General features: G+C 62.8%; 49 protein-coding genes (1 of these 49 running past the window's edge). 17 read left to right on the top strand and 32 right to left on the bottom strand.

What is annotated here, in order from left to right; all coding sequences use genetic code 11:
• The 8 genes from C100_RS26050 to ectA all read right to left on the bottom strand — a co-directional run.
• Positions 1-1,431, bottom strand: a 1,431-nt coding sequence (locus tag C100_RS26050) for a penicillin acylase family protein (protein WP_024017943.1), incomplete at its 3' end; no start/stop codon positions are given.
• Between the two features lie 68 nt (positions 1,432-1,499).
• Positions 1,500-2,831, bottom strand: a complete 1,332-nt coding sequence (locus tag C100_RS26055; RefSeq protein ID WP_024017944.1) for an MFS transporter — start codon at positions 2,829-2,831, stop codon at positions 1,500-1,502.
• Positions 2,828-4,063: an MFS transporter gene (locus C100_RS26060; protein WP_024017945.1), complete on the bottom strand. Its 1,236-nt coding sequence runs from the start codon at positions 4,061-4,063 to the stop codon at positions 2,828-2,830. Before C100_RS26060 ends, C100_RS26055 begins: the two co-directional genes overlap by 4 nt.
• Before the next feature lie 26 nt (positions 4,064-4,089).
• Positions 4,090-5,532, bottom strand: coding sequence for an aspartate kinase (locus tag C100_RS26065; protein ID WP_024017946.1), 1,443 nt, complete (start codon positions 5,530-5,532; stop codon positions 4,090-4,092).
• On the bottom strand, positions 5,529-6,449 hold the full coding sequence (gene thpD / locus C100_RS26070; RefSeq protein ID WP_024017947.1) for an ectoine hydroxylase: 921 nt from the start codon (positions 6,447-6,449) through the stop codon (positions 5,529-5,531). The genes C100_RS26065 and thpD overlap by 4 nt, the downstream gene beginning before the upstream one ends.
• Before the next feature lie 88 nt (positions 6,450-6,537).
• A complete protein-coding gene (locus C100_RS26075; protein WP_024017948.1) occupies positions 6,538-6,951 on the bottom strand; it encodes an ectoine synthase in 414 nt (137 codons plus the stop codon).
• Between the two features lie 15 nt (positions 6,952-6,966).
• Positions 6,967-8,274, bottom strand: a complete 1,308-nt coding sequence (ectB, locus tag C100_RS26080) for a diaminobutyrate--2-oxoglutarate transaminase (RefSeq protein ID WP_024017949.1) — start codon at positions 8,272-8,274, stop codon at positions 6,967-6,969.
• A 3-nt stretch (positions 8,275-8,277) separates the two neighbouring features.
• Entirely contained in the window at positions 8,278-8,784 is a 507-nt protein-coding gene (ectA, locus tag C100_RS26085; RefSeq protein WP_031308459.1) for a diaminobutyrate acetyltransferase, read from the bottom strand.
• A gap of 268 nt (positions 8,785-9,052) precedes the next feature.
• Here ectA and C100_RS26090 point away from each other — a divergent pair, with 268 nt between their 5' ends.
• Together C100_RS26090 and C100_RS26095 are read left to right on the top strand one after the other, a co-directional pair.
• Positions 9,053-9,541: a MarR family winged helix-turn-helix transcriptional regulator gene (locus C100_RS26090; protein WP_162833670.1), complete on the top strand. Its 489-nt coding sequence runs from the start codon at positions 9,053-9,055 to the stop codon at positions 9,539-9,541.
• Between the two features lie 230 nt (positions 9,542-9,771).
• A complete protein-coding gene (locus C100_RS26095) occupies positions 9,772-10,812 on the top strand; it encodes a rod shape-determining protein (RefSeq protein ID WP_031308461.1) in 1,041 nt (346 codons plus the stop codon).
• Between the two features lie 17 nt (positions 10,813-10,829).
• On the opposite strand, the gene C100_RS26100 is transcribed toward C100_RS26095, so the two are convergent.
• Complete coding sequence (locus tag C100_RS26100) at positions 10,830-11,303, bottom strand: DoxX family protein (RefSeq protein WP_024017953.1); 474 nt, start codon at positions 11,301-11,303, stop codon at positions 10,830-10,832.
• Positions 11,304-11,355: 52 nt separating this feature from the next.
• Entirely contained in the window at positions 11,356-11,631 is a 276-nt protein-coding gene (locus tag C100_RS26105) for a BufA1 family periplasmic bufferin-type metallophore (RefSeq protein WP_024017954.1), read from the bottom strand.
• Between the two features lie 208 nt (positions 11,632-11,839).
• On the opposite strand from C100_RS26105, the gene C100_RS26110 reads away from it, so the two are divergent.
• The 5 genes from C100_RS26110 (at position 11,840) to C100_RS26130 (ending at position 15,052) form a co-directional block, all read left to right on the top strand.
• A complete protein-coding gene (locus C100_RS26110; protein WP_024017955.1) occupies positions 11,840-12,379 on the top strand; it encodes a sigma-70 family RNA polymerase sigma factor in 540 nt (179 codons plus the stop codon).
• Positions 12,376-13,017 carry a DUF1109 domain-containing protein gene (locus C100_RS26115; RefSeq protein WP_024017956.1) on the top strand — a complete coding sequence of 214 codons (642 nt, stop codon included), beginning with the start codon at positions 12,376-12,378 and terminating at the stop codon, positions 13,015-13,017. The genes C100_RS26110 and C100_RS26115 overlap by 4 nt, the downstream gene beginning before the upstream one ends.
• Positions 13,018-13,138: 121 nt before the next feature.
• On the top strand, positions 13,139-13,411 hold the full coding sequence (gene bufA2, locus C100_RS26120) for a BufA2 family periplasmic bufferin-type metallophore (protein WP_024017957.1): 273 nt from the start codon (positions 13,139-13,141) through the stop codon (positions 13,409-13,411).
• 67 nt (positions 13,412-13,478) lie between these two features.
• Positions 13,479-14,309, top strand: a complete 831-nt coding sequence (bufB, locus tag C100_RS26125) for an MNIO family bufferin maturase (RefSeq protein ID WP_024017958.1) — start codon at positions 13,479-13,481, stop codon at positions 14,307-14,309.
• Positions 14,306-15,052, top strand: coding sequence for an HvfC/BufC N-terminal domain-containing protein (locus tag C100_RS26130; RefSeq protein ID WP_024017959.1), 747 nt, complete (start codon positions 14,306-14,308; stop codon positions 15,050-15,052). The genes bufB and C100_RS26130 overlap by 4 nt, the downstream gene beginning before the upstream one ends.
• 43 nt (positions 15,053-15,095) lie before the next feature.
• Here C100_RS26130 and C100_RS26135 read toward each other — a convergent pair whose 3' ends face one another.
• Both C100_RS26135 and C100_RS26140 read right to left on the bottom strand, forming a co-directional pair.
• On the bottom strand, positions 15,096-16,130 hold the full coding sequence (locus tag C100_RS26135) for a LacI family DNA-binding transcriptional regulator (protein ID WP_024017960.1): 1,035 nt from the start codon (positions 16,128-16,130) through the stop codon (positions 15,096-15,098).
• Positions 16,127-17,365, bottom strand: coding sequence for an MFS transporter (locus C100_RS26140; RefSeq protein WP_024017961.1), 1,239 nt, complete (start codon positions 17,363-17,365; stop codon positions 16,127-16,129). Before C100_RS26140 ends, C100_RS26135 begins: the two co-directional genes overlap by 4 nt.
• Before the next feature lie 175 nt (positions 17,366-17,540).
• On the opposite strand from C100_RS26140, the gene C100_RS26145 reads away from it, so the two are divergent.
• The 6 genes from C100_RS26145 to C100_RS26165 all read left to right on the top strand — a co-directional run bounded on the left by C100_RS26145 (position 17,541) and on the right by C100_RS26165 (position 28,734).
• Complete coding sequence (locus tag C100_RS26145) at positions 17,541-20,009, top strand: TonB-dependent receptor domain-containing protein (protein WP_031308464.1); 2,469 nt, start codon at positions 17,541-17,543, stop codon at positions 20,007-20,009.
• 152 nt (positions 20,010-20,161) lie between these two features.
• Positions 20,162-22,423 carry a beta-glucosidase family protein gene (locus tag C100_RS26150; protein ID WP_024017963.1) on the top strand — a complete coding sequence of 754 codons (2,262 nt, stop codon included), beginning with the start codon at positions 20,162-20,164 and terminating at the stop codon, positions 22,421-22,423.
• A gap of 201 nt (positions 22,424-22,624) precedes the next feature.
• Positions 22,625-23,161, top strand: coding sequence for an RNA polymerase sigma factor (locus tag C100_RS47675; RefSeq protein ID WP_024017964.1), 537 nt, complete (start codon positions 22,625-22,627; stop codon positions 23,159-23,161).
• A 53-nt stretch (positions 23,162-23,214) separates the two neighbouring features.
• A complete protein-coding gene (locus C100_RS47370; protein ID WP_161633888.1) occupies positions 23,215-24,141 on the top strand; it encodes a FecR domain-containing protein in 927 nt (308 codons plus the stop codon).
• Between the two features lie 112 nt (positions 24,142-24,253).
• Positions 24,254-27,445 carry a TonB-dependent receptor gene (locus C100_RS26160; RefSeq protein ID WP_024017966.1) on the top strand — a complete coding sequence of 1,064 codons (3,192 nt, stop codon included), beginning with the start codon at positions 24,254-24,256 and terminating at the stop codon, positions 27,443-27,445.
• Positions 27,446-27,456: 11 nt separating this feature from the next.
• A complete protein-coding gene (locus C100_RS26165) occupies positions 27,457-28,734 on the top strand; it encodes a purple acid phosphatase family protein (RefSeq protein WP_052028197.1) in 1,278 nt (425 codons plus the stop codon).
• A gap of 213 nt (positions 28,735-28,947) precedes the next feature.
• Here C100_RS26165 and C100_RS26170 read toward each other — a convergent pair whose 3' ends face one another.
• Complete coding sequence (locus tag C100_RS26170; protein ID WP_024017968.1) at positions 28,948-30,636, bottom strand: ArnT family glycosyltransferase; 1,689 nt, start codon at positions 30,634-30,636, stop codon at positions 28,948-28,950.
• A 26-nt stretch (positions 30,637-30,662) separates the two neighbouring features.
• Between C100_RS26170 and rfbF the strand changes: the two genes are divergently transcribed.
• Together rfbF and rfbG are read left to right on the top strand one after the other, a co-directional pair.
• On the top strand, positions 30,663-31,436 hold the full coding sequence (rfbF, locus tag C100_RS26175; RefSeq protein ID WP_024017969.1) for a glucose-1-phosphate cytidylyltransferase: 774 nt from the start codon (positions 30,663-30,665) through the stop codon (positions 31,434-31,436).
• On the top strand, positions 31,421-32,515 hold the full coding sequence (rfbG, locus tag C100_RS26180; RefSeq protein WP_024017970.1) for a CDP-glucose 4,6-dehydratase: 1,095 nt from the start codon (positions 31,421-31,423) through the stop codon (positions 32,513-32,515). The genes rfbF and rfbG overlap by 16 nt, the downstream gene beginning before the upstream one ends.
• On the opposite strand, the gene C100_RS26185 is transcribed toward rfbG, so the two are convergent.
• Genes C100_RS26185 through C100_RS26230 form a run of 10 tightly spaced genes read right to left on the bottom strand, consistent with a single transcriptional unit; the run spans position 32,500 to position 43,536 of the window.
• Positions 32,500-33,420 carry a class I SAM-dependent methyltransferase gene (locus C100_RS26185; RefSeq protein WP_024017971.1) on the bottom strand — a complete coding sequence of 307 codons (921 nt, stop codon included), beginning with the start codon at positions 33,418-33,420 and terminating at the stop codon, positions 32,500-32,502. The two genes, rfbG and C100_RS26185, sit on opposite strands and share 16 nt — an antisense overlap.
• 2 nt (positions 33,421-33,422) lie before the next feature.
• Positions 33,423-33,830 carry a GtrA family protein gene (locus C100_RS26190; protein WP_024017972.1) on the bottom strand — a complete coding sequence of 136 codons (408 nt, stop codon included), beginning with the start codon at positions 33,828-33,830 and terminating at the stop codon, positions 33,423-33,425.
• Positions 33,827-35,647 (bottom strand): thiamine pyrophosphate-binding protein, encoded by a 1,821-nt coding sequence (locus C100_RS26195; protein ID WP_235218987.1) that lies wholly within the window; start codon positions 35,645-35,647, stop codon positions 33,827-33,829. Before C100_RS26195 ends, C100_RS26190 begins: the two co-directional genes overlap by 4 nt.
• On the bottom strand, positions 35,644-36,654 hold the full coding sequence (locus C100_RS26200) for an NAD-dependent epimerase/dehydratase family protein (RefSeq protein ID WP_024017974.1): 1,011 nt from the start codon (positions 36,652-36,654) through the stop codon (positions 35,644-35,646). Before C100_RS26200 ends, C100_RS26195 begins: the two co-directional genes overlap by 4 nt.
• The gene (locus C100_RS26205) at positions 36,651-37,961 is read right to left on the bottom strand and encodes a hypothetical protein (protein ID WP_024017975.1); all 1,311 of its coding nucleotides are present in this window, start codon (positions 37,959-37,961) and stop codon (positions 36,651-36,653) included. Before C100_RS26205 ends, C100_RS26200 begins: the two co-directional genes overlap by 4 nt.
• The gene (locus tag C100_RS26210) at positions 37,958-38,893 is read right to left on the bottom strand and encodes a glycosyltransferase family 2 protein (protein ID WP_024017976.1); all 936 of its coding nucleotides are present in this window, start codon (positions 38,891-38,893) and stop codon (positions 37,958-37,960) included. The genes C100_RS26205 and C100_RS26210 overlap by 4 nt, the downstream gene beginning before the upstream one ends.
• Entirely contained in the window at positions 38,890-40,005 is a 1,116-nt protein-coding gene (locus C100_RS26215; RefSeq protein ID WP_024017977.1) for a hypothetical protein, read from the bottom strand. Before C100_RS26215 ends, C100_RS26210 begins: the two co-directional genes overlap by 4 nt.
• Positions 40,002-41,882: a polysaccharide biosynthesis/export family protein gene (locus tag C100_RS26220; RefSeq protein WP_024017978.1), complete on the bottom strand. Its 1,881-nt coding sequence runs from the start codon at positions 41,880-41,882 to the stop codon at positions 40,002-40,004. The genes C100_RS26215 and C100_RS26220 overlap by 4 nt, the downstream gene beginning before the upstream one ends.
• A complete protein-coding gene (locus C100_RS26225; protein ID WP_024017979.1) occupies positions 41,879-42,715 on the bottom strand; it encodes an inositol monophosphatase family protein in 837 nt (278 codons plus the stop codon). Before C100_RS26225 ends, C100_RS26220 begins: the two co-directional genes overlap by 4 nt.
• A 5-nt stretch (positions 42,716-42,720) precedes the next feature.
• A complete protein-coding gene (locus tag C100_RS26230) occupies positions 42,721-43,536 on the bottom strand; it encodes an aldolase/citrate lyase family protein (protein WP_024017980.1) in 816 nt (271 codons plus the stop codon).
• 252 nt (positions 43,537-43,788) lie between these two features.
• On the opposite strand from C100_RS26230, the gene C100_RS0123795 reads away from it, so the two are divergent.
• The gene (locus C100_RS0123795; RefSeq protein WP_024017981.1) at positions 43,789-44,385 is read left to right on the top strand and encodes a M23 family metallopeptidase; all 597 of its coding nucleotides are present in this window, start codon (positions 43,789-43,791) and stop codon (positions 44,383-44,385) included.
• 94 nt (positions 44,386-44,479) lie between these two features.
• Here the strand turns inward: C100_RS0123795 and fucP are convergent, their stop codons facing one another.
• From fucP to C100_RS48925, 9 genes are all read right to left on the bottom strand, one after another.
• Positions 44,480-45,790, bottom strand: coding sequence for an L-fucose:H+ symporter permease (fucP, locus tag C100_RS26235; RefSeq protein WP_052028200.1), 1,311 nt, complete (start codon positions 45,788-45,790; stop codon positions 44,480-44,482).
• Positions 45,791-45,987: 197 nt separating this feature from the next.
• Positions 45,988-46,818 (bottom strand): amidohydrolase family protein, encoded by an 831-nt coding sequence (locus C100_RS26240; RefSeq protein ID WP_200866533.1) that lies wholly within the window; start codon positions 46,816-46,818, stop codon positions 45,988-45,990.
• A gap of 417 nt (positions 46,819-47,235) precedes the next feature.
• A complete protein-coding gene (locus tag C100_RS26245; protein ID WP_024017985.1) occupies positions 47,236-48,186 on the bottom strand; it encodes an aspartyl/asparaginyl beta-hydroxylase domain-containing protein in 951 nt (316 codons plus the stop codon).
• Between the two features lie 3 nt (positions 48,187-48,189).
• A complete protein-coding gene (locus C100_RS26250; protein WP_024017986.1) occupies positions 48,190-50,109 on the bottom strand; it encodes a tetratricopeptide repeat-containing sulfotransferase family protein in 1,920 nt (639 codons plus the stop codon).
• Positions 50,106-50,747, bottom strand: coding sequence for an aspartyl/asparaginyl beta-hydroxylase domain-containing protein (locus C100_RS26255; RefSeq protein ID WP_024017987.1), 642 nt, complete (start codon positions 50,745-50,747; stop codon positions 50,106-50,108). The genes C100_RS26250 and C100_RS26255 overlap by 4 nt, the downstream gene beginning before the upstream one ends.
• Positions 50,744-51,382, bottom strand: coding sequence for a sulfotransferase family 2 domain-containing protein (locus tag C100_RS26260; protein ID WP_024017988.1), 639 nt, complete (start codon positions 51,380-51,382; stop codon positions 50,744-50,746). Before C100_RS26260 ends, C100_RS26255 begins: the two co-directional genes overlap by 4 nt.
• Before the next feature lie 64 nt (positions 51,383-51,446).
• Complete coding sequence (locus tag C100_RS26265) at positions 51,447-54,260, bottom strand: TonB-dependent receptor (RefSeq protein ID WP_024017989.1); 2,814 nt, start codon at positions 54,258-54,260, stop codon at positions 51,447-51,449.
• Positions 54,261-54,695: 435 nt separating this feature from the next.
• A complete protein-coding gene (locus tag C100_RS48920) occupies positions 54,696-55,484 on the bottom strand; it encodes an acid phosphatase (RefSeq protein ID WP_200866534.1) in 789 nt (262 codons plus the stop codon).
• 24 nt (positions 55,485-55,508) lie between these two features.
• Positions 55,509-56,561, bottom strand: coding sequence for a phosphatidylinositol-specific phospholipase C1-like protein (locus C100_RS48925; RefSeq protein WP_200866535.1), 1,053 nt, complete (start codon positions 56,559-56,561; stop codon positions 55,509-55,511).
• Between the two features lie 141 nt (positions 56,562-56,702).
• Here C100_RS48925 and C100_RS26275 point away from each other — a divergent pair, with 141 nt between their 5' ends.
• Positions 56,703-57,671 carry the beginning of a phosphocholine-specific phospholipase C gene (locus tag C100_RS26275; protein ID WP_024017990.1) on the top strand. Its footprint extends 1,137 nt past the window's final position, so 969 of the gene's 2,106 nt are visible here — the first part of the coding sequence; it begins with the start codon at positions 56,703-56,705; its stop codon lies beyond the right edge, outside the window.

Consider the following 57,671-nt stretch of genomic DNA (forward strand, 5'->3'; position numbering starts at 1 on the left):
CGCCGCCAGCAGCATCACCGCATGTTCCCCGCGCGGATTTTCGCCCAGCATGTCCATGTAGCGGGGAAAGTCCGATGCTTTCTGGCTGTCGTCGCCCGCCGCCGACCAGGGGCCGTTATTGGTGTTCTGAATCCAGCCGCCACCGGGCTTGCGCAAGCGGGGAAGCGCGTCGAGCGGCGTCAGCCCCTTCCAGTCGGTTGCCGGGTCGCTGCCATCGACCGGCCGGCTATAGTCGAAGCGATCGTCGCGCAGCGGCACGAATTGCGGATGGAGATAGGCGATTGTCCCCTTCGCATCCGCAAAGATGGTGTTGTTGGACGAGTTCGCCTGACGCGCCGCGACCTTTACAAAGGCGGCATAGTCGGGCGCCTTGGTGCGCAGGAAGGATTGTTCCAGCGCCGGAATGGGCTTGTCCATCATGGCGAAGGCGACCCATTTTCCGTCCACCTCTCCGATGATCGGCCCATGATGGGTGCGATAGACGGTGAAGCGCCGCTGCGCCAACGTCCCTTCGCCGGTGCGATAGGACAGGGTGACGGTTGCGGACTGGACGGGCCGCTGATCCGCGCCATAGCGATAGGTAAAGCCGCCATCGGGCCGGCGTGTGACGCTTTCCAGAAATTCGTCGACCGCATCGACCGTGCTGGACGTGTGCATCCATCCCGCGGTGGGATTGAACCCCTGATAGATGAAAAACTGGCCCCAGGTCGCCGCGCCATAGGCGTTCAGCCCTTCGTCGCTGGTCATCTGCAATTCGGACCGGAAGAAGAAGCTGGTGTGTGGGTTGATCCACAGCAGCGCATGACCGCTGGCGCTCTTCCCCGGCGCGATCGCGAAGCCGTTGGAGCCGCGCGGTTCCGGGTCGGGATCAGCCATGGCGACGGCGCGGCCGCCCGGCCCGCCGTAAAAGGCCTTGAGCCGGTCGAGCGGAATACGCTCGATGTCGCCGCCGATGCTGCCCTCCGTAAAGCTCATCGCCATCCAGGGTTCGAACTGCGTGATGACACGCGGCTTCACGTCCGGGTGCGTGGCGAGATAATAGTTGAGGCCGTCGGCCCAGGCATCCATCAGCGTGCGCAGCCAGGCGGGGCTGGCCGCATAATCGGCGCGCAGCTTCGCCGGGTCCATATAGAGCCGGGCGCGCAGATCCTGCCAGATCGCATCTTCGCCTTCGGCTTCCGCCGTGCGACCGAGCGCCGTCAGATAGTTGGTTTCGATCCGGTTGAAATCATCTTCCGCCTGGGCATAGATCATCCCGAACACCGCATCCGCGTCGCTGCGCCCATGGACATGGGCAATGCCCCAGTCGTCGCGCTGGATCGTGACCCGCCTGGCCTGCGCCTGCCAGTCGGGCAGTTCGGATCGTGCGCAAACGGGCTGGACGATGAAAAGGGCGGGCAGGAGGCAGGATAGCGGCAGCAGATATTTCATGCCCGTCAGCTAACCCGCATTGCCGGCCGATGTCACCCTTTTTGCCCGGCGGTAAGGCGCCGCCTTGCTCAAGGCCGGGCGAAGGGATCTTCACGCAACGAACGACCCGCCGTTTCCGGCATGAAATGCAGCGCCACCAGCCCCACGAGGCAAGCCGCCATCATCAGAAAGGCAGGCATCAGTTCATTGCCCGTCAGCGAGATGAGACCGCTGCCCATGGCCGGCGCGGTGCCGCCGAAGAGCGACGTGGCGACATTATAGGCGATGGCAAAGCCCGCAAAGCGCACCGAGGTCGGGAAAAGCGCCGGAAAGGTCGCGGAAATCGTCGCGAGTTGGGGCACGTAACAGAGGCCGAGCAGAATGAAACCGATGGTCGCGCCGGCAAGGCCCGTCGCCATCAGCATGTAGAGCGGCACCACGCCCAACAGCAGGCTGACCAGCGACAGCCGCCACATGGCGCGCCGCCCGACCCGGTCGGACATATGCCCGGCAAAGGGCAGAAAGACCATCATGAAGAGCATGCCGATGATCGGCACGATCAGCGCTTCGTCGGTCGTGAGGCCAATGCGACGCTGCAAATAGGTCGGCATGTAGCTGAGCAGCGTATAGTTGACGACATTGAGCGCGACCACCAGCCCGCTCACCACCAGCATCGGCCGCCAATGGCGCGCCAGCAATTGCCGCAGGTTGGGCGTCTCCGCCTTGCCACTGGCCTGGCCGTCTTCGCGGAAGATCGGCGTGTCTTCCATCCGCGATCGCAGATACATGCCGATCAGCCCCATGGGCGCGGCCACCAGGAAGGGGATGCGCCAGCCCCATTCATGCATGGCGCCATCGCCCAGCATCAGGGAAAAGCCCAGCATCAGCATCGCGCCGAAGGAAAAGCCCGCCAGTGTCCCGAATTCCAGGAAGCTGCCGTAAAATCCGCGCCGATCATCGGGCGCATATTCGGCCATGAAAGTGGCGGCCCCGCCATATTCGCCGCCGGTCGAAAAACCCTGCACCATGCGCAGCAGGATGAGCAGCGCCGGCGCCCAGAAACCGATGCTGGCATAGGGGGGGATCAGGCCAACCGCCAACGTCGCCCCGGACATCATCAGGATGGTGAGGGCCAGCACCGATTTGCGCCCCATCCGGTCGCCCAGCGGCCCCCAGAACAGACCGCCGAGCGGGCGCACCAGAAAGGAGATGGCGAAGGTGGCCAGCGCGAACAGCACCGCATCATCGACATCACCCGGAAACAGCGCGGCGGAAATATAGGTTACGCCATAGGCATAGATGCCATAATCGAACCATTCGGTCGCATTGCCGAGCGCCGACGCCGCAATGGCGCGGCGCAGCGTCGCCTTGTCGACCGGATCGACAGCGGACGAAGGGGCGGCGATGGCTGTTGCGGTCATGTCGTCTCTCCGTCGGCGCTGTTGGGATCAAGCAGCGAGGCCATGGGGGTGGTGCGCGGCATCATCTGGAAATCCTGTTGCGCGGGCGCTGGCACGGGCGCGCTCGATATCTGGCGCCAGAGGCCGAAGGCCAATGTCGCCCCCGCGCAAAAGGCGATGAAAAGGAACAGGCCGCCGCTGCCCGTCACGGTCATCAGCGCGGCGGCGCCCATCGGCCCCAGCGCCGCGCCGACCGAATAGAGCAGCACCAGCCGCCCGCTTGCGGCCACACGTTCGGACGCGAGCAGCCGGTCATTGCTGTGCGCTACGCACAAGGGGTAAAGCGCAAAGCTCAACCCGCCGAAACATGCGCCCAGCACCAGCAGCGGCGGGCCGCCGGAAGTCAGCATGGCAATCGCCACGCTGACGACCAGGGTCGCGGCAAAGCTCCATACGATCACCGCGCGCCGGTCATAGCGATCGGACAGTCGCCCGAGCGGCCATTGCATCGCTACGCCGCCCAGGATCACGATCATCATGAAGCTGGCGGTCGCACCGAGATTGAGGCCCAGCCGGCGGACATGGACCGGGGCAAGGCCATAAAAGGCGCCCAGCATCAACCCGGTGGCAACCGCACCGACGACGCCCAGCGGCGACGCGGCGAACAGCGAGCGGATCGAGAAGGCTGTCGCCTCCTCGGGCGCGGGCGCACTGGAGCGGGTGAGGCAAAGCGGAATGATGGCGAGCGAGATCAGGATCGAGGCGATCTGGAATGGAATGGCGGGCAGCGCGCCGCTGGCGCCGAGCAGCAACTGGCCCACGGCCTGTCCCGAATAGAGCGCCACCATATAGGCGGCCAGGATGCTCCCGCGCGTATCGACATCGGCCCGGTCGTTGAGCCAGCTTTCGAGACAGATGAAAACGCCCGCAACACAAACGCCGTCGACCAGCCGCAGGCAGACCCAGAGGAGCGGATGGTCAAGCAGCACATAGGAAAGAGTGCTGGCCGACAGCAGGGCGACGAAAGCGGCGAAGGCCCGGATGTGCCCCACTTGCCGCACGATGCCCCCGGCCCGCAGCGCGCCGATCACCAGCCCGCCAAAATAGGCGGTAGCGACCGCGCCGATCGCCATCGTACCGGCGCCCGCCCGCTCCAGCCGCAGACTGATGAGGGTCGCCAGAAAACCACTGCCCGCCATCAGCATGAAGATGGCGAGCAGCAGGCTTTGGACAGGACGGATGGCAGCGAACATCGCGCGTAAGTCAGGGCGCGTGGCGCTCAGGCCGCGCGCCGGCCCTCCGCCGCCGGTTCGTCATCCTCCACCAGCGCGCGGTGGAGCGCGGCGACGGCGGCGTCATAATGGCGCGTATCCACGATAAACTGCACGTCCACATTGCGGATCTGGTGCTGCATCGCGATCACATCGATGTTCGCCTCGGCCAATGCCTTGAGCGCATCGGGCATGAGGCCTGGACGGGAAATGTCGCTGCCGATCACTGACACGATCGCCACCGGATGCGCGGAGATGGACGCATCGGGATAGCGATCCTGAAGATCGGCGATCACGCGCTTCACCTTGGCCGCATCCGCAGAGAGATAATGGGTGATGGTGTTGGCGTTCGACGCCTTGCTCACGATCCAGGCGCCATGCCGGGTCAGAGCCTCCAATATGGCGGCATCATAGCCTTTCACCCCGACCATATCCTGTTCAAAGAACTGGAGCGCCTGAGCGGTGCGGACGCCGGTGACGATTTCCACGCGGGGCGTGTCCGAAACATATTTGCCGCAGATCAGCGTGCCGCCATCTTCCCGGTCGAAGGTGTTGCGCACGCGCAGCGGAATGTCGGTCTGGCGCAGGCCACGCCCGGCGCCGGGATGAATCGCCTCCATACCCAGATTGGCGAGCTGGTCCGCCACGTCGTAATTGGTGCGGCCGATCTTACGGGCCTTGTCCGTGCCGACCAGCTTCGGGTCCGCGCTCGACAGGTGGAATTCCTTGTGAATGATCGCCTCACGCGCATGGGTCAGCACCGCAATGCGCGAAAAGGTCATTTCGGAATAGCCGCGCGCATAACGGCGGACCATGCCCTCGCTGCACCCGGCATAGCCGGTCACGATCGGCAGCGCGGTGGCAAGATCGATCGTGGCGAAGGCCTGCTCGATCCGCTCGTCAAGGCCGCGCATATCTTCCTGATCCCAAAGCGTCAGGTCGACAAAGCAGGCGTTGACGCCGCGATCACGCAGCAGCAGCGCGGTCGAGTGGGCGCTATGCGCCTCGCCAAGGCCGGCGAGCAGTTCCCGCACCGTCACCAACTGTTCCTTGACGCAGAAACGGCCGTGGCTGCGCAGCCGCGCCAGATCGTCGAGGCAGGCGGCGACGGCGTCGATCCGTGCATCGACAAAGGCGTTGGCTTCGGCCAGGCTTTCGGCGCGCACAAACATGTCCGCATTGCGCTTGTGCATCGCCTTGCGCACGATCTCGATCGCGTCGCGCCAGCCGTCCGCGCCGTCATCGGCGACGAACCGGGCATAAACGCCTGGCTCGCCCGATTTCTTGTGCTCCAGCAACAGGTCCGTCATCCCGGCATAGGCCGACACGACGAAGATGCGGTTATAGAGATTCGCGCCTTTGCGCCCCGCGATCAGGACATTGTCGAACAATGTGGCGGTGGCGGCCATGGACGTGCCGCCGATCTTTTCAACGCTATGCTTCCCGCTCATGCCAGCGCCTCCTCCATAAGAGAGCCGGTAACAGGCTCGATCGGCTGCGGTTCGCCGCGTGCCGCGATGAATTCCGGGCGCGGCTTGTCGACGCCGAAGGGTGCGGCCAGGCGATTGCTGACGGCGTTATAGACCATGAAGGCGTTGGCGCGCGGGAAGGGCGTGATGTTGCCGTTCGACCCATGCATCGTGTTGCAATCGAAAACCACCACCGATCCAGGCTTGCCGGTCGGGGCGACGATACCATGTTTGTGCGCCAGTTCGGCCAGGCTGTCCTCATCGGGCACGCCATATTCCTGTTTCTTGAGCGACTGGCGATAATGATCCGCCGGCGTTTCGCCGATGCAGGTCAGATACGCCTTGTGACTGCCCGGGATCAGCATCAGCGGCCCGTTATTGGGCGTGTTTTCCGCCAGCAGCACCGACATGGAAAGTGCCCGCATACGCGGCATACCATCTTCGACATGCCAGGTCTCGAAATCGCTGTGCCAGTAGAATTCCTTGCCGGTGAAGCCGGGCTTATAGTTAAGGCGCGACTGATGGATATAGACGGGCTGGCCCAGCAGGAACTGCGCGACACCGGCCAGCCGGCTGTCGGCGGCCAGGCGGCCGATCACATCGCTCTGGGCATGGATCTTGAAGATCGAGCGGACTTCCTTGCCGCCCGGCTCGGTGATGACGGTTTCGTCTTCCAGCGCCTGCGGATCAGCCAGCAGCTTGCCGGCCTCGCGCTGAAGGAAGGCGACTTCCGCGTCCGAGAAAATATCCTCCAGGACCAGGAAGCCGTCGCGATCAAACTGTTCGGCCTGCGCGCGGCTGATCGGCGCGGCCTCGGTCCATTCGCTGTGAACGACAGGGTCAAGACGCGGCAGGAATTCCGCCACATCGGCATGGCGGGACGGGTAGATGTCTTGCATGGGACTTCCCCCTCTTATTGTTGATACAGGTAGTTGGAGCAGGCTTCCGTCCACTTTTGCCGCGGACGGAAGCCTTGCCGCTATCGCCTTAACTGGCGAGCGCGGGCTCGCGATTGCTTTCGGGATCGGCCGGATAGGCGCCGCTTTCGTCATGCACTTCCTTGCCGGTCACCGGAGGATTGAAGACGCAGGCGCACAATATGTCGGTTTCCGGGCGGACGATGTGCTTGTCATGGGCGTTGAGCGCATACATGACGCCGGGCGCGAGTTGATGCGTCACGCCATCGCCCAGATCCTCGATGGTGCCGGTGCCCTTGAGCACCAGGACCGCTTCGAGATGGTTCTGATAATGCATGTGCAGCTCTTCGCCGGCATACATGGTGGTGACATGGAAGGAGAAGCCCATGGCGTCATCCTTGAGCAGCAGGCGGGCGCTTTCCCAGCCTTTGGATTTCACATTCTGATCCGACTTGCGGATGTCCTGAAGCTTGCGAAGGAACATGTTTTTGTCTCCTTTTTATTCTGCGGCGACGCCGTAGGTGACGGTCAGGGCGGACCGGACCGCCCCCTCAAGGATATCGAGGCCGGCCGACAGCACGGCGTCGTCAATCACGAGGGGCGCCAGCACCTTGACGATTTCGTCATGAGCGCCGCTGGTTTCGATGATGAGCCCCTGCGCGAAGCAGGCGGCGGTGATGGTTCCGGCAACCTCGCCAGAGCCGACGTCAATGCCGCGCATCATGCCACGGCCGCGAGTCGAGAGGCCATGTTCAGCCGCCATCGCCTCCAGGCGACGTTCCAGCAGAGCGCCGCGACGGGCAATGTCCTGCTGAAACGCGTTGTTGCTCCAGAAATGACGCAGCGCGGCAGTGGCCGTCACGAAGGCATGATTGTTGCCGCGGAAAGTGCCGTTATGTTCGCCCGGCGACCATTGGTCGAGTTCCGGGCGGAACAGGGTCAGCGCGAAGGGCAGGCCCATGCCCGACAGCGACTTCGCCATGGTGACGATGTCGGGGGTGAAACCAAATTCTTCGAAGCTGAAGAAATTGCCGGTGCGGCCGCAGCCCGCCTGAATGTCGTCGACGATCATCAACGCGCCATGGCGCTTGGCGATGTCGGCAATCTTGCGCAGCCATTCGGGCGACGCGGCATTGAGGCCACCTTCGCCCTGCACGGTTTCCACGAGGATCGCTGCCGGCGCGTCAAGGCCGCTCGAAGGGTCGGACAGGCGACGTTCCAGCAATTCGGCGGTATCGACGTCCGGACCGTGATAGCCGTCATAGGGTTCATGGGCGACATGGGACAGCGGCACGCCCGCGCCACCGCGCTTGGCGGCGTTGCCGGTGCAGGCGAGCGCACCCAGCGTCATGCCGTGGAAGCCGTTGGTGAAAGCGATCACCAGTTCGCGCCCGGTGATCTTGCGCGCCAGCTTGATCGCGGCCTCGACGGCATTGGTGCCGGTCGGACCCGTGAACATCGCGCGATAATCCAGACCGCGGGGCTTGAGGATCACCTCCTCCAGCGTGGTGAGGAAATCCTCCTTAGCATCGGTGTGAAGATCCAGCCCGTGGGTGACGCCGTCACTGGCGATATAGTCCATCAGCGCGGTCTTGAGCACCGGGTGGTTGTGACCATAGTTCAGCGTCGAGCAGCCCGACAGGAAGTCGAGATAGCGGCCGCCCTGGTTGTCATGCATCCACACGTCCTGCGCCTTGTTGAACTGGCGCGGCATGGATCGGGCGTAGCTCCGCACACCCGATTCGCGCCGTTCATAGATGGCAGTGTCGGGAATGGACGAAGTCGGTTTTGGAAGGGTCGTATTCATGGCTCAAATGTCCTCCTGTTGGTGCCGCCCCTTTGGGGTCAGCGGGCCGATGCGCGCCTGCCATTCAGTGGCATGGGCGCCGGCGAAATGGGCTTCGCGTTCAAAACGCGCCGTCTTTTCCAGTTCCGCGCCCCAATTGCGGGCGAGACCATCGAACAATGCCCAGGATGCGCGATTATCGTCGGTGATGGTGGTGGTCAGGTGCGTGACGCCGGCCTGCTCGGGCCGCGCCAGCAGCGCATCAATCATGCGGCTGGCGAGCCGCTGACCGCGCGCGGCGGACGATACCGCCACCTGCCAGACGAAGAAATTTTCAGGCGCCGCGGGCGGGCGGTAACCCGACACCCAGCCGACCACGCGACCGTCGCGTTCCGCGATGACGCAGCTGTCGGCAAAATCGCTGCATTGCAGCAAATTGCAATAAGCCGAGTTGGGATCGAGCGGCGGGCAATCCGCGATCAGCCCCGTCACAGCCGGGCCGTCGGTGGCGACGGGCTTGCGAAATTCAATGTCCTGCCCCTTGTCCCGTTCGGAACGCGCAGAAGCCCGTGGCGGCGCAGCCGCTGTAGCTTGGGAATCGAAGATTGTTCATCTCCCGAATTATCTTTTCCACAGAAGGGCGATTTGCCTTCCGTTACGGCGCGGAATATGCCGATTTTTGGGATTTTTTCAACCCCGCGCGTGAAATTTTATTTTGCTCACCGAACCAAATCGCGGATTCCAACGGATGTTATCGCCGATATTGGTGTCGCCCCCAGCTTCCGCTATGAGCCCTGTCATGGACCCTGCAATCGCTACGCTGACTCTGCGCGCGCTTCGGCGCATCTTGCGCGCTACCGACATCGGCAGCCGCCAACTCGCCGCCGCCACCGGGCTCACGCCGTCCCAATTATTGGTATTGCGGGAAATCGATGCGCGCGACGCAGCAACGCCCGGCGCCATTGCGCAAGCGCTGCAATTCAGTCAGGCGACGATCACGACGATTGTCGATCGGCTGGTCGCGTTGGGATATGTACAGCGCCAACGCAGCGAGAAGGACAAGCGCCAGTTCCACCTGCGCATCCTGGCCGATGGCGTAAGTGCGCTGGACGATGCCCCAGACCCGCTCCAGACCATTTTCACCGATCGATTCGGGCAGTTGCAGACCTGGGAACAGGCATTGATCCTGGCGTCGGTTGAGCGGCTCGCGACATTGATGGGCGCACAGAATATCGACGCGGCCCCCCTGCTGGACAGCGGATTGATCGACCGGTCGGAACCGGTCTGAACCGCGCGCGCCGCTGCGGTTCAAATCGCAGGACGGCGTCGTCTCCGCCCTCATGCGCACAGCGAACGGCGCCGGCGGGTCGAGGGGCGGCAGATCATCCTCAGCCCCGTCCAGCCGGCGCAGCGGACTGCTCCACTCCGGTGGCCCGACCTTAAGCCCAGTCTGCCGTGCCGATATTGTGCAGGGGAGACACGCTGCGCAAGGGAGCGGGTCTTCACCCGACCGGACACTTGATGCTCAGACGATTCTTCGCCTCTTCCTCCCATGACATGGCTATTGACCTTGGCACCGTGAATACGGTCATCCATGTCCGTGACCAGGGCATCGCGCTCAACGAACCCTCCGTCATCGCAGTGGAAACGATAGGCGGTGTGCGCCGGGTGAAGGTCGTGGGCAATGAGGCCAAGCCCATGATGGGCAAGACCCCCGCCAACATCCAGGCGATCCGTCCCCTCCGCGACGGCGTCATTGCCGACATTGATGTCGCCGAACAGATGATCAAGCATTTCATGGCGAAGGCGGCGGGCGGCAGCGGCCGGTTCAGGCGACGCAATGATGTGGTCATCTGCGTGCCGTCCGGTTCCACCATGGTGGAGCGCCGCGCCATACGCGTTGCGACGATGAACGCGGGTGCTTTGCGCGTCCAGCTGATCGACGAGCCGATGGCGGCGGCGATCGGCGCGGGCCTGCCGGTGACGGAGCCGCGCGGCGCCATGGTGGTGGATATCGGCGGCGGCACGACGGAGGTCGCCGTGCTCTCGCTTCAAGGCATCGCTTATAGCAGTTCGGTCCGGGTCGGCGGCGACCGGCTGGACGAGGCAATTTCCTCCTACATCCGTCGCAACCATAATCTGATGATCGGGGAGATGACGGCGGAACGGGTCAAGCACGCCATCGGTTCGGCAGTCCGCCCGCTCGATGCGGGGCAGTCGATGAAGGTCAAGGGCCGCGACCTGGTGAACGGCCGCCCTGCCGAGATCACGATCAGCGAAGCCGAGATCGCCGACGCGCTGGCGGAGGGCGTGGGCCATATCAAGCATGCGGTGATGTCCGCGTTGGAACGGACCGCCCCTGAACTGTCCGCGGACATTATCGACGAAGGCATCACCCTGACCGGCGGCGGCGCGCTGTTGCGCAGGCTGGATCAGGCGCTGATGGAACATACCGGGCTGCCGGTGAAGGTGGCGGACGATGCGCTGATCTGCGTCGCGAAAGGCGCTGGCAGGGCGCTGGAGGACGCTGCCTATGCCGGCGTGCTGACCACCGCCTGACGGCGCGCGCCGCACGATCATGCGACCGCCCTGGTCGTGCCCCCTTTGACCAGACCTTGGCGCAGAAGCGCATCGATCGACCAGGCACCACCGCCGCGCGCAATCAGGGGCAACAGGATAGCCGTCCAGCTCAGATGCGTCGGCCAGGCATCGGGATAGACGAAAATCTGGATGACGAGGGTCATGCCCAACAATGCGAGAGCCGAAAGCCGCGTGGCGAAGCCCAGCAGCAAGAGCGCGGGGAAGAGATGCTCCGCCAGGGTCGCGAGCGTCGCTGCAAGTTCGGGCGGGATGATCGGAAGCGCATATTCGGTGCGGAACAGCTCATAGGCGCTGTCGGTGATGGTGAATATGCCCTCCACCTTGGTACGCCCCGACAGAAAGAAGATCGTCGCGATACCGATCCGAGCCACGAAAAGCAGCAAGGCATCGGGAATCCGCATCAAGACGCGACGAACGATGCCGTCGTAAAGCGCTGCGATCAGGTTCATCGATGGTCTCCTGATGAGGGACCGGGGCGACCTGCACCCCGGCCATTGTCGGTCATGCCGCCTTGGGGCTGAGCGAGCCGTTACCCTTGGGCGTCTTGATCGAGGTGCAGGTGCCCGCCTTGACCAATTTCCAGGCATTGCCCTGATAGTCGATCTTTGACGTTCCGGCGCAGCTCGTCCCAGCGCCAGCGGCGCAATCATTCTTGCCGGCCAGCGAAACGCCGTAGCATTTCTCCATGGCGGGCTTGGTCTGGGCGTCGGCGCTCGCCGACAGCGCGACAGATGCAATGGCGATGCTGGCCGCGAGCGCGGCATGGGTGGTGCGCATAATCAATCCTCGTCTAATGATCGCCTCGTCGCGCGGCCCGGCAGGAGAGAAGCCGGGCCGCACGGTGACCGGGGAGGAGGCGGGATGCCCGTGTCACATTCATAGTTCGCGACGGGAGCGAGGACCGTTACACCGACGTGGCGGAAAAAAGGATCGGGGCGCTGTAACCTGCCGCCCGCTTTACGCGAATGGCAGGTGAGGAGATCGAATGCGGACGAACGAGGACGTATTGCGCGGCCTGATGATCGATGGGTTGGACGGTGATGCCGCCGCCCATACGACATTGCTGCGCCTGCTCGTTCCGCTTCTGCGGGGTTTCTATCGGCGCCGGGTTCGCGGCGCCGATGATGATGTCGAGGATCTTGTGCAGGAAACCCTGATTGCCGTTCATACACGTCGCGCGACCTATGATTGGGATCGCGCCTTCACCGCCTGGGTGTTTGCAATCGCCCGATATAAGATGGTCGATCATTTCCGCCGTGCAGGCCGGCTCCGTCCGATCGACGACCTGGAGGAGACGTTGATAGCGGATGATTTCGAAGCTGCTGCGATCGCGCGGCTGGACATCGACGACCTTCTGGCCGGCCTTCCGCCCAAGCAGGCGAGGATGATCCGCGCCACCCGGATCGACGGTTTGAGCGTCGCCGAAGCGGCAAGCGCCGACGGCATCGGAGAATCGGACGTCAAAATTTCGGTTCATCGCGGATTGAAAGCGCTGATCGCGCGCGTGCAAAGGCCGGCGCAATGAAGACTGACGACCTGATCCTCTCCCTTGCCCGCGACACCCGGCCGATCCGCCGTGACGCAATCCGCCGGCGAATCGCTGCCGGCCTCATCGCCGGTGGCATCGTTTCTGCCGTTTTTATCGCATTCTCGATCGGCCTGCGCCCCGACCTGTGGCTCGCCATGCAGGGCGCCGCCTTCTGGATAAAGTGGGGCTATACGCTCTCGCTCTCCGCCGCCGCGATGGCGATGACGGTTCAGCTCGCCCGGCCAGACAGCGACCGGGTGCGCGGGCTCTGGTTGACGGCGGTTCCTGTCATCCTGCTTGCCGGCATCGGCCTGATCGAGCTTGCATTGACCCCGCGCGCCGACTGGCTTGCAATGTGGCTGGGCCACAGCTGGCAGGCCTGTCCGCTGATCGTCTTTACCTTGTCGATCCCGATCTTCGGAGGTCTGCTTTGGTCGTTCCGGAGCCTTGCCCCGACGCGGCTGCGGGCCGCCGGCGCGGCTGCCGGACTGTTGGCCGGCGCGTTCTCCGCGACGATCTATTGCATCCACTGCCCCGAAGTGTCGGCGGTCTTCGTGCTGACCTGGTATTCGCTCGGCATCCTGTTGACGACGCTCCTGGGCACGCTCCTGGGGCCACGCCTGCTGCGGTGGTGACGCGATGATCGGCATGTGCGGGGAGGAACACCGCGAATTTACGTCGTCGCTGTAACCAAATCACGCGCTGCCGCGAAATGTGGACGCCATCCCGGCAGAAGCAAATTTCGGAGACAAGCACATGCTCACCCTCAACACCGGCCTCGGCATGGCCGCGTCCGCCGCCGTCATCGCGATCGCCGCCGCCTCGGCCCCTGCGGCCGCCGCCACACAAGGCGCCGCCGCTGGCGAGACGATCCACTGCTACGGCATCAACACCTGCAAGGGCACGTCGGACTGCAAGACCGCCAAGAACGAGTGCAAGGGCCAGAACGACTGCAAAGGCCAGGGCTTCAAGGCGATGACGAGCAAGGCGTGCAAGGCTGCGGGCGGCAGCCTGACCGAAGCCAAGTGACGCGCTGTCGGCCCGGCCGCCCAGGCGCGTCGGGCCGACCTTCTCCACGCAATCAGGAGCGCATCCGATGATCCCATCCTTTGCCGGCTTCGGCCTCGGCCTGCGCAAACCCCATTATGCCGAGTTCCTGGAACACCGTGTGTCGGTGGATTTTCTGGAGGTGATCTCGGAAAATTTCATGGTCGATGGCGGGCGTCCGCGACAGATACTGCGCGACATCCGGGCGCGATATCCAGTGGCGCTGCATGGCGTTTCGATGTCGATCGGTTCGGCAGACGGACTCGATGCTGCCTATCTGACGCGACTGCGGAACTTGATCGACGAAATCGAACCGCTTTTCGTGTCGGATCATCTAAGCTGGACGCGGATCGAAGGCTTCAACTCGCACGATCTGCTGCCGCTGCCCTATACTGAGGAATCTCTCGCCATGGTCTGCACCAATGTCGACAGGGCGCAGGATGTGCTGGGCCGTGCGATGCTTATCGAAAACCCGTCAACCTATCTGGAATTTGCGCCTGCCGACATGAGCGAGTGGACGTTTTTGGGCAGGCTTTGTGAACGGACCGGCTGCGGACTGCTGCTCGATGTGAACAATGTCTTTGTCAGCGCGACCAATCACGGTTTCGATCCGCGCGCCTATCTTGATGGCGTGCCGCATGAGCATGTGCGCCAGATCCATCTCGCCGGTCACAGTCGGGGCGAACAGCTGCTGGTCGATACGCATGATCAGCCCGTAGCGCTGACGGTGTGGGAGTTATTTGCGCATATATGGCCGCAGCTCGGCCCGGTGGCGACGATGATAGAGCGTGATGACAATATCCCGCCGCTCGCCGAATTGCTCGCCGAGCTTGCCGCGGCGCGCCGGGCTGCGGCGGGTGACATGCCGGTGGCGGCATGACCCTCCTGTCCATGCAGCGCGACATGCGCGCCTGGCTTGTGCATGAAGACGAAGCCGCCGCCGCACGGATGGGCGCGCGTGCACATGCCGGTTTTGGCGTGTATCAGAATAATTATCGCGCGCAGCTCGTCGCCTGCCTCGAGAGCAGCTTTCCCAGGACGCGCGCCTGGACGGGCGACGAGGCGTTCCTCAACGCCGCCGCACTGCACATCGATCGCGTGCCGCCGAGCAGTTGGACACTTGATGCCTATCCGCACGATTTCCCGACCACGCTCTCGGCGCTTTATCCCGACGACCCGGAGATTGAGGAGATTGCACAAATCGAGTTGGCGCTCGAGCAGATGTTCGTAGCGGCCGACGGGACTATTGTGACCGTTGATGACTTGCAGGACATCGACTGGGACAGAGCATCGCTGCGCATCGCGCACACAATCGAACTGGTCGATCTTCGGACCAACGCCTTCGCGCTCTGGTCAGCCATTGCCGCCGGCGATCAGCCGCCGACGGTCGAGCATCGCAAGGTGTCCGACATCATCCTTGTGTGGCGCCAAGACGGGCAGTGCCGCATCCGAACGATCGACCAGACAGAATTTCAAGCACTGCGCGCGCTCCGCGCGGGCACGCGGTTCGGCGATCTGTGCAGCGATGCTGCTATCCTGTTTGGCCAGGAAAGGGGCACCGCGCTCGTCGGCCAATGGCTGGGCAAGTGGTTGGCTGACGGATTGATCGCGGCGATCGACTAGTGGAACAGTGAAATTGCGGCCCGCCATGATCCGCGCGCGGCGGTCACGGCGCAGATCCCCGCGGCCACCGACCGGTGCTGCCCCGCACAATCAGCGCATGGGGCAGCATCAGATGCGTATCGTGATCGACGTCCTTTTTTCGAAAAGACGGGTCCACCAGCATGTCGACCGCGGCAGCGGCCATTTCCGCCTTGGGTTGACGGATCGTCGTGATTTGGGGCCATGCCGCGCGAGACGAGGCCGTGTCGTCGAAGCCGGCGATGGACAGGGCGTCGGGCACCGCTATATCCAGCTTCATCGCGGTGATGAGCGCGCCAAGGGCCATGTCGTCGTTGCTGGCAAAGATCGCGCTGGGCCGATCCGGTCCGCGCAACAGCACCTCGCCCAGTTCAAGGCCTGACCGAAATCTGAAGTCGCCGCGCAGCAACAAGCGCTCCTCGACGGCGACACCCGCCGCCGCCATGGCAGCGCGAAAGCCTTCCTCCCGCCGGATGGACGCGCTGTGCGTCAATGGCCCCTGGATGAAGCCGATATGGCGATGGCCAAGGCCGATCAGATAGTCGGTCATTTCCCGCGCGGCGCCATGATCGTCCATCCGGACCGCGCCCGATCCCTCCGGCTCGACCGAAGGCGCCATCAGCACATAGGGCACGCCCGATTGCCGGAACAGGTCGATCAGTTCGGGCGTATCGCAAATAGGAGGGGCGATGATCGCGCCGTCCAGGCGCAGGGCGGCAATGCTGTCCTGGACATGGCCCTGCCATCCAGCGCGGTTTGGCTCCACCGGCTCCACCACCAGATGATAGCTGCGTTCCCGGCATCGGATCAGGGCGCCATGCTGCACGTCGGCGGCATAGCCCGATACCGGATCGTCGATGAACAGGCCAAGCAGATAGGAACGGGAACTGGAAAGGCTGCGGGCGAAGGCATTGGGGCGATAATCCAGTTCGGCCACGACCCGCTGAACGGCTGCGCGGATCGCGGGCCGGACATGATCCTCTCCATTGATGACGCGCGATACGGTTTTGGGGGAGACGCCGGCGCGGGCCGCGACATCTTTGATCGTGACGGTTTTCATGAATTTTGCTCCTGCGGCTTGGGGCAATGGGCCGCAAACCAGGCGATGAAGGCATAGCATCCGGCCGGCAGGGCCAGCGCCGGCAGCAGGGCCGTCGCATCGGCCAGCGCCCCGGTGACGACAGGGATGATTGCTCCGCCCACCACCGCCATGCACAGCCACATGGACGCGACCGGCGCCTGTCGGGCGTCGGGCGGCAGCGCCATGGCATAGATAGTGGGATACATGATGGCGTTGCACAGTCCCACCGCGATCAGGACGCCGGCGCCAAACGCACCGGGCAGAAAGATGGCCGACAATGTCAGCGCGACGGCGCCCAGCGCAACGGCGAGGAGCAGCCGGGATTCGGCCATGTGCATCATCATCCACGCGCCAAGAAACCGACCGGCCATGGCGCCGCCCCAATACAGGCTGACCAACTGACCGCCGATCACCGGCGTCACGCCCAACCGGTCGGGGCGCATCAGCACGGTAGGCAGCAGCGCGCCTATCGCCACCTCCGCCCCGACATAGAAGAAGATCGCGGCCGTCCCCCATTTCAGACAGGGCAGACGGATCACCTGAAACATCCGCCCCGTCTGCGTGAACGGCTGCGCCTCGCCCCGCGCCAGCAGGTTGCGATGCCGGAAATAGGCCAGCATGAGGATCGCCGTGACCAGCGCTGTGCCGGCAAAGGGCAAGGTCGCGCCGACGCCGCGCGCGGCATCGGCGTCAAGTTCAGCCAGCAGCAACGGCGCGCTGATGAGCGGCCCCAATACAGTGCCAAGCGAATTGAAGCCTTGCAGCAGCGTCAGCCGGCGAGCGGCGCCGCGCGAAGGACCGATGACGGCGACGACTGTATTGGACGCGATCTGGAGGAAGGTCTGTCCAGCCGACAGCAGCAGCAGCGCGCCCAGCACCATCGCGAAAGACAGGATGGTCTGCGCCAGCGTCAACGTCAGGCAAGCAGCCGTCATCACCGCCAGCCCGACGACAATGGCCCGCATATAACCGTTGCGGACGATGATCCAGGTGATCGGCAGCGCGAACAGCAGATAGCTGGAGTGGAAGGCAAGCTGGACCAGCAGCGCATCACGATAGTCCAGATGCAGCGTCAGCTTGAGTTGGGGCACCAGGAGACTGACCGAGGAGGTCAGGAACCCGCCGATGAAGAACACGCCGATGGATAGCCGAAAAAGACGGTTCGCGATTTGATCGCCTTCGGGAGGAGTCAAGGTTGACGTAACGATAACCATCAAGCCGGGTTTACGATTGATCCTTACAGCGCGGATGCCGCCAAGGAAAGCGATGCCGGAAAAAGCGCAGGGCTATGTGCGCGAATTTGACATCGATGTCAAAACACTGTTGACATCGTTGTCAGGCTTTGGTCTTTACACGCAACACAACAATGTGAGTCCAGGGAGAGAGATGATGAAAAGCATTGCGCTCGTCGCAAGCACCGCGCTTGCGACCATGACGCTGGCGTCGGTCCCCGCTTTCGCGCAGGATGGCACGGCCGCGCCGCAGGCCGCCCGGCAATCCGACAATGGCTATGGCGGCGACATCATCGTCACCGCCACCCGCCGCGAAACCACGCTGCAATCGACGCCGATCGCCGTGTCCGCCTTTGGCCAGGCGCAGCTCGACAAGCAACAGGTGAAGGATGTGACCGACCTGGCTCGCTTCGTCCCCTCGCTCCAGTTCAACCAGCAGGGCGACCAGTCGGCGGTGCTGTTGACGTTGCGCGGCATCGGCAATGACAGCGCCTATACCGAAGTGGCCGATCCCGAAGTCGCCATCTATGTCGATGGCATTTACTCGCCGCGCGCGCAGGGCGCTTCGGTGCTGATGTACGACATGGAGCGGGTGGAAGTGCTGCGCGGGCCGCAAGGCACTTTGTTCGGCCGCAACGCGACCGTCGGCGCACTCAGCCTGATTTCCGCCAAGCCCAGGCTCGGCGAATTCAGCGGCAATGTCGAAGTCACCGCCGGCAATTACGATCGTCTGGGCGTGCGCGGCGCGATCAACATTCCGGTGAGCGACACACTGGCGTTCCGCGTCGCGTTCGTCACCGACCGGCATGACGGCTATGCCGATTTCCAGCCCGCCCCGGACATTGCCGGCATCAACAAATCGGCCTTCGTCACCACCGGCAAGAAATATTACGCCGCCGACCAGCAGTCGGGCCGCGTGTCGATGCTCTGGGAACCGAGCGACAAGTTCAGCTGGAATCTCTCGGCGGAAGGTTTCCTCGACAATGGCGCGCCGGTCATCGGCCTGCTCCAGACGCCGCGTGCCGGGACCAAGCGCTGGTCGACGCTGAGCGACACCGCGCCCGATACCGACCGCTATTCGGTCGCGGTGCGCAGTACCATGAACTACGACATCACAGACGGCATCCAGCTGAGCTATATCGCCGGCTGGTCGCGGATCGGCGGTTCGACCCAGACGGATGCCGATGCAGGCGCCCTGCCCCCGACCGGTGAGGTGGATGCGAACGGCAACGACCTGCCGCTGGGCGCCTTTGGCGAGAACCGCACCCTGTCGTCGCGCTATGATTTCCAGAGCCATGAAATCCAGTTGAAATCGTCGGGCGATCAGGTGATCGACTGGATTCTGGGCGCCTATTACAGCCACGAAAAGAACCGCATCCGCTTCGACATCGACCAGCGCAACGGTTATCGCGACGGCACTTTCAGCTGGGCCGGCAGCTTCATCCAGGCCAACCGCCAGATCGACAGCCGCGCCGTTTTCGGCCAGGCGGTATGGCATGTCAGCGATGCGCTGCGCGTGACCGGCGGCCTGCGCTACACCTCCGACAAGAAAGAGGATATTGGCGGCCGCAACGTGACCTTCTCGGGCGAAGGCTGTTCCGATGCCGACAAGCTGCCGGGCGGCGCCTGCACCGGCGGCATCTTCGGCGCCTATCCGGGCGCGAGCGCGGAGGAACTGGCCGCGCTGCTGCCGGGCTTCTCCATTTCCAGCAATGATGTGAAGGGCAAGTGGGACAAGCTGACCTATCTGGCCCGTGTCGATGCTGATCTGGCGCAGGATGTGCTGGGCTATGCCAGCATCAGCACCGGCTTCAAGTCGGGCAATATCCAGGACAATGCCGGCCTGACCGATCCGGAAACGCTGACCAACTATGAAGTGGGCTTGAAGTCCCGCTTCCTGGATCGCCGCGTGACCCTGAACCTCGCCGCCTATTACAGCGACTTCAAGGGCTATCAGGTGAACCAGGCCGTCACCTTCCGCGACGATGAGGGCAATGTCGTGCGCAGCCAGATGATTACCCAAAATGCCGAGGGCGCTAAGGCTTATGGCCTGGAGGCGGAAATGGTCGCGAACCTGACCGACAATGACAGGCTGCAATTTTCCGGCACGATTCAGAAAACCAAACTGGAGGAACTGGAGAGCGTCGACGGGCGCCTCTATGATGCGGGCAAGCTGTCCTCGATCGCGCAGCTCAAGGGCAATGAACTGGCCCATGCGCCGCGCTTTTCCGCCACGGTCAGCTACGAACATGATTTCGTGATGGCCAGCGGCGCGCGGATCACCCCACGCTTCACCACCCATTACGAAACCAAGAGCTGGCTGAGCTATTTCAACGGCGACGCCAATCCCTTCGTCAACGTCAATGATCCCGACGAGAATATGCCCGACCGCGGCACCAACGGCACCGACTGGGATCGCCAGAAAGCCTATTTCCGGTCTGACGCCTCGATCCGCTTCACGTCGCCGGACGAGAAATATTCGGTCGAGGCCTTCGTCCAGAATATCGAGAATGGCAAGATCCGCACCGGTACAGGCGCCCAGGGCGCGCCGCGTTACGAGCCGGTGTTCCTGTCCAATCTCCAGCCGCCGCGCACCTGGGGCGTGCGGGCCCGCGCTAGCTTCTGACACAGGTCTGACGACCGGCCATCCTCTCCCGGCCGGTCGCCTCTTCGGCGGCGGAAGCGCTCCCCCCATCCCGGCATTCCGCCGCCGACCCCAAGACTGCCCGCTGACCGATGCCGGCTGAACGATGCCAGCTAAACGATGAAAGACCGTCCATGACGCGCCATGCCCTTATCGCCCTCGCCCTGCTTGGCACCACAGCGGCGCCGGTCGCACAGGCGCAACTGCCCGCAGCCAGTGCCGGCAGCGATCGCGCCCTGCCGGCGGAGGCGCGCGCCAAGGCGCTGGTCGATGCAATGACGACCGAGGAGAAGCTGGCCATCATCCATGGCTATTTCCCGCCCATGGCAAAGCCGGCGCAGCCCATCGCCATGATCCCGTCGGCCGGCCATATTCCGGGCATTCCGCGCCTGGGCATCCCGACGCTGCGCGAAAGCGACGCGAGCCTGGGCGTCGCCAACCAGATCGAACAGCGCAAGGGCGACACCGCGACCGCCCTGCCCGCCGGGCTCGCCACCGCAGCAACCTTCAATCCAGCCATTGCCTATGCCGGCGGCGCGATGATCGGTGCGGAGGCGCGGGCCAAAACCTTCAACGTCCTGCTCGCCGGTGGCGTCAACCTGACCCGCGATCCCTGGAACGGACGCAATTTCGAATATCTGGGCGAAGACCCGCTGTTGGCCGGGGTGCTGGCGGGCGAGCATATTCGCGGCGTCCAGAGCAACCATATCGTATCGACCATCAAGCATTTCGCGCTGAATTCGCAGGAAACGGGGCGCACGGTGCTGAATGCGCGGATTGACAAAGCGGCGCTGCGCGAAAGCGACCTGCTGGCCTTTCAGATCGCGACCGAGATTGGTGATCCAGCCTCCGTCATGTGCGCCTATAACAAGGTGAATGGCGACTATGCCTGCGAGAATGACTGGCTGCTCAACACGGTCCTGAAGAAGGATTGGGGCTATAAGGGCTGGGTCATGTCGGACTGGGGCGCAGTTCATTCGACGGAGAAGGCGGCGCTGGGCGGGCTGGACCAGGAATCGGGGCAGGAACTGGACGACGCCATCCATTTCGGCAAGCCGTTCGAGGAGGCGGTGAAAGCAGGGCGCATCCCCATGGCGCGGCTGGACGACATGGTGGAGCGCATCCTGTATGGCGTGATCGCCAGCGGGCTGATGGACGATCCGGTGCCCGAAAGCCCGCGCCAGATCGACTATGCCGCCCATGCCGACATCGCGCAGCGCGCGGCGGAGGAAGGCATCGTCCTGCTCAAGAATGAGGGTAACCTGCTGCCGCTGGCCAAGAGCGCGCGGCGGATCGTCCTGATCGGCGGCCATGCCGATGTCGGGGTCTTGTCGGGCGGCGGCTCTTCGCAGGTTCGCTCGGTCGGCGGGGCGCCGGTCGAAATTCCCCTGACCAAAGGCGCCGCATCCTCTTTCGCGCGCATGACCTGGCACGCCTCATCACCGCTGAAGGCAATCCGGGCGCTCGTGCCGCAGGCGGAAGTAACCTATATCGATGGAAGCGATCCCAGAGCGGCAGCCGAGGCGGCGCGACGCGCGGATCTGGCGATCGTCTTTGGCTGGCAATGGCAGACCGAGGCGCAGGACCCCGAAAACATGCGCCTGCCCGACAATCAGGATGCACTGATCGATGCGGTCGCGACCGCCAACCGGAAGACCATCGTCATGCTGGAAACGGGCGGGCCGGTGGAAATGCCCTGGATCGACAAGGTGCCGGCACTGGTGCAGGCTTGGTATCCCGGCCAGCGTGGCGGCGAAGCGATCGCCAACATACTCTTCGGTGACGTGAACCCTTCAGGGCGCCTGCCCATCACCTTCCCGGCGCACGCCGATCAGGCGCCGCGCCCTGAACCGGCGGGCCTTGCTGAACTGCACGCGGCAGAGGCCCGCCGGGACGCCGGTGACACGGCCAATTATGGCATGAGCGGGGGCGTCGCGCCCTTCACGGTCGACTATCCCGAAGGCGCGGAGGTCGGTTATCGCTGGTATGCGATGAAGGGGGTCAAGCCGCTTTTCCCCTTCGGCTATGGCCTCAGCTATACCAGCTTCTCCTACGCGAATCTGAAGGTGCAGGATGGCGCGGCGCTGACCGTCAGCTTCGACGTCACCAATATCGGCAACCGAACTGGTGCGGACGTGCCACAGCTTTATGTGCAAGCGAAGGGCAGCGCGAACTTCGCCAACTTTCGATTGGCCGGATTCGACAAGATCGCGCTTTCCCCTGGAGAAACCCGGCGCGTGACGATGACGGTCGATCCACGCCTGATAGCCCGGTATGAGGAAGGAGTTGGCTGGCAGCTCGACGGCGGCAGCTACGCGCTCGCGGTCGGCCATCATGCGGGCGACATGGCGCTGAAGGGCGCGGCCAGGCTTGATCCGGTCAGCCTGAAGCCCTGACGCCGGCCATGCGTTAACAATTGTGGGGGCAAGATGGAGCAAGGACGCGCATCCTGTCGTCCACTCACCCCATGCATTGTTCCCATAAGGCTCTGTGATCTGGCGCGTCCCTGGCAATGTCACCACGCTGGGTTGGAGCCGACTTCGAAATGTCATTTAAAATCGCTAGCCGCACCGTTCCAACCCGACCGGGAGTGTCTAGTGCTTTCCTCGATAAAAAGCGGACTTCCGGAACAGGAGCCGCCAGGGCAGGATTGGGACGCAATTCGGGCGGCGCTGCGCCGATATTTGCGTGCACGTGGTACCTCGCATGATTTGATCGATGATCTCGCCCAGGAGACGTTGGCGCGGCTCGTCGAATTGCAGCGCACCCAACAGATCGGCAGCATGCTAGCGCTCGCCTTTCGCATTGCGGATAATTTGCGGGTTGATGCGCATCGGCGCGAAAGCCGGCTAATCACCGGCGTTGACGAGGAATTGCGCAGCGATGAACCGTCGCTCAACCGCGTCCTGGATTCCCGACGCGCCATGGAGGTTTTCCAAAGCTGTCTACGACGCATGCCTGCATTGCGCCGTGAAGTGCTGGTCCGCCGGCGGCTCAATCAGGAAAGTTGCCGGGCCATTGGCGCCGACCTCGACCTGAGCACCAAAGCGGTTGAAAAGCATATTACCCGCGGCATGATCGATTTGCGCCGGGCGCTGGATCAGGCAGGGATCGATTTGGTGGGACAGGACTGATGGGCCACGAAATGGTTTCTATAGATTGCCAGGCCGCGCAATGGGTGGAGCGGATGAACCGTCCCGTCCTCGACAGCGATACCGCTGCGGACTTCGATATCTGGATTCTGAAAGATCCGCGCCATGTTGAAAGCTACGCACGTCTTTTGGCATTGTGGCAATCGGAGGAACTGGATGCCGCTTTGAGCGACAAAACGTGGTCGCTGCGGCCGTCCAATGACGATGGTGATGCCAAGCCACGCGGGTTGCGAGGGCTGCGCCGGATGTCGTGGGCGCGGGTGGCGCCGGCCGCTGCTGCGATCTGCATGGTGGCGGCGATCTGTGTCGCTGCGCCGCGTTGGCTGGAGGAACAGTCGGAATTCTCCACCGGTCATGGCCAGACCCGCACGGTCGTGCTCCAGGATGGTTCGACCATACGCATGGACGCGGAAACCCGCGTCGCCGCCCGGATTACGCCATGGTCCCGCGACGTCGAACTCGTGCAAGGCGAGGCGTTCTTCGACGTTGCGCATGAGCGGCTGCGCTCCTTTACCGTCGAAACCGGCAATGCTCGGATATCCGTATTGGGCACGGCCTTTGACGTCGATCGGATAGATAAGGATACGCGCGTCATCCAAGTCTATCGTGGACTTGTCAGCGTTGAGGCCGGGGTTGGCAGGCAGTGGCGCCTGCCGGCTGGCAGCGGACTGGAACTGGTGGGTGAACGGGTTCGCAGCCTGACGCGAGTGCATGGAGAGCGTCCCGGCTGGATGGAAGGCTGGCTGGAGGCGAACGAAATGCCAGTGTCGCAACTTGTGCGGAAGCTCAACCGCATATCCCGCCGTCCCGTCGAACTCGCGGACCCGGCGCTTGGAGAGTTGCTGGTGACCGGGCGTTTCCCGACAGATGATCCTGAAGCCGTGCTCGAAGCGATCGCTGCGATTCACGAGCTGACCTGGCGCGATGCAGGTGGCCGCTATGTGTTGGGACGCCAGGGATAGTCATCCGACCTTCACAGTAACATCATGAAAATGTAAGAAAAAATATTTGTCGGGTTTTGCCCTCATGGCGCGTCTGTCGCCTGAACTGTCTGTTCAAATGGGGGTATCTTCTATGTTTTTCTTGAACCGGCCCACCGCATCGGTGTTGGCCATTGCCGTCGCGAGCGTATTTTCCACACCCGTGGATGCAGCAGAGCCGCGCTACACCTTCGCCATTCCCGCGCAGGACTTGGCGCAAGCGTTGCAGGAATATTCGCGCGTAACCGGTACGCCGGTGGCCGCATCGCCTCATGCCTTGCGCGGGCGGCGCAGCAAGGCGGTATCTGGCACCATGTCCGCCGCCAGCGCGCTCCAGCAAATGATCGGCGGCGCCAACGTCGCCATGCAGCGGCGCGGCAACATGCTGATCGCCAAGCCACTCGCCATGCGAAGCCCGATCCCAGACTTCGCCGAGCGCAGGCCCCGCGCCGACGCGCCGGCCCCTGCCCCGACGCGCGCCACCCCTGTCGATCCGGTCGATACCGAGATCATCGTCACCGGCTATATCGAAGCCGTGCAGCGCTCACTCGAAACCAAACGCAAGGCACAAGTCGTTTCCGACACGATCACGGCGGACGACATGGGCAAGTTGCCGGCCAACAATGTGTCGGAAGCTCTGTCCCGTCTGCCGGGCGTCAATGCGGTGCGGGATTCCGCCACTGGCGAAGGCGACCGGATCACGGTGCGTGGCCTTTCGACCGAATTGAACAATTATTCGATCAACGGCGTGCGCGTCGGCGGCGCCGGCTCTCGCGATAATAATTTCTATCGCGGTGTCCGCCTTTCGGTCCTGCCGCCCGACGGCATCAAGCAGATCACGGTTTTCAAGACGCTCACGCCCGATCGTGACGGCGACGCGCTGGGCGGCTCGATCGATATATCGACGCCCACGGCGTTCGACCAAAAGCCGACCTATTTCCGCCTGTCGGCAGAAGGCGGCTTTCTCGACAAGTTCGATAATCGCAAGTCAGGGCAGGTTTCCGGCGCTTTTTCACGGCAGTTCAGCGACAATTTCGGCGTCTTCGTTTCGGCAAGCTGGAGCCGCCGCAAATCGCAGTTCGAACAAAATGGCGTCGACGGCGACAATCAACCCGACAGTTGGTACGACGACAGTGAAACGCTTGGCTGGGACCCCAATCGCTTCGTTATGCGGGGGATGGACCTGGCTCTTGGCGAAACCGACGTCAAACGCTGGGGCGGTAATAGCAGCATCGACTATCGTTCCGATCATCACGATCTCCATCTTCGCGGTCAGTATAACAAATATCGCAAGCAGCAATTCAGCAATCGCCTCAACTTCCGCAATGATGTTTCCCGGAATTCCGCGCGGCTGTCGCAAGTCGACACTGACGATCGCAGCCTGGCGCAACCGGACGACATCGTGACGGGATATGACGAAACGCTGGGCCGGATATATGGCTATACGGTAGACCAGATTATCGATCGGGATGGTGACGGACGTATCACCGACGCCGACCGTTCGGCGCGGTCCCTCTACAGCCTGAATGGCAGTTCGGGCGCCTGGGATCCGCAGGGTTTCCGGTTGCGCCGCTTCTGGGAAGCCAATAACGAGACCGGCAGCCTGGCCTCCGCCAATTTCGGCGGCGTGTCGCGTTTCGACACCGTGACGATCGACTATGATGTGTCCTATGCCCAGTCGGAAGACAATCTCGACGACGGGTACACGCTCGAATTTCGCAGCGACAAATATGGCTGGCTAGGCAACCGCGGCGTGCTGTTTTCCGCGTCGGAGGATTCCCGATTCCCCAAATGGCTGCTCAACGACGCCGGCCTAGCAGCGGTGCAGGATCCGTCGGAATATGCCTTCAGCAGCCTGGAGGGCGAAGTCGGCGGAACCCGTGAAAAACTGTGGCAGGGGCAATTGAACCTTCAATGGAAGCCCGACAGCGACTGGCTGGAATCCATCAAGACCGGCGGCAAATTCTATAATTCGCGCCGCCGCACCTTTTCCGGCTCGTTTCTCAATCTCGAGACGGACGGCACCATGGCCGACTTCTCCCAATTTTATGGCCAGGACGTCGGAAACCTGTTCGACGGCGCCTATGGCGGCGTCTATCGTCTGGGCCAAACGCTTTCCAACAAGGCCATGCTGGCCGAACTTCAGCGCGCCGAAAAGGGCGACAGCACGATTTTCGAAGGCTATGCGGTCGATCCGTCCGACGCCGAACTGTCGAACGAAGACAGTTTCCGGTTCAACGAGCGCGTCCTTTCAGGCTATGCGATGGCGACCGCGCGGATCGGCAAGGCGCAGATCATTGGCGGCGTGCGCGTGGAAACGACGCGCAACAGCATCGACGCCTATGTGCTGGATCAGGTGCAGGGCGCGCGGTTCACCCAGGACCACACCAGTTTCACTAATGTCCTGCCGTCAGTCCATGTAAACTACGACTTCGACCGCAAGACCAAGCTGCGCGGCGCCGTCTGGACCAGCTTCGCCCGGCCGGACATCGCCCGCATGAGTTCTGCGCGCGAATATAGTTATGACACCGATCCAGACGGCGATGGCGCAGAGAATCCGACATCGGAGTGGGTGCTGGTCGGCATCGAGCAGGGCAACCCGAACCTCAAGCCAATGCGTGCGACTAACCTTGATCTCTCGCTGGAACATTATGCCGGCAACACCGGCGCCTATTCGGTGGCGCTCTACTATAAACATATCACCAACTTCCTGTTCCGCTCCTCGTCATCGAATATCCGGAACGGAACGCTGGGCGAGAATGTCGATCCTACAGGTGTCGCCATCGCCATGCCCAACAACGGCAAATGGGCGGAAGTTTACGGTCTGGAAGTCAGCGCCCAGCAGCAGTTGCACTGGTTGCCTGGTATCCTGGGTTCGCTCGGCATCGGCGGCAATCTGACATTGCAGCGTTCCAAGGCGGTGACGGGCCTGTCATGGCACCCGGATGGCTATACCCTGCCGCTCATGGAAACGCCCGAAACGATCGCGAACCTGCAGATATTCTGGGAACGCAAGGGCTGGGAAATCTATGGCGCATGGAATTATCAGTCAAAATTCATGGGCGGCATCCAGGACTTCGGCAATGATCCGTATGAGCAGGCCTACAGCTTCGTGGACCTGACCCTGCGCAAGACCTTTATGAAGAAATCCTCGATCCAGTTGCAGGTCCGCAACCTCCTCGATTCGCATACCTATTGGGAAACGGTCTCGTCCGGCACCGGCGCCAGCCGCGCCTACATCAAGAACGGCCGCAGCTTCTCGCTAGGCCTCAACCTCATATTCTGATGGGAAACAGGATGATTACGCGCAAAATTCTTGTGCCCGCGCTGCTCCTGGGCAGTGCGCTTCCCCTCCAGGCGGCGGGGGCAGATGCTCCCGCCACGCCGCCGGTTGCGCTGGCCGCGGCAAGCGTGACGCCCGAACGCATCATACTCAACCTGACTGCGGATCCGGCGACTCAGATGGCCATCACCTGGCGGTCGGCGGCTGGCCTGACGGGACAGGTACAATATGCGGTGGCAACCGACAGTCCCGATTTCGTGAAAGCGCCAATGACGCTTGCCGCCGCGACCGACGATGCCACGCTTGCGGTCCGCGAAGACCCCACCTTCCACGCCGCCTATCATTCCGCCGTGCTCAAGGGACTTTTACCCGATACCGTCTATGCCTACCGCGTGGGCGACGGCGCGCACTGGTCCGAATGGTTCCAGTTCCGCACCGCCGCCAAGGCGTTGAAGCCCTTCCGCTTCATCTACCTCGGCGACATGCAGAACCAGATCCTGTCCGAAGCCTCGCGCACATTGCGCATGGCTTTCCGGCAGGCCGGCGATGCCGCGTTCACCATCCATGCGGGCGATCTCGTCAACAGGCATGACAGCGATAGCGAATGGGGTGAATGGTTCGCTGCGGGTGGCTTCCTTTATGCGCAGACGCCACAAATGCCGACCCCTGGCAACCACGAATATGTCAAGGACGAAGCCGCGCGCGCCGGATCCTCGATTACCGGCCAGTGGCGTCGCCAGTTCACCCTGCCCGACGATGGACCGGCGGACGTCCCGGCCAGCCGCGAAACCAACTGGTATACCGACTATCAGGGGCTGCGTCTGATCTCGATCGATTCGATGCAGGTGGATCGCGATGACAAGGCGCGGCAATCGATCATCAAATGGCTCGACGGCGTGCTCGCCGACAACCCCAGTCGATGGACGGTGATGTTCCTGCACTTCCCGCTGTTTTCCAGCGAGCCGGGCCGTGACAATCCAAAGGTTAGAGCCGCGCTCAAGCCGTTGGTGGACAAGTATAAGGTCGACCTTGTGCTACAGGGCCATGATCACGGCTATGCGCGTGGCGCCATCGGCCCGGACGGACCGACCAGCGACGATCGCGGATCGACCTATGCAGTGTCGGTGGCCGGGCCCAAGATGTACGATGTCGGCAGCCTGTCCTGGGCGCGCAAATCAGCGTCGCGCACCCAAGCCTATCAGGTCATCGACGTGACGGCGGACCAGTTGACCTACCGTGCCTATACAGCCACTGGAAAACCGCTGGACGAGGTCACGCTGCGCAAACCCTGAGACATCAGGCCGTGGTGGGTTGGCGTACGTCCACCACGGCCGATATGCTAATCTTCGTCCTGCTTCTGATATTGTAGCGAGGGGATGGATGATTCGCGGCAGCAGCAGGACGCTCAGCCTCATGACCGTTCTGACATTTTCAGCGTGCGCGAAAAATGCCCACTGGCGTCCGATACGGGTCTGCCGCCTTATTGCCCCGCCGTTTCATGCCCTTCACTTTGTCGGGCGGGCGACGTGGCCTGAACCGGCGGCGTGGTGGAAGCGATAGATTCGCGTGACAGGCCCGCCGATGCGCCCCTGTTCCGGTCGAAAGATCGCCATGATCTTTCCATGCTGAAGCAGTTTCTCATATTGGCTGATCTCATCAGGATATGCCGTCTTTTCGTGCAGATACCGATCATAGTGCGTAATGACGGCGATGTCGGCCGAACAACTCGCAATCATCCCAGGTGCGACATGGCCCACATCGACGATGGATTTCCCTTCTCTCTTTTTTTCGACCTTCTTGTAGCTTGGCTTCGCCTGCAAAAAGCCATGCGCATCAAGGCAGCCGGCGTCCCCTAAAGGAAAAATGACCGGGCCGGGCCGCGCGACTAAGTCGAACGCGGCATCCTCGATCAACACGGACCTGGTCGCGGGAACATGGGTGCGAATCCAGAGCGAGGCCAGTTGGCGCGTGTCATTGGCGCGCATATGGGATCGAGACAGGCTGGACTGGGCCATGGGCAGGAGCAAGGCGGACAGTGTTGCGGCCAAGGCAGCTATGCTCCACGCCGCCTTGATCCGCGAAATCGCTTCGTTTAGCGCCAATGCGATCGCCAGAGCGATCCAGGGAATGAGAGGCACAGCCCAGCGGTCCCAGACGAGCGCCTGAGCCCCGATGCCCAGCAGAAACAACAGCGCGCCGGGCAGCCCTGCAAGGGCAAGTGCGCCCGCGCGAAATGGCATCAGCACAAGCCCGGCAAGCGCCAATATGGTCCCCGCAGGACCAAATCCGGCAAACAGGACATGGCGCCCGTACCACAGAATGTTCTGGAACAGCGGGCCACCCGTGGAACCCGGATGATTGGGGCGGGCTTCCCCGCTCAGGTCGCGCAGCACCGTGGCTTGATCCAGCAACAGATAAGGAGAGGCGAGAAAAAGTGCGACGAGCGCGCTTGCCGCAACGATAGCGAGCAGCGCGAAGGCCAAGGCCCATGACTGCTGTCGCCACCTGTTCAGAACTGCGCCAGGCGCGTTTGCCATGAACAATAATGATGGCCATTTCGTTGCGCCGCCCAGGCCGATCATCACCCCCATCAGAATATAATGGTGAAGCTTGCCGCCTTGCGCGGCGCGGATGGCATAGAGGCAACTCCCCAGCATGAAAATGCTGGCGACCATGTCGGTTCGGATGACCTGCGAGAGTTCCACATGAATGTTGTTGACCGCGACAACCGCAGCCGCGATCAGTCCGGCGCGCACGCTGATTGCTTGGCGCCCGATCCGGTAGGTCAGATAGACGCAAACCACGCCCATCAAGACGATGAAGACCCGCATCGGCAAGATCGCGATCGAGGGGTCGGCGTAGATAGCGGACACATAGTGCGCCGTATCGGCCCATCGCCCAAACAGGACACCCAGCCATCCGACGGCGATGAAGATCGCTGCCAAGGCGTAGAAGAGAATTGTCGCCGGGTGCCCGAACCATTGCGGATTCAGGCGCTGTTCGCGCAGCATGTCGAGCGCAGTCATGACGAAGAGCGGCTCGTCAGGATCATTGAGCGCTGGCAGTCCGAAGTCGACATGCCAAAGACGCAGCGCTGCCGACAGGGCCAATATGGCGGTCAGCGCGACGCTGTTGATGTCGGGTATCCAGCGTCTGCTTTTTGCACGGGATGCACGGTCCGGCTCCGTCTTCACAGGAACCACCGTTTCTGGGAGGACGAATGCGTACAGTGATTTTGGCGGGCGGTCTGGGCAGCCGCCTTGGCGAGGAAACCGCCGTGCGACCCAAGCCGATGGTGGAAATCGGCGACATGCCGATTTTGTGGCATATCATGAAAATCTATTCTGCCGCCGGGCTGAACGATTTCGTGATCTGCCTTGGCTACAAAGGCTATGTAATAAAGGAATTTTTCGCCAACTATTTCCTGCATACCGCTGACGTCACCATCGACCTGCGCGGCGGCAACGGAATGGAAATCCACTATACCCGCAACGAGCCGTGGCGCATTTCTCTGGTCGAAACCGGCGCGGATACAATGACGGGAGGGCGCCTGGCCGCCATCCGTCCCTATCTCGACCCCGATGAGCCCTTCTGCTTCACATATGGGGATGGCGTTGCCGACATCGACATAGCTGATCTTGTTCGCTTTCATCATGCGCATGGACGGCGCGCGACGATCACCTCCGTCACGCCGCCGGGACGATTTGGCGCGCTGGAGTTCGACGGAGATCAAGTGACGGCCTTCCGGGAAAAGCCGGCCGGCGACGGTGGCCTGATCAACGGCGGATTCTTCGTCGCTCACCCCAGCGTTCTGGACTTGGTCAATGGCCCGGAAACGATCTGGGAATCTGGGCCGCTCGAAACGCTGGCAGCGAATGGCGATCTGATGGGCTATCGCCATGACGGCTTCTGGCATCCGATGGATACGCTGCGCGACAAGATCCATCTGGACTCGCTCTGGCGATCGGGAGGCGCACCGTGGAAGCGCTGGTAAATCCTCTCTGGCAGGGCCGGCGCGTGCTGGTGACCGGCGACAGCGGCTTCAAGGGCAGTTGGCTGGCGCTCTGGCTTCATGCCATGGGTGCGAAAGTGACGGGCTTTTCCCTGCCGCCGCCCAGCCATCCCAGCTTGTTCGATGCCGCGCGGCTGGATCAATTGATCGACCATGTCGAAGGCGACGTGCGCGATCCTGCGGCCGTGCATGGAGTGATGGAACAGGCGCGGCCCGAAATCATCTTTCACCTTGCCGCACAACCGCTGGTCCGCCTGTCCTATGAACAGCCTGTGGAAACTTTTGCCACCAATGTGATGGGGACGGTCCATGTGCTGGACGCGGCGCGCCACGTCGGCGGCGTGACCGGCATCGTCTGCGTCACCAGCGACAAATGCTATGAAAATCGTGAATGGGCGTGGCCCTATCGCGAGAGCGACCCGATGGGGGGACATGACCCCTATAGCAGCAGCAAGGGCTGCGCCGAACTAGCGGTCTCGGCATGGCGGCGATCCTATTTTCAGGACAGCGGACCGGCGCTGGCGTCGGTGCGCGCGGGGAACGTCATCGGTGGCGGCGACTGGGCGGCCGACCGGCTGGTTCCCGATCTCGTCCGCGCGTTCGCCGCGGGTGTTGCGCCTCTGATCCGATCTCCAGAGTCGGTTCGCCCCTGGCAGCATGTACTGGAAGCGCTGGGCGGATACGTCATGATCGCGGAACGCCTGCTGGCGGGCGAACGCCATTTTGCCGAAGCCTGGAATTTCGGACCAGCGGACGAGGATGCGCGGCCGGTGCGTTGGATCGTGGACCATATGCGCACAGCATGGAGCGAGGGCGCTGCCCCCGCGACGCTGGACGATGGCCCGCGCCCGCATGAGGCGGGTCTGTTGCGGCTCGACTGTTCGCGCGCGCGCTCGGCGCTTGGCTGGCAGCCCGCGCTGCGACTGGCCGACACGATCGACTGGATCGTGGAATGGCACAAGCGGGTTGACGTTGGCGAGGATGCGCGCACGATAACGCTGGAACAGATCGATCGTTACAGACAAAGGACCGGTCGGGGGATTGTTCAGGCTGCGGCCTGAGCAATCGTCAACATATTGCCGAGCCGGAGCGCGATGGCGCTTTGGGGCAAAGGCAGGCGCCGGGGCAATGAAACCCCCGCCGCCTGCGCCGCCTGACGAGCAAGGAAATCAATTGGGAAATGGTTCGTGCTGGCACTGACCTCGACCGCGGGGAAGCCCGCCCGCCCCGCCAGGGCGCGGATCGTCCTGGAGCTATAGAGTAGCGGATGTTGCAGGCAGAATGGCGGCCATCGGCGACCCAGCACCCGGCGCAGCAGGCTGGCTTCATCATGCGTGACGATCAGCAACTTGCCGCCGGGCTTCAGCTTTGCATGGATGCCGCGCAGCATGGCCAATGGATCTAGCAGATGATCGAGCACATGGATCATGACGGCCAGGCTTACGCTGCGGGCAGGCACCGGGGACAGATCGGTCATGTCCGTCAAGATCGACACCGGCCTTTCGCCTGTGGCCTGCCGCAACGGGCCATGAACGGCCTGATTGGGTTCGAACAGCCAAAAACGGTCGAACCCGCCATGATCAACCGCTGCCGTCACCAGATGACCGACGTCAGGCCCAATTTCCAGATAATCGCCCGATGACAGCCCCGCGCGCGCTGCCGCATCGAAATAGCCGCGCTGCGTGGCGGCGATGGCCGAAAAGGGCAGCATGTCCATATTGGGCGGCATATCGCTGTAAAGATCGGCCAACTGCGCATCGTCGAAAAAGACGGGATTGTAGAGCAGCGCGCAGTCGGCGCAGCGGCGATAGGTGAAGAAGTGCTTGGTTTTCTCCAGCCCATGCCAATAGGAGCGCAACTGATCGACAGTCATGTTTTCCGCGTCGCCGGAGCAGATGATTTCGGCCCGGCCGGCCTGTGCGCCGCAACAGGGACAGGAACGATCGCGCAGGGCGGGAAGCGTCATGATTATAGTCTGTCCTTGAAGGTGACACGGCTGTGCCAGAACCAGCTGCCGGCGATCAACAGCAGGGAAAAGCCCATTTGGGCAGCGATCGGAGACAAACCGCCGGCTTCCACGAGCAATGGCAGCGCGCCCCAGTTAAGCGCATAATTGAACAGATAGTAGCTGGCGAAGGCCGCAAACTCCTGCAACAGCCGGCCCTGTGTGCGAAACACCCCGAGCTTATATGTGACAAAGGCGAAGCAGAGACACACGGCCTGCGCGATCAACAGGGCGATCATATAATGGTGGTGGAGCGCGGGGACGCTCCACAACAATAGCGGGTAAAGGGCCAAGCCAAAAAGCGTGTTGAGGCCGCCTGCGATCAGGAAGCGCAGGGGACGGTGCTGGCCCGACAGGGTTGCGGCCTTCACGATTCCTCCAGCAGCGGGATCGCCATATTCTCCCGCAGCACCTCGCGCGGGAGGAAGGGTGACAGATCCTCCAGCGCCGGGGAGGTGATGCGCCCGTCGGGATGGACCTTCGCCCCGAGCTTGGGCGCGAACGACACATGTTCATCGACGATGATCTCGCACAGGGCCGGGCCAGGCGCGGCGAGCGTATCGGCGATCGCCTGCGCCAGATCATCATGCCCGTCGGCGCGCGCATAGGCGAAGCCGAAGGCGGCCGACACTTTCGCGAAATCGGGGAAGGTCACATGGCTTTTGGGGCCGCCGCCGACCTCCACGCCGTTGAAGAAATTGCGATGGGTCTGGAAGATCGAGACATAGCCCGAATTGTTGATGAGGAAGACCTTGATCGGCAGGCCATAGCCCGCGATCGTCTGCATTTCCTGGATGTTCATCATGATGCTGCCGTCGCCCGCGATGCAGATGACGCGGCGATCGGGGCCGATGGCGGCGGAAACGCCGATGGCGGCGGGCAGGTCATAGCCCATGGTGGCGCAGCCCGAATTGGTCCAGAGCCGCTGGCCCTGCTTCAGATGCGCCGACTGGAAGCTGACGACGCAGGCGCTGCCATTGCCGGTGACGACGATGTCATCCTGGTCGAGCGCGCCGAACAGCGCCTCCATCGCGACATAGGGGTGATTGGCCGGGCCATGGTCGTGATATTCGGGCAGAACGGCGGGGAAGCGGGCGACCCGCTCATGTGACCATTCCAGCCAGGCGCGATGTCGGTCGGTCGGGCCGGCATAATCCTGCGCCAGCATCGTCGGAATGAGATCGGCAAGGTCTGCCACTACGGGCATGTCAGGCGTCACCGTCGGTTTTTGCAGTTCGAGAGGATCGATATCGACCCAGATCTTGTAGGCGGCGCGGGCGAAGCTGCTCCAGTTGTAGCTGACCTGACGGATGTTGAGGCGGCTGCCCAGCACCAGCAGCAGATCGGCGCTCTGCGTCACCATATTGCCGCCGCGATCGCCGACCGTGCCCGGACGGCCGGCATAGAGCGGATGGTCGTTCCACAGCACGTCATGCGCATTCCAGCCGGTGACGACCGGGACGCCCAGCCGCTCGATCAGGGCAATGAAGTCACGATGCGCGCCCGACAGGCGCACGCCGCCGCCAGCCAAGACGACCGGGCGCTCGGCCTTTTGCAGGCGATCCAGAATGTCGCGGGCGACCGGGCCGAGATCATGGGCAAGCCAGGGCTGATCGAGTTCGACAGGATCGAAGCCGGGCAGGCTGTCGGGATCGATTTTCGTCGCCTGCACGTCGAGCGGGATATCGACCCACACCGGGCCGGGCCGCCCTTTGATCGCGAGATGAAGCGCCTTTTCAAGGTGATAGCGGATCGACTGGGGATCGTTCACCATGGTCGCATATTTGGTGACGGGGCGGACCAATTCTTCGATGTCCAGTTCCTGGTCGCCCAGCTGGCGCAGCGGCAGGCCGGTGGAGCGAACGGTGGTTTCCCGCTTCACCTGCCCGGAAATGATCAGCATCGGGATGGAATCGACATAGGCGCCATAGACGCCGGTGATGGTGTTGGTGCCGCCGGGGCCTGAGGTGACGTTCACCACGGCGGGCTTGTTGGTCAGGCGCGCATAGGCCTCCGCCGCCATGGACAGCGCCTGTTCATGATGGGTGAAGAGCGTCTTGAGGCGCGGATGGGTGCCGATGCTGTGGTTAAGGTGCATGGCGCCGCCGCCGGTCAGCATGAAGACCTGTTCGATGCCATGGTCGGCCAGCCAGTCGGCGAGCCAGTCGGAGAGTTTTACTTGTGTCATGGGGTCCATCCATTGGAGGCTGCGGTGCGGCGGATCGCTTCGTCGAGGTCGACGGTGGCGGATACGCCCAGGGTTTCGCGAGCGAGGGCTGTCGAGGGGACATAGCGGCCGGGATTCCAGCCGGGATCGGGGCGGCCCAGGATGCGGACGTCGGGCGCGCCCAGCAGCCGGGCGGTGCGGCGGGCGAGGTCGGCGATCGACACCGCCTGTTCGGAGCCGACATTATAGGCCGCGCCCCTGTCGCCGGCGATCAGCAGCGTCCACATCCAGATGGCGAGGTCTGCGGCATAGAGATAGGAGCGCACGGCCTGCCCCGATCCCTGCACCTCGATTGCGCGGCCGGCGATGGCGTCGCGGATGAAATTGCCCGCGGCGAAATGGGTGTCGAGTGAGAGCAGCGGGCCGAGCAGCGCGAAGATGCGCGCCGTCACCGCTTCTACCCCGAACTGATGGGCGTAGATGGCGCACAGGGTTTCGGCGGCGCGTTTCCCCTCCGCATAGGCGGACTTTGGATCGCGGATCGACGGGGCGCCGATCCAGTCTTCGGCGACATGGGTGACGTCCCACGGCTGGACCCCGTAGACCGCGCCCGAACTCATGAAGAGCAGGCGGGCCTGCCGGTCGCTGGCCAGGTCCAGCATGGCGCGGGTGCCGTCCAATATGGTGTCGAACATGCAACGCGGATCATGGGCGGTGAGCGCCGCGCTGGCGTCGGTCGCGCCATGGATGATGTGGGTGAAATCGCCCTGGGGCGCGGGGCAGCTCTGGATGTCGCCGCGCAGGAAGGTGAAGCGACCGGCAAGATGCGGCGCGCGGGCGGCGAAGGCGGCGGGATCGCGGCTGAGCAGGGTGACATCGACCCGGACAGGCGCGCGGGCCAGCGCTTCGAGCATCCAGCGGCCGATAAAGCCGGTGCCGCCGGTGAAGAAGAGGCGCGCGCCGTCGAGCCGCGGCCAGAGCGGGGCGAGCGCGGCGTCGATGGCGGGAAGGTCTGTCTGCGGGATCATGCGGGCGCCATTCCAAGGCTGGGGCGGTGCGCGCCATGAGCACGGACGATGCGCGCGAGCGCGTCGAACGACAGCGCCCAGAGGATCAGGATGAGGAGGCCGGGGCGGAGGAAATGGCCGATGGTGAGGCCGAAGCTGGGCGTCACCGGGCGGCCGCTGAGCCAGCCATTGGTGTTGAGGTCTATGATCGTCGCGATCGGCACGTCGCCCACCAAACAGAGGAGATAGGTGCAGATGATCGCGATTTTCGGCCCCGCGCCGTCCCATTTTTCCAGCAGGGCGAGGAAGAGCAGGAACAGCTGGGCATAGCCGCCGGGCGATTGGGTGACGAGATAGGCGCCGAGCAGCAGGATGGCGACGCGCGCATGGCCGAGCGCTCTGGGCTGGAGCCATGCGCCGGCCAGCGCGACGAGCGCGATGCACTGGCTGGCCCGGATCAGGAGCGGAACGACATATTCGATCCCTTCCACCAGACGCGAGGGGACGAGATCGAGCAGCGGGATCGGCGATGCCTTGCGGATGGAGAGCAGGGGGCCGTAGCTGGTGGAATAATTGACCTCGTTCCATACCTGCCCGCTCTGGAAGACAACCCAGTTGGCGGTGTTAGACGCCAGTTCGCCCGGCGTGCCCGACCCGACAAGGGCAAGCGTCAGCAGGTATAGGGCGATCGTGGCGAGGCCGGCCCATTCGAGCGGGCGCCATTCCCGGCGGATCAGCCGGGCGAGCGCGGGGAGCAGCAGATAGGGTTTGAAATTGATCGTCATGGCGGTGGCGACGGCGCGCACCAGCGGCGAGCGGACCAGGGGATCATGCGCCAGGATGAAGGCCGGCATGGCAATGAGGATCAGGTTGCCGCGCTCCAGCGTGAAGAGCAGGGGCAGGCCGAGCGCCATGGCGATGGTGCGCGGCGGCGCGCTTGGCCGGTCGTTGCGGCGGAATGCTGTCCAGAACAGCGCGACGTTCAGCCCGTAGGCGCCAAGGATCGTCGCCTGTCCCAGCCAGTCGCAGTCGCGCGCCGCGAAGGGCGAGGAGAGATGGCAGCCGGGCAGGCTGAACAGGTCGAGAAAGACGAAGGATAGCGGCGGATAGATGCTGCGCCAAACTTCGTAGGCGCCCGGCCGGTTCGCCCAGAAGGCGGTGTTGAACCAGTCCATGAAAGTATCGTTGGTGTCCATCACGAAAGGTTGCGGCAGGAAGCCGTTCTGCCGAAACCAGAGCGCGGCCGAGACGACGCTGGCGACCACGGCGGCGGCCAGCGCATATTCGATGAGGGAGGCGCGCCCGTGGCCCGATCTGCCGCCGGTCATGACCGGTCCGCGAAGTTGATCCGTTCCTCCTCGATCACCAGCGGCACGCCGCGCGTGCGTTCTCCGATGAGGCGCACCTGATCGCCAATCAGGCCGATGAACAGCAGCAGGGTCGCGAACATGCCGGCGCCGAAGGTGAGCGCGACCAGCGGCCAAACCGGGCCGCCGATGATCATGGCCACCAGCGCGGCGACCAGCAGGCCAATGGTGCCGATGCCCGTCCAGACCGACAACAGGATCGGCAGGCGCAACAGCCCCTTGGCCGAACCGGCAAGGCCGGACAGGGCGAAAGAAATGAGCGTGCGGAAGCCGTTCTTGGTTTCACCGGCCGCCCGTTCCGGCCGGTCGAAGGGGATGAGGGCGAGCGAGAAGCCGCTTTCGACCACCATGCCCCGGAAAAAGGGTTCCGGTTCGTTCCAGCGCCTGAGCGCGTCCACCACCGCCCGGTCGAACAGGCCGAAGCCGGTCGCATTGGGAATGACCGGATAGTCGGCGAAACGGCCGAGCAGGCCATAGCCGATCCGCCGGGAGAGGGTGAGCAGGACCGAACTGCGTTCCTGTCGCCGCTGCGCCAGCACGATTTTCGCGCCGCCGCGCCAGAGCTGCAGAAAACGGCCGATCATTGCCGGCGGATCCTGGAAATCGGCGCACATACCAATGACGGCCTGGCCCTGCGCCTGATAGATGCCATGGGTGGGCGACCGCATCTGGCCGTAATTACGATTGTTGAAAATCGCCCGGACGCGCCTGTCCTGCGCACATAGTTGGCGGATGATAGCGCGGGTCGCGTCGGTCGAGTGATTGTCGATCAAGATGATCTCGTGACTCGCCGCGTGGCGTTCCGCTTCGGCTGTGACGGCGGCGCAGATCCCCCGGACATTCTCTTCCTCATTATAGCAGGGAATGACGATGGAGAGTTCGGGGAGGCTCATGGCCTGCTGTCCGGCGGGCTGATGAGCGGAATGCGCATAGCCGTCGCTGGCGCGTAAACTTCGGTGAAGAAGGCGAGCAGTATAATCAGCGCCAGCAGCGCCACAGCAGGAATGTTGAATTTGCGATCAATGTCGAGCCTTGGCGCTTCCACCACCTGCGCGTCCGATGCGGTTTCAGCGGCGAGCGATTCCACCGTCACTTCTTCGGAGGAGCGCGCATAGACTTCGTAGAGCGCCTGGGCGAAACGATAGTCGCGATAAAGGTCGAGATACCGGCCCGATACTTCGGACAAGCCCGCCACATTAGGACCGGCCGCACCGGTACTGGGATCGGCGCTACGCGCGATTTGAGCGCGCAGCGACGCGACTTCTGACACAAGCGCCTGAAGCGCGGGATTTTCCTCGCCCTGGAATTGACGCGCAGTCTGAAGTTCGACCAGCTTCGCCTGCAATTGCGCCTGCAATCCGGCGCGCAGCGAAAGTTCGGACCCAAGCTGCGCTTCGGGTGCAGCCAGATTATTGCTGCGGCGAAAGGCGTTCAACGCTCCTTCCGCCGTCCCTACGCGCTCGGCGGCTTCCTTGAACCGCTTTTCGACGATGCCGCGCTTGCGCAACACCCGGTCATTGCCCAGTGCATTCAGTTGCGTGGTGATGGCAGCGACATAGGCGCGGGTCAGCGCTTCGGATTCTTCCGGGTCATGGGTTCGCGCCTCCACCTCGATCATGCCACCGGTCAGAGAATGAATGTCGATCTTCTGCTTCAGCGCCTTCTGCGCGGCGCGAGCCGATCCATATGCATTCGGGGCGTCGAGTTTCAGTGACCGTATCACCATGTCGCTAACTTCGGGCGTTCGCGACACCGCCAGATAGAGGTCGATCGGCTGCTTGGCGCCGCCCAACAGTGATGCGAAGCTGCCTAACTGGCCGCCAAGCGCGTTCATCATCGAATTGAGACCGATGCTGCTGCTGTCCTGCGGCACGATCTTGGCGCGCGCGACATAAGGCTGGGGCACAACGCTCAGCAGCGCACACACCGCCGCGCCCAGTGCATAGCTGCGCCGGCGAATGCGGGCGTCGCCTATCCATGCCTTGGACCGATCGGCCAGGCTCATTGCACAACCGCCGCGACGGAGGCTGCGCCGATGAAGCCGCCGAACAGGCTGGACGTGATGTCGCGCAGGCGCGCCCAGAACTCGCCGCGGTCGGCCTCTATCGGAACGAAGACCAGGTCGCCTGGCAGCGCCTTCGCGCGAAGCGTCGCGCGGCCATTGGCCAACACTGTGCCATTGGCGCGGACCACGAAGATTTCCTTCTTGTCGCCCAGCTTCTGGATGCCGCCTGCGGTCTCGACGAAATCGCCGATCGTCTTGTCCTCGCTGTAGGCGAAGGAGGCCGGGGTGGGCACCGCGCCGAACACGCCGACCGTTACCGGGCGGCTGGGCACATAGACGGCGTCGTTATTTTCGACGATGAGGTCGCTGGGCAACTGTGTCGCGGTGACCGGCAGGTTGAAGATGAGGCGACCATTGGGCTCGCGATCCTGCATCTTCTGTACCACCGACTGGATCAGCGCCTGATTGCCCGCCGTCGCAAGCTGCGCCCGATTGACCGACACGAGCGGTTGGGTGCTGAGCAGCAATTCCATGTCCTTGACCGCGCGGTCGAAGCTTTCCTTCTGCTGCGCCTTCACGCTCTGGCGGGTAATGACGCTGGCATAGGGAAATGCGTCGCGGGTCAGACCGCCTGCCTGGGTCACGACATCGTTCAGGCGGGTGCCAGGTTGCACATAATAGCGGCCCGGTTTGACCACTTCGCCACTGATCGTGATCAGCACGGGCTGCTGGCCGACTGGTCGGGCGATGCCGATGTCTGACAGGACGCGGATGACGTCGCCTCGCTGCACGATACGCGCCCGGGCATCGGCGGGAGAAAGTTCCTGCCAGCCAATCTCACGCCGGCCAAGCGAATCGAACAGCATAAGCCGCGTTGCGTCTGCGACTGAGGATGCGCCGCCGGCATAGCGCAGCGCCGCCTCGACGGTTTCATTGGGGCCGACCTCATAGATCGCTTCCCGATTGACGCTGCCAATCACTGCCACCTGGGTGCCGGTTGGTGCAATGTGGATCACATCGCCATTCTGGAGCGCGGCGTCCCCGCTCTTGTCGCCCCGTAGCAGCAAGTCGTAGAGGTCGAAGTCCGACACAAGTTCGCCATTGCGGCGCAGCTGGATCGATCGGAAGCTGCCGCCCGCGCTCGGACCACCAGCGGCCAGCACCGCGTTGACCAAGGTCGACAGGCTGTTCACCGTATAGGCGCCCGGCCGCTCGGCAAAGCCGGTGACATAGACGGTCAGCCCCTTGAGCCGGGCAACCGAAATCTGGAGGTCGAACCCGCGATATTGACGAGACACCTGCTGCGCGATGACGCTGCGGACATCGCCATAGCGCACACCGCTCACTGTAATGGCGCCGACTTTAGGCACAAAGATACGCCCTTCGCTGTCAATGGTCAGCACGACGCCGGTGGCCTGGACGCTTCCCGTCAGGTCCAGACGCAACTGGTCACCGGGGTTGAGGCGATAGTCGTCCGGAATGGCGCCGGTCGACGGCGCCGTGAAGTCGCGTGCTTCCGGCACGAGCAGGTCGGACCCAAACCGGCGCAATGATTTGCCGGCAATGTCGGATACATAGGTCTCGAATTCGTTGGGCGGCGCCAACCGGACGGGTGTGGCGATGTCACGCGGCACCGGCATGGGGTCTTCGGGCACGGGCGCTGTGGCGCGCACGCCCTCGATAACAGCAGGCTGGAAGGGCGCAGGCGCTGACGCCGACGGCACCGATATATCGGTCCGCGCACGCGCTACCGCAGCGCTGCCGTCGCTCTGGGTCGCGCCGCCGAGCGGTGAGGAGAGCTGGGCCTGCGCTGGAAAGACAGCACAGGCGATCGACAGGGCCGCGCCTGACCTGAGAAGGAAACGGAGAGAGGTCATGCGGTGACGAGATCCGGTGCAACAGGTTCAGCAAGAAGGAGAGGAGAAAGCGCATCGCGCATCACGGCATGGGCCTTGAGCGAATTAGCCAGCAGCACGCCAGCCGATGAAGAACCGACCCGATAGGGCGCGCCGTCCCAATGCGTGGCAACGCCGCCTGCCTCGGTCAGGAACAATATGCCGGCGGCATGGTCCCATGGCAGGATACGCTGGAACATGGCAGCGTCGTTGCGGCCCAAAACCAGACGCGCATAGCTTTCGGCTGCGCAACGCGGGATGGATTCGAGCAGGAAATGGCGCTCGGCCGCATCATGAACTGCCGTCCGCCCAAGCGCGGACATGAATTGGGTGCCAAGCGCGGCAACGCCGGGCGATGCGCTTTCATCCCGCACCCGCGCGGTCACACCGTCAAGGGTCGCGCCCTTGCCCCGCATCGCAGCGCAAAGCCGGCCGCTCAGCGGATCGAGAATCCAGCCGGCGACTGGAACGCCATCCTCCACCAGCGCGATCATCATGCCGAAGGGCGAACGTCCGGCTGCGAAATTGGCCGTGCCATCGAGCGGATCGATCAGCCACACCAGTCCTTCGCCGATGCCGTCGAGCAGGGCCGGGTCGGACGCGCAGGCCTCCTCTCCAACAATGCGCGCGCCAATGCCCAGCCGGTCCAGCCCGTCGCGCAACGCCGCTTCCGCATCAAAATCGGCGCAGGTGACGATTTCACCCGCCCCCTTGTCAGACACGTCATGGGCGGTGAGCGTACGGAAACGGGGCATCACGACATCCGCCGCCACGCCTCGCATCAAGGTGGCGACTTGCTGGTGCAACTCCTCCATGGGGATCAGGCGGCGAAGGACTTGATTGCGTCGCTATGGGACGTGGCCGCAGCGCGATCCCGCATCATCCTGATCCGTGCTTGATCCTCCGCGCTGATCGACTGGTAATAGGCTTGTTTATTTTCCAGCCAGGCGAGTTCGAAGGCCACGGCATTCGCGATGCCATCGGCAAAGCCAGGCGCCTCGGCGGCACTACCGTCGAAGATGATCTTGCGTGTTTCGAAGCGGTCAAGGCGGACCTGACGGAAAGCCTGGAGTGCCGGCCCGGCCTCCACCGACACAGAGCCGCCGACCACCAGATCGAGATCATGACGGGCGCAGGCGTTCGCGGCCAGCAAGACCGCCTGGGTGATTTCCGGCGCGTTGATCGCACCACGCGACATGCCGCGCGACAGAGTGAAGTCGACCCGGCCGAAGACGATGCCATCAAGCCGTTCGCGGGCGATCGGTAGCATGTCGTCGAGCGCCTCGATCGTCGATTGCGTCTCGAGGTTGAACAGGAACTGGGTGTCGGTTGGACCGGTACCATATACCTTGTCTCGCGCATCGGCGAACTTGGACAGCGCGTAGGGTGTTTCGACCATCGGCGCGATAATATAGTCGATGCCATAGAGACGGGAGGCAAGAAGGTCGGAAACCGCTTCGCAACCGCCGATTTTCAACGCCACCTTCAGATCGGCACGGCGTGCCAGTTCCAGCAGGCGCAACAATTCGTCAGGGCGCGTACCTTCCGCCTCGAACTCGGCTTTTACAGCGACCACACCATAATGATCGCGGCCTCTCTTCAGCATGTCGAGCATCGCGCTTTCCGTTTTATTCATCTCAGTATCCCCTGGGATCATTGGAGCACTTGCTCGTGCCGTTGAGGGCGAGACGGCGCTGCGACGATCAATCCGTCGATCATTTCGCAAATTTTTTGCGCTTTTGTAGCACGTTTCCAGATCAGCATTTCATCTGATGATGGCCGGATTGCGGGCCTTATAGGGAAATCGCTGTTGAAATATTGCGGCTTTATGTCGAACGGAATCTACCGGCCCACATCGTCGTAGAGCATGCGGGAAGCGTATCTTCTAATGATGATCGGCATCGGTTTGCAGGCTTCTGTGAGTGAAGCGATGCCTGCAAATTCGCTTCTGCCTCCTCTCTCTTCACAGTTCGGGTATCGGCGCGATCCGATCAACCATCGGGCGAAGCAGCATCAGGGCATAGATATTCCTGCCGCCACCGGTACGCCCGTTCTGGCGGCAGCATCTGGCGTGGTTGCCTTTGCAGGCGTTCGACAGGGATATGGGCTCACCATCGACGTCGTGCACGCGAACAACAGGAAGACGAGATATGCGCATCTTTCCAGGCTGGCCGCCAAATCGGGTGATGAGATCGAGGCTGCTGCGCTCATCGGCTTCGTAGGGGCGACCGGCAGAGCAACCGGACCCCATTTGCATTTTGAATATTGGATCGCAGGAAAGGCGGTGGACCCCCTCCCCTATCTAAATCTCACGACACAATCTGCGGAGAACCGGCTGAAAGAGAAGCTGGAAATCTCACAGCATTTTCATGTCTCTGCCTACGCGCGGTTGTCTTCTTGCAGGCAAGATCAGACCATCAGACCGGATGATGAAATACCGCTCGGCGCGCAACTTGATTGTAACCCAGACAGTAGATTGCAATGATTGCCACCATCTCCCCGTCGACCGTCATGCCCAGCATCCTTCCAACGCCGGGCGAATTCGCGGGCCGTGAGGTCGAACAGAAAGCTATGACGCGTCATCTTGCCTCCCTTTCAGCCAGCCAACGGGCCATGTAGCGACCGAACAGCGCAACCACCACGAAACAGACGAGCGGCACGATCAGGGCAATCTGCAAGGACTGGTTGCGCTCACCGATCAACCCGGTCAGCGGCGGGAACAACGCGCCACCGATGATCGCCATCACCAACAGCGAGGAACCGAGCTTCGTGCGCGAACCAAGTTCGGCGACGCCCAGCGCAAAGATGGTGGGAAACATCACCGACATGAAGAAACTGGTCAGACCCAGCGCAACAATCGCAACCATGCCGCTGGTTGCCATCGCCACTGCGCACAGCAAAGCGGCTGCGATACCATAGAACATCAGCAGCCGGGGCGGTGCCACAAACCGCATGAGCGCAGTGCCCGCAAAGCGTCCGATCATGAAAGCCATCAGGCTGATGCCCAGATAATGAGCGGCAGCCTTTTCACCCACGCCGGAAAGATCCTGAGCAAAGTTGATGAAATAGCTCCAGACCGTCACCTGTGCGCCGACGTAGAAAAATTGAGCCACCACCGCCCAGCGCAGGTGCCGGAACGACCAGATCGGCTTGTGCGCGACATCATTGTAGCTATGGGTCGCTTCCTCGATCTTGGGGAAACGTAATATCGCCACAAGAACAGTGAGAAGTATCACTATGGCGGCAAGGCCGAGATAGGGCGCCTGCACCGCCAGTGCTTCGGTTGCCCGATAGGCGTCAATCCGAGCGGGAGACATGGCGGCGAGTTCCGCAGGCGTGTGCTCGATGCCCGAGAAGATCAGAGCGCCGCCCATGAACGGCGCAAGAAAGCCGCCTAATCCGTTGAAGCTCTGCGCAAGGTTGAGGCGCTGGGCTGCGGTCCGCCCCGGCCCCATCACCGCTATCAACGGATTGGCCGCAGTTTCGAGAAAGGCCAGGCCCGCCGCGATGATATAGAGTGCGATCAGAAAGAAACCGAACTGGCGCACCTCGGCCGCAGGGTAGAACATCACGGCACCTGTGGCGTACAGCCCCAGGCCGATAATAATCCCCGCCTTATAGCCGAGCCGGGTAATCATCCAGCCAGCAGGAAGTGCAAAGGTAAAATAGCCGAAATAGAAGGCTGTCTGCACCAAACCTGACTCCATTCTCGACAGTTCAAGCGCTTTTTGAAACTGCTTGATCAGGATGTCGTTGAAGTTGTTAGCAATGGCCCACATGAAGAAGAGGCTCGTCACCACGGCGAAAGCAAGCAAAAATCGCCGCTCGACTAGTTCGCGCCCCTCTCCGCTTACGGCTCTTAAGGGTTCGGTTCCTGCTGCCAATGCCATGATCTCTTCTCTCCATATTTTTGGTCAGGCGTTGGCCCATTCGCCGTCGATGATATGACCTGCCCGGTGACCGGTCCGCTGCATCATTTATCGATCAGCGCGATCGTCCAGGCCTGAGTCGTTGCGGCACAGATCTGCACGTCTTCGTCGGGATGCAGCTGTGCCACCGGCCGCAAGTCTCGCGTTCGGCGGCTCCTTCACTCATCGCCTACCCTATAAAATCGTGTAGCATTGCCGCCGAACACCGCCGCCAGGCCCGCTTCATCAAGCCCGGCAAGCAGTCTCCTCGCCTGCGCCAGCCAATCCCCGTAGCGACCCGCCAGCTCCACTACCGGCCAGTCGCTTCCCCACATGAGCCGCTGCACACCGAAGGCGGCGAGCAGATGGTCCGCATAGGGACCAATAGCCTGTGGCGAGATGTCGTCGCCGGCTTCGGTCCACAACCCGGAGAGTTTGCAATGGGCATTGGCATGGCGCGCAAGCCTCCCGATATCGGCGGCCCAGCCCGCAACAGCCTCGCCAACAATATCCGGCTTGCCGCCATGGTCGAGCACGATGGGCAGCGCCGGATAACGCCCGGCTAGGGAAGCGATGTCGCCAATCTGGTGCGCGCGCACCAGCGCATCGAAGCGGAGGCCCTGTGCAATCATCTCCTGAAAGATCGGATCAAATTCGCTCCGCAGCACCCAGCCCGGCTCTTCGATCGACTGGATCATCGGCCTCAGCCCTTTGAGCCATGGATTCGATGCGAGCTGGCGCAGTTGATCGAGCGCATCGACCGCCTCAAAGTCGATCCAGCCGACCACGCCTTTCACGAAATCATGGGCATCCGCCAGCCCGAGAAGGAAACGGGTTTCATCGACATCCGGCGCTGCCTGCACCAGGATGGTTCCAGTGACGCCTGCCTGGGCCAACAAGGGGCGCAGGTCGTCCGGCGCGAAATCACGATGGATCGCAGCAAGGTCGGGCGTGGGCCAGGCAGTAAATGGGTTGGCGAGCGCCCAGAAATGCTGATGCGCGTCGATCATCAAGCTGCGACCGGCTCAGCGGGCGCGGATGCTAAGGGGCCGACCGGCAGCCGCGCCTCACCGTCATCAATCGCATGACAAAGATTAGCGAGCGAGGCGCACCCCAGACCGACCGGAATGTCACCTTCCCAAGCTGACCCAATGGCGCTTATCTCTCCCATCAATCTTATATACGAATTTAATTTCTATATATGCAAGTTCAAAACCGACACGCGGGAAAGTCCCGACGAACATTTGGCGCCAAGTGCCACCATCACGCAGTTTGCGTATCGCTGGCAAGGAACCCATGCGCTTAACGCACGGCCCAACCAACAGAGGCCATCAGATGTTTAGGCCTGCCGCTGTTTGCTTCGCCAGCGCTCACAGGGAAACCACCTTCAGGCCGACCGCCTCTCCTTTGGCATTAACAGCTTAACCCTATGACCCGACTTCGTCTGCGACCAGATGTTGTAGCACGCGTTTTTCGAGCACTAGTAGCGCATTGGCGTTGTTGGTGCGCGTCACAAGGCCCTTGGCGAGCGGCCTCACAGCCTCGTGCATAGCACCAGCGAGGCGCAGGAACGCCGGCCGCGCCCGACCGCCGACCCCATGCAGCGCACAGAGCTGGCGCCAGTCGAGCACGAAGCTTTCCAGCAGCAGGTCAAACCGCGCGGCGCGCGTCCTGGCTTCCGCAGTATCGGTTACAACCGCCAGCTCCGTGCGCAGATCGTCGATCAGCAGTTGCACTTCGGCCGCAGGCATCACCGGCGATCGCTGATTGCTCTCGGTGAGCAGTTGCGGATTGATCCCGGGGTTCCAGGCCACCGTCCGCCATTGCTCCCGTGGCGGCGGCTGCCCTTGAGCAAATTGCCAGAACGCTGCCGTGCCGGTAGTATCCGCAACCAGATGGATGCGCTCAGCGCTGGCCCCGTTTTCCACATGGTGCCGACGCCAATTGTCGAAGATCCACGTTTCGCCGGCAGCCATATGCACCGATTGCCCGTCGCAGTGGAAGCGGACCTGCGCCCAAGTGAAGATCGGGATGTGCAGCCGCACCCGCGTATGCCAATGGTAATTAATGTCGGCATGTTCGGGCACGCCGGCCCCCGGCGCAAGACGCATCAGCCGCGAGCGGCCCCATACCACGCCAAAGCCTGCGAGCGCCTGTCGCAGATAGGGCATGGCCGCAAGCCAGCGCGTCGGCGACATCTGCCCATGCACAGCATCCGTCTCGCCGCCTGCGACGCTGATCAGCCGCGCCGCGCTGTTGCCGGGCAGGCCGTCCGGGTGTGGCACCCAAGCCTCGGTCGGCAGTGCCGCGACCTCAGCTTGCAGATGCGCGACATCGAAGAGCACCGGGAGTTGAAAGAAGGGGCGCGACAGCCGCATGAATCAGTTCCTGTAGCCGGTCAATGCATCGCCCAGCATATCCCGCAAGCCACCGAGCCAGGGCGCATAGTTCCGCCATTGCACGAGGCCTTCCCGGCCAATGGGCTGGCGCACCTGTTCGGAACTTGGCGTGCGCACACTGCGCTTCGTCTCGTGGAATGTGAGGCAGCCGGGCTCGAAGGGCAGCGCACCATGCGCCAGCATATGCCGCACGCTGCCTTCGAAATCCTCCACCACATCCTCATATTGCATCCGCAGCACCCGCCCCGGCAAAACGTCATCCCAGTGGCGCATGAGATCGAGATAAGCGCGATAGTAGCGGCCGATGTCATCGATGCCATAGGTGAAAAGCTGGTTGCTCGTGCCGAATAGCTGCTTGAAATTGCTAAAGCAGCAGGCCATGGGCTCGCGCCGCACATCGATTATGATCGACCGCGGCAGGATCAGGTGGATCAGGCCAATATGCCAAAAATTATTCGGCATCTTGTCGATGAAGAAGGGGCGTCCCAGCCTGCGATAGGTCCGGGTTTCCGCCAGGAAGCGCTCACCGAGCATCCGGACATCCTCGGCCGTAAGACGTTGCAACGCCTCCGGATGCAACGGTAGGCCGCAATCCGGATCAGCGCCGCAGAGTTCGGCCGCATATTGACCGATTTCGGTCAGTTCCTGCGTGCCCTCCACGAAGGAATGGGAGGCCAATATCTGCTCGATCAATGTCGAGCCCGAACGCGGCAACCCCAGGACGAAAATGGGCGCCGGATCGTCCACGCCCCAGCCGGCGCGGGCGGCGAAGAATTGGGCGGTGAATGTCCGCTTCAATCGGAGAACGCAGGATTCCGCAACATCCGGGCGATAACCGCTGTCGGCGCGCCGCAACACATTGCCGCGCGCATAATAAGCCCATGAGGATGGATAGTCGCCCCGGTCCTCCAGCGCCTTGCCCAGCGCGAAACACAGATAGATGCGGTCCATCTCCTGGATATCAGGCCGAGTTGCCGCGGCACGCATGGCCGCGATCTCATCATCGGTGAAGCGGTAGGTTTTGAGATTGGCGAGGCTGAACCAGGCCACGCCATAGTCGCGACGCGCCGCGAGCGCGGCGTGATAATCAACAATGGCTTCCTGCTGCCTGCCCGTGACCTTCAGCGCATTGGCCCGCCACAGGCGCAAGTCGGCGACCTCTGTTCCCGACCGGGGCAGGTCGGCCAGCAGCCTCTCATAGAGATTGATCACCGGCTCATGGTCGCCCAGGCCGACACAGGCCGCGCCATATTGCTTGAGATAGTCGCGATTGTCCGGGTCATGCCGGAGCAGATGCTCGGCCTGCTGCCGCGCTTGCAGATGCTTCTGCTGTTGCAAAAGCAGCATGGCATAATCGAGGCGCGCGGCATGATAGTCCCGTGCGCGTTCGAGCACAGATTCAAGTAATGATTCAGCCTCATCGCGCGCGTCGCGGTCATTGCAGATACGCGCTAGCAGACGCAGCGCGCCCACATTGCCGCCATCCTTGCGCAGATAGGCGCGAATGACCTCCTCGGCCGGACCCAGGTCGCCATCGGCGAAGAGGCTGTTCGCCACCACCACCTCCGACGGCAATTGCCGCAATGTCGCCAGATGCTGCGCCGCTACGGCCGCTTGGGTGGCGTCCCCCAACATGCGGTAAAGCTGTTCCAGCATATCCCAGCTCGCGGGCAAGGTCGGGTTGAGGTCAACCGCCTCTCGCAACGCTTCAATGGCCGCCGGCGCATCCCCGCGCAGGACATGGCAATGGCCGCGCTCCTGATACAAGCGACTGAACCGGGGATGCAGCGCCTCCAGCCGTGCGAGGGCCGCCAAGGCTTCCGGGATGCGCTGGCTCAAGCGCAGATCCCTCGCCTCCTGCAAGAGCGCATTGCGATCCTCCGAACTGGCCAAGCCGTTCACCGCGTCGCGCCTCCAAGCAGGAACGGCTCCAGCCAGCCCGGTTCCGGCTGGTCAGCGTCATAATATTCGAAGATCAGATGGACGCGGTCGGTGTCGCCGCCGTTGCGCACCCAGTGGGGACCAAGATTATTGACCTCCACCGCCTCCCCCGCCGGGAAATGCCTTTCTTCGCCGCCGAAGGAAGACAGTACGCGGGCGTTGGTCAATAATGGCACATGAATCTTGTGCGGCCACTTCGCGGCGGGATTGGCGTCGATATGGGGGTGAATGACTCCGCCCGCCGACATCCTTGCCAGCATGATCCGCGGGAACATGCCGCGTGTATAGCCATAGGCGCGAACGGCCTGCGCCAGCACCGGCTCCAGCACCGGACGCCATTGAGACCAGGCCGGGCGATCATGCGAACCGCGCCAGTCGCGCGGGTTGTCGATGAAACGAAAAACGATGTGACGCGTAGCGGCCAGCGCCTCGAACCTGTTCGGCTTGCGGGCATTTTCCGCGTCCCACACCTCCTCCGGCGTCGCCAGCACGGCAGCTTGCAACGCGGCTATATCAACCGGGCCGAGCTTGCGGAAGGTCGTCGTCTTGCGCGGATTGGCCGCGGGGCTGAAAGGGGCACCGGGACGGGGGGGAGTCATTGCGAGCCTTCAAAGGAGTAGCCGAACAATTCCAGATCCAGCGCGTAGCGCGCGGCGACGCCATCAATTAAGGCCTGGTCGTAATAATGACGATAGTCCCCGTGCTTGCTGCCGTTGACGCGCTCCAGCGGGCGGGCGGGAATGCCTATATGCGCGCACATCGTGGCATAGGAGCCCTGCATATCCTCGACCCGGCCGACCCGGTCGGCCAGCAGGGACCGGCCATCCTCATCCACCAGCAGTGAGGCTTGCGGCTGAAACAATATATGATGGTCCTGCGGGTCGCGGAACAGGAAGTGACGCATCACCTCGCGCGGTCGCTGCTGGAAGAGATCGCCACTGCGGAGCATGAAGGCGCAGTAGGAGACGAAGCGATCAAACGGATTACGCACGAAGGCGAATTTGAAGTAGCCGCCGAAGGCATCCTCGCCCAGATAGGGCCGGACCTGTCGCAAAGGCAGATGGCCATGCGGTATCGCGGCCAGATCCTTCCACGGGAAACGCTTGTTCACGAACAGCCCCACCTGCTCGACATCCGTGGCGCCCAGATGCTCGCGCAGGGCCTGCCGCACGGCATGGGTGCCGGTCTTGGGCACCGCTGTAAAGATGAAACGATGATGATGCGAAATGATCATGGTTCAGAGCACACGGAAAATAGCGCCCCCGCCTCCTTTGGGAGGAGGGGGCGGATTTAATATATCAGAACTTGAAGCTGAAGCCGGCCATGTAGGTCGTGCCGCTCTGGTTCTGATTGTAGAGATAACGGTTCTGGCCCCAGAATTGCGTGTCCTTCTGGTTCGTCAGGTTGATGGCGTTCAGCGTGAGCTGGATCGCGTCGGTGACATTCACGAAAGCCGATGCATCGACATAGGTAGTTGCCTCGAACCCGCGCGTGCTGGCGCTCATGGGATTGTCGCTACGGCCGGTATAATAGCGGGTGCGATGGCTGAGTGAGCCACGCAGACCCCAACGGTCGGTTTCGTAGTAGAGCGTGGCGTTATAGCTGGTTTTCGATATGCCTGTGATTTCCTTGGGGGCGTCCACATAGGTATAGTTCGCTACCACGCCGAACCCGTCGAAAGGCGCCGGCAGGAACGAGAACTGGGCCTGGGCCGCCAGCTCCACGCCGGTGAGGCTCTTCGTGCCTGCGACGTTGATCGGCATGGAGAACTCCTTGATGACCGTGGAGCCGGTTGCGCCCGGAATTGAGCTGACCGGCACGCCCGCCTCATCGAAGGTGACGTTGTCGAGGGTCTGCGAGCCGATGAAGTTCTTGATCCACTTCTGGAACACGCTCGCCGACAGCAAGCCCACCTTGCCGAAATAATATTCCGCCGAAAAATCGAGCGTCGTGTCCTTGTAAGGCTTGAGGTTGGGGTTGCCGCGCGACGCACTGATTTCCCCGGTATCCTCGTTCAGGAAAGCGGAGCCCTGGGCCGCGATCGAACCCAGGCCCGGACGGTTCAGATTCTGCGAAGCAGCAAACCGCAGCAGCACGTCCGGCGTCAGTTCCAGCACCGCGTTCATGGCCGGCAACACGCCCGAATAGCTGCCCTCGACGTCCGCCGTGCCCAGATAGGCATAGCTGTCGCCCTGGATCCAGCCGATGCTCCGGGTATCGGTGTGATAGCCGCGCGCGCCGACATTTCCGCGGAAATGCTTGCCGAACAGCTCTGTGTCCCAGTCCATCTGCACGTAGCCCGACCAGGTCTCCTCCGTGGTCGTATAGACATTCTCGATGTCCTGAAGGTCGCCGCCCGAACCGTCCTTGTTGGTTTCGAGACGGTGATATTCGTTATATTTCGCAAAACCCTTGGCATAATCGCCGATCAGCCATGATCCGAACTCGTTTTTGAACACGTCCGTGATGTCGCCGACGGACGTGCCGCGCGTCTTAGGCCGGGTGCCGTTGACATTGCTGTCGTAGAACAGGTCAATGCCGTCCTGCTTGAAGCGGTGATAGGCAGCGCCCGCGCGCAACGTCAGCGCGTCGTTCAACTTATAGTGCAGATTCGCCACGCCTTCGCGCAGCTCCGACTCGTTATTGAAGGCGCGATAATAGAAATCATCCATCGCGTAATTGTCTGGGTTGGTGGCATCGAAGCCCGGATATTCGAACGAAGCCGACCGGCCGTCTTCGCCGTAGTCGGCGATCAGGTTGCCCTTGGCGCGCATGTAGAACTTGTCATCATAGGGGGTCTTGTAGGTCGACTTCTGATAGCCGACATGGCCATCAACCGTGAGTTGGTCGGACGCATCCCATTTGCCGGTAAGTTCGATCGAACGGAAACGGGTCTTGTTGAGCGACCGGCGATTTTCGCTGCCAAAGGTCACGTTGCTGGCATCAGTCATGGTGACGTAGTTGCTGCCGTCCACCCTGAAGTCGTTGAGGACCGTCGATGTGCCGAATTGGGCCGGCCAGGGACTGCCTGTCGCGGTGTCCAGGGTGGTGGACCCAAAGCCATTGAGCGGCCGCGTGGCAAGATGCAACTCGCTGCGGTGGGTGGTGAGTTGGCCGTACAGGGCATCAACCGTAAACAACAGATTGTCCGCGGGCTGCCATTGCACCGCGGCCGTAATACCAAGTCGCTCCTGCTTCGCGTTCCACGAAGAGAGGCGATTGCCGTCCGCGAAATAAAGGTCGCCATCCAGGAACCTGGCCTGCTGCGCGGCGGACAGATTGGAAATGTCCAGACCCTTCGCGACGAGGTTGGGCGCATCACCGGTAAGGACGCCATCCACGAGGGTCGACTTTCCTAAATGGCTATAATTATAGGTGTTGTGCCCCTGTTCCGTGGTCTTGCGCCGGGAATAGGCGACCGAGACCAGAACACCGAACTGATTGTCCCAATTGTGGCTGAGCAGTGCGGCGACGCGCGGCTGTGCGTCCTCGGTATATTCGTTGGTGCCCAGCTTCCCGACCAACGCCCCCTTGGTGCCCGACGCATAATCGAACGGTTTGCCAGTGAACAGGCCGACCGTGCCAGCCATGCCGCCTTCTTTCTGGGCCGCCTGGAAAGTCTTCTCAACTTCCACGCGCGAGAATAATTCTGAGGCGAAGATGTTGAAATCAAAGGCGCGGTCGCGTGTACGCTGGCCGCGGCTATCCTGCGCCGAGTCGACGTTGCCCAGCACTTCCATGCCATTGAGCTGCACACGGGCGAAATCCGGCCCTAGCCCACGCAAGGAAATGCGCCGGCCCTCGCCCGCCTCGCGGGTGATCTGCACACCCGGCAGACGCTGGAGCGATTCCGCAAGGTTGAGTTCCGGGAACTTCGCCATGTCCTCAGCGACGATCACGTCCTTTTGAATGACCGCGTCTTTCTTGATGTCGCGCGCTTCGCTCAAAGACTTTCGATAGCCGGTGACGACTATGTCAGAGACCGAATCGCCAGCGGGCTGCTGCGCGAAAGCGGCGCGCGGGCTGACGCCCACGGCCACCACCGCAACGGTAGCGAGCAAAAAGCGCTTGAGGTTCGGGCGCTTGGTTCGAACAGGATAATATTTCGTCATTGGAAAATGCCCCCGCATAATTGGTATGGACCAGACTGCTTAAAGCAGGCTGGAGCGACACCTCTGTGACAGTTCCTGCCGAAACGACACGATGCGGGATTTTCTCTCTCTGCGGAGATGCAGCGATATGACGCCCAACCCTTGCCGAAGGCCAAGTTTGGCGAGGATCGATCAACATTCCGTCACCGATTTCTTTTCAGTCTGTGTCACTGCAATAAGCAATGAGAGACGTCCGGCTTGCAGCTCTCCCGATCTCGGAAATATTGGACTATACCAGATTTCCGGCACGACTGCCTCCAGACCGCGCCTATCATCCCCGACTCCGCAGGCGGAACTGCCGCCGATGCCTGCTTTGCGGCCTTGTGCGACCATCCTGCCGAAACGTCAGCGCGAGTTTGGCGTCGAAAGCCAGTTCATGCCGTGCCTCACATCGCTCTAATAAACTGCCGTCGCCAAGGCGGCCGCCTCGGCCCGGCAGGCTGCAGCATCAGCTGCGGGAGCGATCGCACGGACCTTCGCCATCTCGTCGCGAGCAGCCTCCAGATCGGCGCGGAACGCGGCGGAGCCATGGAGAGCCGCGGTCGTTGCAGCCCCCGCCAACCAGCCCGCCTCGACCGCGCTCAGGCTGTGCGCGCCGCAGATCATCCGACTTTCGCCGAAGGCGCGCCCGCGCGCCAATATCTCGGTCGCCCGGTCAGGCGCCAGTTCCGCGAGGATCAGCGCCTCCATCCAGCCATTGGCGGTATGGCCCGACGGATAATCGCCATTGGCGGCCAGGCTCGCAGTCTTGGCCTGGCAGATCGGCGCTGTCGAACCGACATAGGGTCGCGGCACACGATAATATTGCTTGACCGGATCGACCATCCCGGCCGTCCCGGCCCGGTCAAGCAAGCGTGCCAGGGCGGGCGCCGTCTGCGCGGTCAACTGAACGCCTAAAGCGCAAGCGAAATGGTCAAAAGGCCCGGTATCGACGTCGGATGCCGCCACCTTCCATCGGGGCGAGCCTTGCAGGCGACGCGTCGCCACGAACAATTGACGGTCCGCAACGGCGACAGGGCCGGCCGCCGCCGGCGATGGCGGCAGGACGCGCAAGCCATCCGGCATGGTCTCAGGCGATAGATAGCCATGATTTGCCGAGGCCATGGTTTCGACCGGGAGGCCCGCACACCGGCCAGCGGCCCGCACCGGATTGCACAGCGCCGCCGCGCCGTCCGGCAGGCGCACCTGATAGTCATTGTGGAGTCGGGGCTACGGCCAGATATAGTCCGTTGAGACGAACTGCGCGCCCGATGCCAAAGCCGCGTCGCGGCGCCGCGTGTCGTTCCGTCGCGCTTCGAATGTACCCGCGTCGGCGCGGGTGCGAACGATAAAGCCTGCCGCGACCGCCTTTCGGATTCGCTCTGCCTCTGCGACCGGATCGTTGAGCGTCAGATAGGCCGCCGCCGGCGACTGCTCATCGGTGTTGACGAAGAAAAGCCTGCCCTCAAGCGACCGCCTTTTGCCGCGATAGAGGGCAACCTTGGCCGGGCCTTCGTCGAGCGCGAACAACATCTTGCCGCGCGCCTGTCCCAAGGTCGGCCACGCGTTGTGCAGCACGGCCTCGCGCAAGGTCGGATAAGCGCCCTGGACATCGTCGGGCGTGATCAGCGCCTGGGGCGGAAACACCGCGCGGACTTCGCGATCCAGCGCATCAAAGGCGGCGGCGTCGAACGGCAAGGCAGCCACCCCGCCCGACCGCGGCGCCGGGTCCGTCTTGGCGTTGAACATCAGCAGGATCGGTACATGATCACGATGGGCGAGCGACCAGCGTCGCACGATGCCGAGGCAGGCGCGCAAAGTTGTGCAAGAGCTCAGGACATCGATATTCTGGATATGCATCACCTTGAATCCCGGCTCTGACAGCGCCGCCTTCCGGGCAGGGTCCAGCGCAACACCGGCAGCGCGCAGTCCAGCAGGATCGAGGAAGCGTCCGCCCTGGGGATCGTAATAGACGTCGATCTCAAGTTGGCGGACGCCGGCGTCCAACTGCTCCGACAACGGACGATGCGCATAGTCGATCGCATCCGCATCGTCGGGCGCGATAGCCCGGATCCTAACGAGGACAGCCTCGGGCAGCGCAGTCTTGTAGCTGTTGTGCGTACCAACGGTGACGATGTCATTGAGTTTCAGTTTCTGGTCCATCCAGGCACGCTGACAAGCGGCGCCGGCGCTCGCCGCATCGGCTGCGGCAAAGTCGCATCGCGCGTCCGCACCGTGGGCGCCGGCAGGCAGCGCGCAACTGGCCATCAGTGCGGCCGCCAACTTCCACATATCCATTTTCCCGTCACCCAACCGCCATATCCATGGTCTAGACCACGGCAGTACGACAGGAGAATGACGGATGACCTTTTCCGGGGAGCGCTTCCCAATGTTCGTTGATCGCAATCGATCGGGAGGACGCACATGGTGACGATGCAGGATCGCCGCAGCTTCATCCGCGCCATGATGGCGACGGCGGGCGCGGCTGCAGCCTTCACCCCCGCCATTGCCCGCGCCCTGGAGATCCCAGCCGATCGGCGGACAGGCACGGTGAAGGATGTCGCCCATGTCGTCATCCTCACGCAGGAAAACCGCTCCTTCGATCATTATTTCGGCACGATGCACGGCGTAAGCGGCTATGGCGACCGCTTCGCCATTCCAGCCCCGCCGCTTGCCGGCGTTCCGGATCGCACTGTACTTCTCCAGCCAAATGAGCATCCGGGCGGCAAGCCAGCGCTGATCGCGCCATTCCGCCTCGATACCTCCGTTGATTTCCGTCTCTATCGGCCACTCGGCACGCCCCACGGCTTTGTCGATAGTCAGGCGGCGTGGGACAATGGCCGAATGGGCGCCTGGCCCCGCTTCAAGCATAATCACGCGATGGCGCATTTCACGCGCGAGGATCTGCCGTTCCAGTACGGCCTCGCCGAAGCCTTTACGCTTTGCGACGCCTATCATTGCGCCCTGCACCTATCCACCAACCCCAACCGACTCTACATCTGGACCGGCACGCATGACCCGTTGGCGAAGGGCAACGGGCCGGCGATCGACAACGGCTATGACGGGCTGGACGCTGATCCCTTGCATCACGGCGGCTATCTGTGGACGACCTATCCGGAACGCCTGATGGCGGCCGGCATCGGCTTTCAGATTTATCAGGATATGGCCGACAATTTCAGCGACAATCCACTGGTTGGCTTCCGACGCTATCGCGATGCGCATGGCGCATCCGCCGCAGCCGCGGCGCTCCTCGCGCGCCGGACGATGACGACCCGTTCGCTTGACGACCTGCGGCAGGACGTGATGGCCGGGCGATTGCCGGAGGTGTCGTGGATCGTCGCACCCACGGCGGCTTCGGAGCATCCCAGTGTCTCCACGCCGCTTCAGGGCGGG

The organism is Sphingobium sp. C100 (assembly GCF_000508185.1).
In the GTDB taxonomy this organism is placed as follows: domain Bacteria; phylum Pseudomonadota; class Alphaproteobacteria; order Sphingomonadales; family Sphingomonadaceae; genus Sphingobium.

Coding starts and splice junctions, on each gene's coding strand:
- C100_RS26055 (WP_024017944.1), bottom strand. CDS start 2,831: ATGACCGCAACAGCCATCGCCGCCCCTTCGTCCGCTGTCGATCCGGTC.
- C100_RS26060 (WP_024017945.1), bottom strand. CDS start 4,063: ATGTTCGCTGCCATCCGTCCTGTCCAAAGCCTGCTGCTCGCCATCTTC.
- C100_RS26065 (WP_024017946.1), bottom strand. CDS start 5,532: ATGAGCGGGAAGCATAGCGTTGAAAAGATCGGCGGCACGTCCATGGCC.
- thpD (WP_024017947.1), bottom strand. CDS start 6,449: ATGCAAGACATCTACCCGTCCCGCCATGCCGATGTGGCGGAATTCCTG.
- C100_RS26075 (WP_024017948.1), bottom strand. CDS start 6,951: ATGTTCCTTCGCAAGCTTCAGGACATCCGCAAGTCGGATCAGAATGTG.
- ectB (WP_024017949.1), bottom strand. CDS start 8,274: ATGAATACGACCCTTCCAAAACCGACTTCGTCCATTCCCGACACTGCC.
- C100_RS26090 (WP_162833670.1), top strand. CDS start 9,053: ATGGACCCTGCAATCGCTACGCTGACTCTGCGCGCGCTTCGGCGCATC.
- C100_RS26100 (WP_024017953.1), bottom strand. CDS start 11,303: ATGAACCTGATCGCAGCGCTTTACGACGGCATCGTTCGTCGCGTCTTG.
- C100_RS26105 (WP_024017954.1), bottom strand. CDS start 11,631: ATGCGCACCACCCATGCCGCGCTCGCGGCCAGCATCGCCATTGCATCT.
- C100_RS26110 (WP_024017955.1), top strand. CDS start 11,840: ATGCGGACGAACGAGGACGTATTGCGCGGCCTGATGATCGATGGGTTG.
- C100_RS26115 (WP_024017956.1), top strand. CDS start 12,376: ATGAAGACTGACGACCTGATCCTCTCCCTTGCCCGCGACACCCGGCCG.
- bufA2 (WP_024017957.1), top strand. CDS start 13,139: ATGCTCACCCTCAACACCGGCCTCGGCATGGCCGCGTCCGCCGCCGTC.
- bufB (WP_024017958.1), top strand. CDS start 13,479: ATGATCCCATCCTTTGCCGGCTTCGGCCTCGGCCTGCGCAAACCCCAT.
- C100_RS26130 (WP_024017959.1), top strand. CDS start 14,306: ATGACCCTCCTGTCCATGCAGCGCGACATGCGCGCCTGGCTTGTGCAT.
- C100_RS26135 (WP_024017960.1), bottom strand. CDS start 16,130: ATGAAAACCGTCACGATCAAAGATGTCGCGGCCCGCGCCGGCGTCTCC.
- C100_RS26140 (WP_024017961.1), bottom strand. CDS start 17,365: ATGGTTATCGTTACGTCAACCTTGACTCCTCCCGAAGGCGATCAAATC.
- C100_RS26145 (WP_031308464.1), top strand. CDS start 17,541: ATGAAAAGCATTGCGCTCGTCGCAAGCACCGCGCTTGCGACCATGACG.
- C100_RS26150 (WP_024017963.1), top strand. CDS start 20,162: ATGACGCGCCATGCCCTTATCGCCCTCGCCCTGCTTGGCACCACAGCG.
- C100_RS47370 (WP_161633888.1), top strand. CDS start 23,215: ATGAACCGTCCCGTCCTCGACAGCGATACCGCTGCGGACTTCGATATC.
- C100_RS26160 (WP_024017966.1), top strand. CDS start 24,254: ATGTTTTTCTTGAACCGGCCCACCGCATCGGTGTTGGCCATTGCCGTC.
- C100_RS26165 (WP_052028197.1), top strand. CDS start 27,457: ATGATTACGCGCAAAATTCTTGTGCCCGCGCTGCTCCTGGGCAGTGCG.
- rfbF (WP_024017969.1), top strand. CDS start 30,663: ATGCGTACAGTGATTTTGGCGGGCGGTCTGGGCAGCCGCCTTGGCGAG.
- C100_RS26185 (WP_024017971.1), bottom strand. CDS start 33,420: ATGACGCTTCCCGCCCTGCGCGATCGTTCCTGTCCCTGTTGCGGCGCA.
- C100_RS26195 (WP_235218987.1), bottom strand. CDS start 35,647: ATGACACAAGTAAAACTCTCCGACTGGCTCGCCGACTGGCTGGCCGAC.
- C100_RS26200 (WP_024017974.1), bottom strand. CDS start 36,654: ATGATCCCGCAGACAGACCTTCCCGCCATCGACGCCGCGCTCGCCCCG.
- C100_RS26205 (WP_024017975.1), bottom strand. CDS start 37,961: ATGACCGGCGGCAGATCGGGCCACGGGCGCGCCTCCCTCATCGAATAT.
- C100_RS26210 (WP_024017976.1), bottom strand. CDS start 38,893: ATGAGCCTCCCCGAACTCTCCATCGTCATTCCCTGCTATAATGAGGAA.
- C100_RS26215 (WP_024017977.1), bottom strand. CDS start 40,005: ATGAGCCTGGCCGATCGGTCCAAGGCATGGATAGGCGACGCCCGCATT.
- C100_RS26220 (WP_024017978.1), bottom strand. CDS start 41,882: ATGACCTCTCTCCGTTTCCTTCTCAGGTCAGGCGCGGCCCTGTCGATC.
- C100_RS26225 (WP_024017979.1), bottom strand. CDS start 42,715: ATGGAGGAGTTGCACCAGCAAGTCGCCACCTTGATGCGAGGCGTGGCG.
- C100_RS26230 (WP_024017980.1), bottom strand. CDS start 43,536: ATGAATAAAACGGAAAGCGCGATGCTCGACATGCTGAAGAGAGGCCGC.
- C100_RS0123795 (WP_024017981.1), top strand. CDS start 43,789: ATGATGATCGGCATCGGTTTGCAGGCTTCTGTGAGTGAAGCGATGCCT.
- fucP (WP_052028200.1), bottom strand. CDS start 45,790: ATGGCATTGGCAGCAGGAACCGAACCCTTAAGAGCCGTAAGCGGAGAG.
- C100_RS26240 (WP_200866533.1), bottom strand. CDS start 46,818: ATGATCGACGCGCATCAGCATTTCTGGGCGCTCGCCAACCCATTTACT.
- C100_RS26245 (WP_024017985.1), bottom strand. CDS start 48,186: ATGCGGCTGTCGCGCCCCTTCTTTCAACTCCCGGTGCTCTTCGATGTC.
- C100_RS26255 (WP_024017987.1), bottom strand. CDS start 50,747: ATGACTCCCCCCCGTCCCGGTGCCCCTTTCAGCCCCGCGGCCAATCCG.
- C100_RS26260 (WP_024017988.1), bottom strand. CDS start 51,382: ATGATCATTTCGCATCATCATCGTTTCATCTTTACAGCGGTGCCCAAG.
- C100_RS26265 (WP_024017989.1), bottom strand. CDS start 54,260: ATGACGAAATATTATCCTGTTCGAACCAAGCGCCCGAACCTCAAGCGC.